Source organism: Streptomyces sp. NPDC043878, from assembly GCF_056435735.1.
The window spans coordinates 1-56773 of record NZ_JBWKDW010000020.1 but is presented as its reverse complement, the minus strand read 5'-3'; the positions used below and the strand labels follow the sequence as shown (position 1 = coordinate 56773).

General features: G+C 73.3%; 49 protein-coding genes. 21 read left to right on the top strand and 28 right to left on the bottom strand.

Annotated elements, in window-relative coordinates; all coding sequences use genetic code 11:
• Positions 1-45 precede the first annotated feature (45 nt).
• A complete protein-coding gene (locus AC07AZ_RS26085) occupies positions 46-1533 on the bottom strand; it encodes a DNA-binding protein NsdB (protein ID WP_478851768.1) in 1488 nt (495 codons plus the stop codon).
• 232 nt (positions 1534-1765) lie between these two features.
• On the opposite strand from AC07AZ_RS26085, the gene AC07AZ_RS26080 reads away from it, so the two are divergent.
• Positions 1766-2908, top strand: coding sequence for an aminoglycoside phosphotransferase family protein (locus AC07AZ_RS26080; protein ID WP_478851766.1), 1143 nt, complete (start codon positions 1766-1768; stop codon positions 2906-2908).
• A gap of 273 nt (positions 2909-3181) precedes the next feature.
• On the top strand, positions 3182-5161 hold the full coding sequence (locus AC07AZ_RS26075; protein WP_478851764.1) for an N-acetylmuramoyl-L-alanine amidase: 1980 nt from the start codon (positions 3182-3184) through the stop codon (positions 5159-5161).
• Positions 5162-5166: 5 nt separating this feature from the next.
• Here AC07AZ_RS26075 and AC07AZ_RS26070 read toward each other — a convergent pair whose 3' ends face one another.
• From AC07AZ_RS26070 to AC07AZ_RS26040, 7 genes are all read right to left on the bottom strand, one after another.
• The gene (locus AC07AZ_RS26070) at positions 5167-5664 is read right to left on the bottom strand and encodes a hypothetical protein (protein WP_356039288.1); all 498 of its coding nucleotides are present in this window, start codon (positions 5662-5664) and stop codon (positions 5167-5169) included.
• An 88-nt stretch (positions 5665-5752) separates the two neighbouring features.
• Entirely contained in the window at positions 5753-8671 is a 2919-nt protein-coding gene (locus AC07AZ_RS26065) for an ATP-binding protein (RefSeq protein ID WP_478851761.1), read from the bottom strand.
• 633 nt (positions 8672-9304) lie between these two features.
• Positions 9305-9547: a DUF397 domain-containing protein gene (locus AC07AZ_RS26060; protein ID WP_478851759.1), complete on the bottom strand. Its 243-nt coding sequence runs from the start codon at positions 9545-9547 to the stop codon at positions 9305-9307.
• 82 nt (positions 9548-9629) lie between these two features.
• Positions 9630-10796: a thiolase domain-containing protein gene (locus AC07AZ_RS26055; protein WP_478851757.1), complete on the bottom strand. Its 1167-nt coding sequence runs from the start codon at positions 10794-10796 to the stop codon at positions 9630-9632.
• Positions 10793-11842, bottom strand: a complete 1050-nt coding sequence (locus AC07AZ_RS26050; RefSeq protein WP_478851755.1) for a thiolase domain-containing protein — start codon at positions 11840-11842, stop codon at positions 10793-10795. Before AC07AZ_RS26050 ends, AC07AZ_RS26055 begins: the two co-directional genes overlap by 4 nt.
• Complete coding sequence (locus tag AC07AZ_RS26045; protein ID WP_478851753.1) at positions 11839-12810, bottom strand: Zn-ribbon domain-containing OB-fold protein; 972 nt, start codon at positions 12808-12810, stop codon at positions 11839-11841. The genes AC07AZ_RS26050 and AC07AZ_RS26045 overlap by 4 nt, the downstream gene beginning before the upstream one ends.
• 52 nt (positions 12811-12862) lie before the next feature.
• Positions 12863-13663: a crotonase/enoyl-CoA hydratase family protein gene (locus tag AC07AZ_RS26040; protein ID WP_478851751.1), complete on the bottom strand. Its 801-nt coding sequence runs from the start codon at positions 13661-13663 to the stop codon at positions 12863-12865.
• A gap of 165 nt (positions 13664-13828) precedes the next feature.
• Here AC07AZ_RS26040 and AC07AZ_RS26035 point away from each other — a divergent pair, with 165 nt between their 5' ends.
• Together AC07AZ_RS26035 and AC07AZ_RS26030 are read left to right on the top strand one after the other, a co-directional pair.
• The gene (locus AC07AZ_RS26035; RefSeq protein ID WP_478851749.1) at positions 13829-15448 is read left to right on the top strand and encodes an acyl-CoA synthetase; all 1620 of its coding nucleotides are present in this window, start codon (positions 13829-13831) and stop codon (positions 15446-15448) included.
• 650 nt (positions 15449-16098) lie between these two features.
• Entirely contained in the window at positions 16099-17775 is a 1677-nt protein-coding gene (locus tag AC07AZ_RS26030) for an alkaline phosphatase family protein (RefSeq protein ID WP_478852013.1), read from the top strand.
• Positions 17776-17809: 34 nt separating this feature from the next.
• Here AC07AZ_RS26030 and AC07AZ_RS26025 read toward each other — a convergent pair whose 3' ends face one another.
• Positions 17810-18673 carry an alpha/beta fold hydrolase gene (locus AC07AZ_RS26025; RefSeq protein ID WP_478851747.1) on the bottom strand — a complete coding sequence of 288 codons (864 nt, stop codon included), beginning with the start codon at positions 18671-18673 and terminating at the stop codon, positions 17810-17812.
• 183 nt (positions 18674-18856) lie between these two features.
• Between AC07AZ_RS26025 and paaK the strand changes: the two genes are divergently transcribed.
• Positions 18857-20158 (top strand): phenylacetate--CoA ligase PaaK, encoded by a 1302-nt coding sequence (gene paaK, locus AC07AZ_RS26020; RefSeq protein ID WP_478851745.1) that lies wholly within the window; start codon positions 18857-18859, stop codon positions 20156-20158.
• Positions 20159-20186: 28 nt separating this feature from the next.
• On the opposite strand, the gene AC07AZ_RS26015 is transcribed toward paaK, so the two are convergent.
• Positions 20187-21176 carry a helix-turn-helix transcriptional regulator gene (locus tag AC07AZ_RS26015; protein WP_478851743.1) on the bottom strand — a complete coding sequence of 330 codons (990 nt, stop codon included), beginning with the start codon at positions 21174-21176 and terminating at the stop codon, positions 20187-20189.
• Between the two features lie 98 nt (positions 21177-21274).
• On the opposite strand from AC07AZ_RS26015, the gene AC07AZ_RS26010 reads away from it, so the two are divergent.
• Positions 21275-21673, top strand: coding sequence for a VOC family protein (locus AC07AZ_RS26010; RefSeq protein WP_478851741.1), 399 nt, complete (start codon positions 21275-21277; stop codon positions 21671-21673).
• A 370-nt stretch (positions 21674-22043) separates the two neighbouring features.
• On the opposite strand, the gene AC07AZ_RS26005 is transcribed toward AC07AZ_RS26010, so the two are convergent.
• The 7 genes from AC07AZ_RS26005 to AC07AZ_RS25975 all read right to left on the bottom strand — a co-directional run bounded on the left by AC07AZ_RS26005 (position 22044) and on the right by AC07AZ_RS25975 (position 31865).
• Entirely contained in the window at positions 22044-22355 is a 312-nt protein-coding gene (locus AC07AZ_RS26005) for a trypco2 family protein (protein ID WP_478851739.1), read from the bottom strand.
• A gap of 48 nt (positions 22356-22403) precedes the next feature.
• A complete protein-coding gene (locus tag AC07AZ_RS26000) occupies positions 22404-23906 on the bottom strand; it encodes an acyl-CoA synthetase (RefSeq protein ID WP_478851737.1) in 1503 nt (500 codons plus the stop codon).
• 264 nt (positions 23907-24170) lie between these two features.
• Positions 24171-25016 (bottom strand): sigma factor, encoded by an 846-nt coding sequence (locus tag AC07AZ_RS25995; RefSeq protein ID WP_478851735.1) that lies wholly within the window; start codon positions 25014-25016, stop codon positions 24171-24173.
• A 183-nt stretch (positions 25017-25199) separates the two neighbouring features.
• Positions 25200-26774: an acyl-CoA synthetase gene (locus AC07AZ_RS25990; protein ID WP_478851733.1), complete on the bottom strand. Its 1575-nt coding sequence runs from the start codon at positions 26772-26774 to the stop codon at positions 25200-25202.
• Positions 26771-27883, bottom strand: coding sequence for an NAD(P)H-dependent flavin oxidoreductase (locus AC07AZ_RS25985; RefSeq protein WP_478851731.1), 1113 nt, complete (start codon positions 27881-27883; stop codon positions 26771-26773). Before AC07AZ_RS25985 ends, AC07AZ_RS25990 begins: the two co-directional genes overlap by 4 nt.
• Before the next feature lie 54 nt (positions 27884-27937).
• A complete protein-coding gene (locus AC07AZ_RS25980; protein WP_478851730.1) occupies positions 27938-29509 on the bottom strand; it encodes a phytoene desaturase family protein in 1572 nt (523 codons plus the stop codon).
• 88 nt (positions 29510-29597) lie between these two features.
• Entirely contained in the window at positions 29598-31865 is a 2268-nt protein-coding gene (locus AC07AZ_RS25975; RefSeq protein ID WP_478851728.1) for a serine/threonine-protein kinase, read from the bottom strand.
• A 56-nt stretch (positions 31866-31921) separates the two neighbouring features.
• Here AC07AZ_RS25975 and AC07AZ_RS25970 point away from each other — a divergent pair, with 56 nt between their 5' ends.
• Positions 31922-32170, top strand: coding sequence for a nuclear transport factor 2 family protein (locus AC07AZ_RS25970; RefSeq protein WP_478851726.1), 249 nt, complete (start codon positions 31922-31924; stop codon positions 32168-32170).
• Positions 32171-32186: 16 nt separating this feature from the next.
• On the opposite strand, the gene AC07AZ_RS25965 is transcribed toward AC07AZ_RS25970, so the two are convergent.
• From AC07AZ_RS25965 to AC07AZ_RS25955, 3 genes are all read right to left on the bottom strand, one after another.
• Positions 32187-32432 carry a hypothetical protein gene (locus tag AC07AZ_RS25965; RefSeq protein ID WP_478851724.1) on the bottom strand — a complete coding sequence of 82 codons (246 nt, stop codon included), beginning with the start codon at positions 32430-32432 and terminating at the stop codon, positions 32187-32189.
• Positions 32433-32532: 100 nt separating this feature from the next.
• Positions 32533-33723 (bottom strand): acyl-CoA dehydrogenase family protein, encoded by a 1191-nt coding sequence (locus tag AC07AZ_RS25960; protein WP_478851722.1) that lies wholly within the window; start codon positions 33721-33723, stop codon positions 32533-32535.
• Positions 33724-33820: 97 nt separating this feature from the next.
• Complete coding sequence (locus AC07AZ_RS25955) at positions 33821-34225, bottom strand: four-helix bundle copper-binding protein (RefSeq protein WP_478851720.1); 405 nt, start codon at positions 34223-34225, stop codon at positions 33821-33823.
• A 107-nt stretch (positions 34226-34332) separates the two neighbouring features.
• On the opposite strand from AC07AZ_RS25955, the gene AC07AZ_RS25950 reads away from it, so the two are divergent.
• The 5 genes from AC07AZ_RS25950 to AC07AZ_RS25930 all read left to right on the top strand — a co-directional run bounded on the left by AC07AZ_RS25950 (position 34333) and on the right by AC07AZ_RS25930 (position 38336).
• Positions 34333-34692 (top strand): DUF6479 family protein, encoded by a 360-nt coding sequence (locus AC07AZ_RS25950; protein WP_478851718.1) that lies wholly within the window; start codon positions 34333-34335, stop codon positions 34690-34692.
• A gap of 303 nt (positions 34693-34995) precedes the next feature.
• On the top strand, positions 34996-35895 hold the full coding sequence (locus AC07AZ_RS25945) for an NAD(P)-dependent oxidoreductase (protein WP_478851716.1): 900 nt from the start codon (positions 34996-34998) through the stop codon (positions 35893-35895).
• Between the two features lie 392 nt (positions 35896-36287).
• Positions 36288-37280 carry a dihydroxyacetone kinase subunit DhaK gene (gene dhaK, locus AC07AZ_RS25940; RefSeq protein WP_478851714.1) on the top strand — a complete coding sequence of 331 codons (993 nt, stop codon included), beginning with the start codon at positions 36288-36290 and terminating at the stop codon, positions 37278-37280.
• 44 nt (positions 37281-37324) lie between these two features.
• Complete coding sequence (gene dhaL / locus AC07AZ_RS25935) at positions 37325-37933, top strand: dihydroxyacetone kinase subunit DhaL (protein WP_478851712.1); 609 nt, start codon at positions 37325-37327, stop codon at positions 37931-37933.
• Entirely contained in the window at positions 37926-38336 is a 411-nt protein-coding gene (locus AC07AZ_RS25930; RefSeq protein WP_478851710.1) for a PTS sugar transporter subunit IIA domain-containing protein, read from the top strand. Before dhaL ends, AC07AZ_RS25930 begins: the two co-directional genes overlap by 8 nt.
• A 46-nt stretch (positions 38337-38382) precedes the next feature.
• On the opposite strand, the gene AC07AZ_RS25925 is transcribed toward AC07AZ_RS25930, so the two are convergent.
• Positions 38383-39078 carry a glycoside hydrolase family 75 protein gene (locus tag AC07AZ_RS25925; protein ID WP_478851708.1) on the bottom strand — a complete coding sequence of 232 codons (696 nt, stop codon included), beginning with the start codon at positions 39076-39078 and terminating at the stop codon, positions 38383-38385.
• A 461-nt stretch (positions 39079-39539) separates the two neighbouring features.
• Between AC07AZ_RS25925 and AC07AZ_RS25920 the strand changes: the two genes are divergently transcribed.
• A complete protein-coding gene (locus tag AC07AZ_RS25920) occupies positions 39540-40616 on the top strand; it encodes a fibronectin type III domain-containing protein (RefSeq protein WP_478852011.1) in 1077 nt (358 codons plus the stop codon).
• Between the two features lie 227 nt (positions 40617-40843).
• Positions 40844-41389: a hypothetical protein gene (locus AC07AZ_RS25915; protein WP_478851706.1), complete on the top strand. Its 546-nt coding sequence runs from the start codon at positions 40844-40846 to the stop codon at positions 41387-41389.
• 12 nt (positions 41390-41401) lie between these two features.
• Here the strand turns inward: AC07AZ_RS25915 and AC07AZ_RS25910 are convergent, their stop codons facing one another.
• The 4 genes from AC07AZ_RS25910 to AC07AZ_RS25895 form a co-directional block, all read right to left on the bottom strand.
• On the bottom strand, positions 41402-41953 hold the full coding sequence (locus AC07AZ_RS25910; protein WP_478851704.1) for a PadR family transcriptional regulator: 552 nt from the start codon (positions 41951-41953) through the stop codon (positions 41402-41404).
• Positions 41954-41983: 30 nt separating this feature from the next.
• The gene (locus tag AC07AZ_RS25905) at positions 41984-43999 is read right to left on the bottom strand and encodes an oxidoreductase (protein WP_478851702.1); all 2016 of its coding nucleotides are present in this window, start codon (positions 43997-43999) and stop codon (positions 41984-41986) included.
• 98 nt (positions 44000-44097) lie between these two features.
• Complete coding sequence (locus tag AC07AZ_RS25900) at positions 44098-44466, bottom strand: hypothetical protein (protein ID WP_478851700.1); 369 nt, start codon at positions 44464-44466, stop codon at positions 44098-44100.
• A gap of 186 nt (positions 44467-44652) precedes the next feature.
• Positions 44653-45531: a hypothetical protein gene (locus tag AC07AZ_RS25895; protein WP_478851698.1), complete on the bottom strand. Its 879-nt coding sequence runs from the start codon at positions 45529-45531 to the stop codon at positions 44653-44655.
• 404 nt (positions 45532-45935) lie between these two features.
• Between AC07AZ_RS25895 and AC07AZ_RS25890 the strand changes: the two genes are divergently transcribed.
• Complete coding sequence (locus AC07AZ_RS25890; RefSeq protein WP_478851696.1) at positions 45936-48017, top strand: SpoIIE family protein phosphatase; 2082 nt, start codon at positions 45936-45938, stop codon at positions 48015-48017.
• A gap of 126 nt (positions 48018-48143) precedes the next feature.
• On the top strand, positions 48144-48965 hold the full coding sequence (locus AC07AZ_RS25885) for a hypothetical protein (RefSeq protein ID WP_478851694.1): 822 nt from the start codon (positions 48144-48146) through the stop codon (positions 48963-48965).
• A gap of 696 nt (positions 48966-49661) precedes the next feature.
• Here AC07AZ_RS25885 and AC07AZ_RS25880 read toward each other — a convergent pair.
• Entirely contained in the window at positions 49662-50495 is an 834-nt protein-coding gene (locus tag AC07AZ_RS25880; protein ID WP_478851692.1) for a putative protein N(5)-glutamine methyltransferase, read from the bottom strand.
• 353 nt (positions 50496-50848) lie between these two features.
• On the opposite strand from AC07AZ_RS25880, the gene AC07AZ_RS25875 reads away from it, so the two are divergent.
• On the top strand, positions 50849-51253 hold the full coding sequence (locus AC07AZ_RS25875; protein WP_478852009.1) for a MarR family winged helix-turn-helix transcriptional regulator: 405 nt from the start codon (positions 50849-50851) through the stop codon (positions 51251-51253).
• A 14-nt stretch (positions 51254-51267) separates the two neighbouring features.
• Here AC07AZ_RS25875 and AC07AZ_RS25870 read toward each other — a convergent pair whose 3' ends face one another.
• Positions 51268-51999 carry a GNAT family N-acetyltransferase gene (locus tag AC07AZ_RS25870; protein ID WP_478851690.1) on the bottom strand — a complete coding sequence of 244 codons (732 nt, stop codon included), beginning with the start codon at positions 51997-51999 and terminating at the stop codon, positions 51268-51270.
• The gene (locus AC07AZ_RS25865) at positions 51996-52922 is read right to left on the bottom strand and encodes an NADP-dependent oxidoreductase (RefSeq protein ID WP_478851688.1); all 927 of its coding nucleotides are present in this window, start codon (positions 52920-52922) and stop codon (positions 51996-51998) included. Before AC07AZ_RS25865 ends, AC07AZ_RS25870 begins: the two co-directional genes overlap by 4 nt.
• Positions 52923-53131: 209 nt before the next feature.
• On the opposite strand from AC07AZ_RS25865, the gene AC07AZ_RS25860 reads away from it, so the two are divergent.
• The 4 genes from AC07AZ_RS25860 to AC07AZ_RS25845 all read left to right on the top strand — a co-directional run bounded on the left by AC07AZ_RS25860 (position 53132) and on the right by AC07AZ_RS25845 (position 56642).
• Complete coding sequence (locus AC07AZ_RS25860) at positions 53132-53737, top strand: sulfite oxidase-like oxidoreductase (protein ID WP_478851686.1); 606 nt, start codon at positions 53132-53134, stop codon at positions 53735-53737.
• A complete protein-coding gene (locus AC07AZ_RS25855; protein ID WP_478851684.1) occupies positions 53730-54500 on the top strand; it encodes a ferredoxin reductase in 771 nt (256 codons plus the stop codon). The genes AC07AZ_RS25860 and AC07AZ_RS25855 overlap by 8 nt, the downstream gene beginning before the upstream one ends.
• Before the next feature lie 314 nt (positions 54501-54814).
• Positions 54815-55396, top strand: coding sequence for an Rv1733c family protein (locus tag AC07AZ_RS25850; RefSeq protein ID WP_478851682.1), 582 nt, complete (start codon positions 54815-54817; stop codon positions 55394-55396).
• 277 nt (positions 55397-55673) lie between these two features.
• Positions 55674-56642 carry an acetylxylan esterase gene (locus AC07AZ_RS25845; protein ID WP_478851680.1) on the top strand — a complete coding sequence of 323 codons (969 nt, stop codon included), beginning with the start codon at positions 55674-55676 and terminating at the stop codon, positions 56640-56642.
• Positions 56643-56773: the final 131 nt, after the last annotated feature.

The window sequence follows — 56773 nt, the reverse complement described above, 5'->3', positions numbered from 1 at the left end:
CCTGCCGCCGTGCGGGGCCGGCGAAGGTAGGGACGCACCGGTCTGCTAGGCCGGTACGCCGCGGCCCCCTTTCGGCTTCGGCAGCGCCACCCTGATCTCCTCGCGCAGTTCGTGGATCTTGGGGTAGCCGGAGTACTCGGCGGTGAGCCGGTACATCTGGCGCAGCCGGTCCCAGGTCCGGTGCGAGGAGTTCGATCCCATCGACATCAGCGCCAACCGGGCGTACCGGTCGGCCTGTTCGGGATCGTCGGCGATGAAGCAGGCGGAGGCCATGGACAGGAAGTCGAAGATCTTCGACCGCTGCCGCCCGTCGACCCGCAGCGCCAGCGCCTTCTCCGCGTAGTGCTGGGCGTGGACGGCGGCACCCGGCTCGTGCTCCGCCAGCGTGCGGTACGCCAGGGCCTGCATGCCGTACAGATCCTCTTCCTTGAAGGTCTGCATCCAGCTCGGCGGCGGCACGTCCCCCCGGTCGGAGACGAAGAGGTCCTCCGCCTGCCCGAGGGTGCGGCGCATCGCCTGGCCCTTGCCCATGGACGCCTGCGCCCAGGCCTCGATGGTGCAGAGCATCGCCCTGGTGCGCGGCAGCACCGCCTCACCGGAGCCGGCGCAGGCGAGCTTCATCAGGTCCAGCGCGTCGTCGGGCCGGCCCAGGTGCACCATCTGGCGGGCCGCCCGGGAGAGGGCCTCCCCGGCGCGGGGCCGGTCGCCGCCCTCACGGGCCGCGTGGGCGGCGATGACGAAGTACTTCTGGGCCGTGGGCTCCAGGCCGACGTCGTGCGACATCCAGCCCGCGAGGACGGCCAGGTTGGCGGCGACGCCCCACAGGCGCCGCTGGAGATGGTCGGGGTGACGGTAGGCGAGCATGCCGCCCACCTCGTTGAGCTGGCCCACCACGGCCTTGCGCTGCAACCCGCCGCCGCGGGCCGCGTCCCAGGCACGGAACACCTCGACCGAGCGCTCCAGTTCCTCGATCTCCTGCGACCCGATGGGGGCGGCGTCGTACCGGTCGAACCCGGCGGGGTCGGCGTGCAGGGGATCGTCGAAGGAGGGAGCGTCGGACCGGAGGGTGGGGTCGGTGTGCAACCAGTCGTACATGGCGCTGCTGAGTGCGGATCCCGCGGTGAGCGCGACACCCGCGCCCACCAAGCCGCGTCGGTTGAGCATGAGGTCCATTCCCGTGAATTCGGTGAGGACCGCGGCAGTCCGTTCGGGCGCCCACGGCACACCGTCGGGATGTTCCACACTCCCGGCGTCCTGCCGTTTCCCCGTACGCCCGTGCCGGACCAGACCGAGGTCCTCGATGGTCACGACACGGCCGAGACGCTCGGTGAACAGAGCCGCCAGCACCCGCGGGACCGGATCGCGCGGGATCTCTCCCGTGTCGATCCAGCGCCGCACCCGTGAGGTGTCGGTCGCCAGCTGGGGGTGGCCCATGGCCGCCGCCTGCTTGTTGACCATCCTCGCGAGTTCACCCTTGGACCAGCCGGCCAGGCCGAACAGGTCCGAGAGACGGGTGTTGGGATGTCCACTCACGTCAAGCCCCCAGGTTCTCGGCTGAGTTGACAGTAGCCCCGTGCAAGTTGCCGGGCGACTATTCGCCAGGGTTCGCCAGGGTGCGCCAGATGGTGTGCCACTGGGCCGTGGGTGTCAGGTAGGAAAGCGCCACCCCGACCCGGTCACCGAGGGACACTCCCCAGGGTGCACCCGGGCGACCGGGCCGGGCGGCGCATGACGTCGCAGGCACACGAAGGGACCTGTATCGCCCATGTACGCAGCCTCGTCCTCCGTGTCCGCCCCGCCCCGGCCGCTGCACCCCCGCCCGGGTGGCGGCGGCCCCTATCTCGACCCCTCACGTCCGGCCGCCCCCGTGCTCGGCGGCGCCGGCCGGACCCGGCGCGTGCCGGGGGTCAACGCTCAACCACTGAGCGGGAGACTCGACTTGTCCGGCCCACAGGGCGCCCAGCTGCGCACGGCCATCGCGTCGGTGCACCGGATCTGCCCGGAGTTCGCTCCGGTACAGGTGCTGCGCCGCAGCGGACGCTCCGTGCTCCTGGTAGGAACGACGGGACGCAGCACGGCTGTCGCGAAGTGTTTACTCGACCACTCCCCCGCCTGGGCGGAGCGGATCCGGCACGAAATAGCTGCATACCGCTCGTTCGTCCGGCAGCGCCCGCCCGTGCGGGCCCCCCGGCTGATCGCGGCGGACCCGGACAACTGCACCCTCGTCATCGAACGGATGCCGGGGCGGGTGGCGGCACTGCAGCGACACCCGGCCGAGATGCCGCCGCGCGCGGACATCAGAGCGGCGCTCGGCGCGATCTGCCGGCTGAACGCCTGGCGGCCGCCGGCCGGCACCTTCGACGCTCCCCTGGACTACGCGGCCCGTATCTCCCGCTACCACGAACTGGGCCTGCTCACCGACCGGGACATGGGTGACCTGCAGAAGCTCCTGCACGGCATCGCGCACTCGGCGGGCCGGCAGGGTATGGGCCAGTTCTGCCACGGCGACGCCCTGCTCTCGAACATCCTGCTCTCACCGGCCGGTCCAGTGCTGGTGGACTGGGAGCACGCGGGCTGGTATCTGCCGGGCTACGACCTGGCGACGCTGTGGTCGGTCCTCGGGGACGCTCCGGTGGCCCGCCGCCAGATCAGTCAGATCGCCCAGCAGGCGGGTCCCGCCTCGCGCGACGCGTTCCTGGTGAACCTGATGCTGGTCCTGACGCGCGAGATCCGCACCTACGAGACAGCCGTGCAGCGTTCCATGCACGACATGAGCCCGACGGCACCGGGACCGGCCCATCCGGGTGCCGCGCCGTCCGGTGAGGAGCAGCGGCTGCTGCTGCGGCGGCTGCACGACGACTGCCAGCTGGCCCGCCGGGCCGTACGCGCGGCGGTCGGCACTCGCTGAAGGGGGCCGAGGCCCGCGGTGCGCCCGTGAGAGAGCGGCGCACCGCGGGCCTTCGCGCGTGCCGGGCCGCACACCTCACCGGACAGCCACTGGTGTACGCCACTGACGCCGCGCAGGCCCGGAAGCCGCCGCCACGAAACTCCTCCGTGGCCGTCTTGACATGGGAAATCGTCTGCCTCTGGGCATGATTGACGGATCGTCGGTAAGCCGGTAGCACTGACCCGTGACCGGCACCGCACGCCCCGCCACGCCCGACTGTCACAGGAGGCCGCATTGCGAGGATCCGCCCCCCACCCCCGGCGCACCCCCGGTCACAGACGCGCCCGCACCACTGTCGGCGCGCTCGCTACGGCGACCCTCGTGCTGCCGCTGCTCGGTGCCGCCCCCTCGGGCGCCGGTGCCTCCGCCGCCGGGACCTCCGCCGGCGCGCTCCAGCCGGCGTTCGCCGCCGCGGCCGCCGAGTACCACGTCCCGCAGAGCGTCCTGCTCGGGGTCTCCTATCTCCAGTCCCGCTGGGACACCCATGCCGGCGCGCCGAGCGTCACCGGCGGCTACGGGCCGATGCACCTCACCGACGCCCGCACCGCGCTCGCCCGGGACCCGCACCACAGCGAGGGCTCGGAGGACGCCCGGGGCGACAGTGCCCGCGCGCCCCTGCACCCGGACGCGAAGGTCCCGACGGACTCCGAACTGCCCGCCCGTCTGAGGACCTTGCCGAAGGCGGCCGAGCTGACCGGCCTGAGCCCCGAGACCCTGCGGACCGATCCCGCCGCCAACCTGGCCGGCGGTGCCGCCCTGCTGGCGGCCGCCCAGAAGGACCTGGGCGAGCCGCCCAGCGAGGATCCGGCGGACTGGTACGGCGCGGTGGCCCGGTTCTCGGGCGCCGACGACAGCGCGACGGCGGCGGCCTACGCCGACGACGTGTACGCCGTGCTGCGCTCCGGTGAGGCGCGCACCACGGACGCCGGCCAGCGGGTCACCCTGGCCGCGCAGCCGAACCTGGCGCCCGACACCTCCCAGCTGAGCCGGGCGGGGCTGCGGACTCCGAGGAAGGCGGGCACCGAGTGTCCCTCGTCGGTGTCCTGCGAGTGGATCCCGGCGCCGTACGAGGAGTTCGGTGACAACGACTACGGCAACCACGACCTGGGGGACCGTCCGGCCTCCCAGAGCATCAAGTACATCGTCGTCCACGACACGGAGGGCGCCTGGGACGGGGTCCTCAACCTGGTGCAGGACCCCACCTATGTGTCGTGGAACTACACGCTGCGCTCCACGGACGGTCACATCGCCCAGCATGTGAAGGCCAAGGACGTCGCCTGGCACGCGGGCAACTGGTACATCAACGCCAAGTCCATCGGCCTGGAGCACGAGGGTTTCCTGGCGAACCCGGACGCCTGGTACACGGAGGCGATGTACCGGTCGTCGGCGCGGCTGGTGAAGTACCTCGCCAAGCGGTACGGCATCCCGCTGGACCGGCAGCACATCCTCGGCCACGACACGGTGCCGGGCCCGACCACGTCGACGGTTCCGGGCATGCACACCGACCCGGGCCCGTACTGGGACTGGCGCCACTACTTCGAGCTGCTGGACCGTCCGCTGAAGGCGGCCGCCGGCAAGAAGGGCGGCCTGGTCACCATCCGCCCCGACTACGCCGCCAACCAGCCGGAGTACACGGGCTGCGTCACCGCGGGCCAGCCGTGCGCGGCGCACGGGTCGAGCGAGGTGCGGCTGTACTCGGGGCCCGGCGAGACCTACCCGCTGATCAGGGACATCGGTCTGGGCACGACTCCGACGACCGGGGTGAACGACCTGTCGTCCCGGGTCTCCACCGGCCAGCAGTACGCGGTGGCCGGGCGGGAGGGCGACTGGACGGCGATCTGGTACCTCGGACAGAAGGCCTGGTTCCGGAACCCGGCGGCCGCGCCCACGGCGGTGAACGCGACCGGCCTGGTGGTCACACCCGAGGAGGGCTCGGCCGACGTCCCGGTGTACGGGCGGGCCTATCCCGAGGCGTCGGCCTACCCGGCGGGAGTGCCCGCGCAGGCGGTGTCCCCGCTGCCGTACAGGCTGCCGGCGGGGCAGGAGTACGTCGTCGGTGACAAGGTGCCGGGCGAGTACTACTACGCGGTCACCTTCAGTACGGACTCGCACCGGGTCGTGGTCGGCCAGGACCTGTACTACGAGATCCAGTTCGGCCACCGGGTGGCGTTCGTCCGCGCGGCGGACGTGCGCGTGGCGCCGTCGGCCGGCTGACCGCCTCAGCCCTGCTGGAACAGCTCCGCGGGGAGCGGCTTCAGCAGGGCGTACAGGTCGTCGGTGATGGGGCGGTCCCAGGCGGCGATGGTCACCAGGACGTTGTCGCTGCGGTCGAACTGCACGCAGGAGATCCGGCTCTCGGAGAGCTTGAGGCGCCGCACGATCAGCAGGTTGTCGCCCTGCATCACGGGCATGTCCTCGGTGCCGACGACGGTGACCTCCTCGTCGTTCTCCAGGGCCAGCAGCAGCTGCGCCACCTCGAAGGGCACCTCGGTCTCGGCGACGTCACGGGCCGGGGAGCCCTCCGGCAGATTGCCGATGATCATCGCGGGGCCGCGGCCGCCGAACAGGTCGTAGCGCAGGAAGACGCCCTGGCAGGTGCCGTCGGGGGCGGGCAGCAGTCCGGCGCCGAGGTTGCCGGGCCAGTCGCCCGGATCCATGGCCAGGACGTCGAATTCAGGCCCGGCGGGCGTGGCACTGCGGCGGCGGAGGAACGACATGCGGCCATGGTACGTGGCCGGGCGCCTTCCGTGACGTGCGGGCGCCCCCGCCGTGGTGACGATCTCCGCCCGGCACCGCGCGGCTGTCTCAGCGCCGCGGGGAGCCCTCGGCGGCGTCCTGGCCGCGCGGCTTTTCGCCCAGCGCCCACGCCAGGCCCGTACGGTCGGTGCCGACCTTCCTGCAGACCGCCGAGAGCAGCCGTACGACGGTGTGCTCGTCGGTGCGCAGTTCCCCCGCGATCTCGGTGTCGGTGCGGCCGCGGGCGGTGAGGGCGGCGGCGGTGCGCTCGCGGGCGGTGAGGGTGTCTGTCTCGGTGCCGTGCAGGAGGCGGGGACGCAGGCCGGCGGCGGCGAGTTCGTCCCGGGCCTGCTCGGCGAGGCCGTCGGCGCCGCACTGCACGGCCGCGTCCAGTCCCCGGTAGAGGTGCTCGGCGGCCTCCCCGGGGCGGGCGGTACGGCGCAGCTCGGAGCCCAGGGCGACCAGGGCGCAGGCGAGCTCGTAGGCGGCCGGGGAGCGTTCGAGGTGGGCGACGGACTCCTTCAGCAGCGGCACCCGGGCCGACGGCGGGGAGACCTCGGCGGCGATGCGCAGGGCCTGGCCGACGGCGGAGGGCGCGCCGAACTGGCGGGCGCGGTCCACCGCCTCCCGTGCGGTGGCGACGGCGCGTTCGGGGGCCTCGTGGCTCTCGGCGCGGGCGAGGTGGAGCTGCCACGGACACCAGGAGGGGTTGCGCACGCCGCGCGGGCCCAGACGGCGGCCCGCTGCGGACAGCTCCGCGGCGGCCTCCTGGGTGAGCCCGCGGGCGAGGAGCAGTTCGCCGTGGACCGTCTGCGCGTCGGGGAAGACGACGGCGGCCGGGTAGGGCGCGCAGAAGAAGTAGTCGTCGCCCACCCGGGCGGCCTCCGCGACCCGCCCGCGGGCGAGCAGGACCTCGATGAGGATGCCCACCGCGTACCAGTGGGCGGGGGTGCCGGGTCCGACGCGTGCGGCCAGGCGCAGGCCCGCGCGGACGAAGTCCTCGGCCTCGGCGAGCCGGCCGCGGCGGAAGCGGACGTAGGCGAGAAGGGTGTACGCGAAGGAGAGGTGGGCGCCGCGCCAGCCCTGCCGTTCGAAGTCGGCGATGCCGGCGGCGAAGAGTTCCTCGGTGCGGCCCGGCCGGTCGCAGTAGAGGAAGGCGAGGGCGACCAGGACGGGTACCTCGAAGCCGCGGTCGGGCTCGGCCCAGCCGAGGCCGCCGACCAGGGCGCGTTCGGCGTGGTGCAGGGCGACCTGGGCGGGTTCGCCGCGCAGGACGGCGTCCCAGGTGCGCAGGCCGATGATGTACCGCTCGGTGAGGTCGCGGCCGGTCAGCCGGTCGGCGAGCCGGGTGAGGCGGCGGGAGCGTGAGGGGTGGTCGGGTTCGTCGGCGCGGAAGGCGTCCCACATGAACTGTTCGGCGACCATGCGCAGCCTGACCCGGGCGTCGTCGGTCACCCGGATCTCGCGGGCGAGGCTGTCGGTGGCCTCGGCGAGGCGGTCGCTGTGGGCGAGGACCTGGGAGAGCCGGTAGACGATGCGGTGGCGCAGGTCGGGGTCGGCGACGGGTTCCTCCAGGGCGGCGCGCAGGTGGTTGACCGTGGTGGCCGGTTCCGTGAGCAGGGAGGCCGAGCCGAGTTCGTACAGGACGGCGGCCCGGTCCTCGAAGGGCGGCGGTTCGCGCAGGGCGCGGGCCAGGTAGCGGCGCGCCGCGTCGGGGGCGCCGGCCCGCAGGGTCTCGACGGCGGCGGCGCGCAGCTGCCGCACGACCCAGGTGTCGCCCTCGGGGTGGGTCTCCAGGAGATGGCGGGCCGCGACCGCGGGTCCCTGGCCCTCGTCGACGACGCACCAGGCGGCCTGGCCGTGCAGGGCGACGCGGACGCCGGCGGGGATGGCCCGGTAGACGGCGGTGGCGATGAGGGGGTGGACGAACTCCAGGGTCTCGGCGCCGGTGAGGATACGGGCGCCGCGCAGGGCGTCGGCGGCGTCGGCGGCCTCCTCGTGGCCGAGTCCGGCGACGGCGGCGGCGAGCGCCGGCTGGATCTCGGTGCCGAGCACGGCGCAGGCCCAGGCGAAGCGCACGGTGGAGGCGCCGAGGCGTTCGAGGCGGGCGATGAGGCCGCTGCCCTTGACGGCGGCGGCGAGGTCGCGCAGCAGGTGGGCCCCGGGTTCGGTGGGGCTGAGTCCGCGATCGCGCACCTTGGCGGTGAGTTCGACCGCCTCGAAGGGGTTGCCGGCGGTGACGGCCCAGCACTCGCGGCAGAACGCGTCGTCGGCGTGCGCGCCGAGCGCCTCGCGGACCAGCCGGGTGACGGCGCCCGCGCTGAGCGGTTCCAGGTCCAGGGGGCGTCCGCCGGCGCGGCCGGGCAGTCCTCGCAACGACTCGGCGTGGTCGGGGAGTTCGTCGGGGCGGTAGGCCACGACGACGAGCAGCGGGAGTTGTTCGGCGCGGGGTGCGAACGCGGCCAGCCAGCCGAGTGATTCGGGGTCGGCCCAGTGCGCGTCGTCGAGGACGACGACCATGGGGGCGTGCCGCACGGCGAGGTGGGTGAGCACCCAGTCGAGGCCGTCGCGCAGCCCCTGGGGGTCGGGCGGGGCGCCGTCGGTGGGGGCGCACAGGCCGAGGGCGGGTCCGACGATGTCGTACCAACTCCCCAGCGAGGCGCGCAGTTCGCTCTCCTCGGAACCGGCGAGCGCGGGTTGCAGGAGCTGGCGGGCGACGTGGAAGGCGACGCGCTGTTCCTGTTCGCCGCCGCGGGCGGACAGCACGGCACAGCCGCGTGCGGTGGCGCGGCGGCGGACCTCGGTGAGCAGGGTGGTCTTGCCGATGCCGGCGCGACCGGCGAAGGCGAGGAGCGCGTCCCTGGGGCGGCCTCTGGGTGCGGCGCCGTCCGCGCGCAGACCGGTCAGTTCCTCCAACGCATCGTCCACAGCGGCGAGTTCGCTCTCGCGCTCGAGGAGCCTGCTGCTCCGTGCGCTGCGCCGGCTCATGGTGCACCCCCTGTCCCGGCGGGACACCCGCACGGGGAGCGAGCACGCACCGTGACCTACAGGGACCTCAGCGTACGCCGTCGACGGGTCGCGCGACCCGGTTCGCGCATTACTGACCGAGTCCGTCACGGGCGGTGGTGTTCGGGGTGGCGGGCGACGCGGGCGCGGTTGCCGCAGGACGGCTTGCACCACGCCGGGCGCCGGTGCCCCCCGGGGAAGTGGCACCCTGCGGCGGGGCGCGCGGCAGGTGCCGGTCGGGAGCGGTGCGCAAGGCGATCGCCGCCCGCGCCCGAGCACGGTGACCAACTCGCGCACCGGGTGCGCCCTGAGAGTGTACCAGCGGTTCGGCGCCCTCGGGTCACCGCGGCACGGGCACGGTGGGTGTGCGGCCGGCCGCCGCGCTGAGGCGCTCGACCGTCGGGGCACGGGCGGCGGGCGGGCCGCGTCGGCGGGGTCGGCTCGGCGGGGCGTACGGCGCGGGCGAAGAGGGCGCGGACGGCGGCAGCTCACGGACCGCGTCGGCGTGTTGTCCGCCGGGACCGGCGTCCGCCGTGCCGGCCCCGTCGGGGCGCACGCCCACACGGCTGCGGGCGCCCCACCCGGATGAATCGCCGGGTCGCTCCCGGCGGCGGGTCACGTCAGGTCGAACTCGCCTTCCCGCGCGCCCGAGACGAACGCGCCCCACTCCGCGGGCGAGAAGATCAGGGAAGGGCTTTCCGGGCGGCCACTGTTGCGCATCGCGATGAATCCCTCGACAAAGGCGATCTGGACATCTCCCAGGCCACGGCTGCTCGAGTGCCAATCGGCGCCGCTGAGGTCCAGCTCGGGCTTGTCCCAGCCCATGAGCGGCTGCTGCTGGATGATGGTCTCGGCCACGTCGTGCTCCTCCCGATTGCGTCGTCCGCGGCCAGCCTAGCGACCGGTTCCTGGCGCCGACAGGCCACGTGAGGGGGACCTTTCAGGAGTCGGGGCGCTGTGAGCCCACGAGCCACATGGAGAAGAACTGCGATCCTCCGCCGTAGGCGTGCCCCAGCACCCTGTGCGCCCCCTCCACCTGGTGTTCTCCGGCCTGACCGCGCACCTGGAGGGCCGCCTCCGCGAACCGGATCATGCCGGAGGCGCCGATCGGATTGGCCGACAGGACACCCCCCGACATGTTGACGGGCAGATCGCCGTCCAGCTCGGTGACGCCGGCCTCGGTGAGCTTCCAGCCCTCCCCCTCGTCGGCGAACCCCAGGTTCTCCAGCCACATGGGCTCGTACCAGGAGAACGGCACGTACATCTCGACGGCGTCGATGTCGCGTCGCGGGTCGGCGACGCCGGCCTGCCGGTACACGTCGGCCGCGCAGTCCTTGCCGGCCTGCGGCGACACGAAGTCCTTGCCGGCGAACAGCGTCGGCTCGCTGCGCATGGCGCCGCCGAGCATCCAGGCGGGCGGCCGGGGAGCGCGGGCGGCTCCGGCCCGGTCGGTGAGGACCATCGCGCAGGCGCCGTCGGAGGAGGGGCAGGTCTCCGAGTAGCGGATCGGGTCCCAGAGCATCGGCGACGCCTGCACCCGCTCCAGGGTGATGTCGTGTTCATGCAGATGGGCGTAGGGGTTCTTCAGCGCGTTGCGGCGGTCCTTGTACGCGACCAGCGAGCCGACCGTGTCGGGTGCGCCGGAGCGCCGCATGTACGCGCGGACGTGCGGCGCGAAGAAGCCCCCCGCGCCGGCCAGCAGGGGCTGCTGGAAGGGGATCGGCAGGGACAGGCCCCACATGGCGTTCGACTCGGACTGCTTCTCGAAGGCGAGGGTCAGCACGGTCGCGTGGACACGCGCCGCCACCAGGTTGGCGGCGACCAGGGCGGTGGACCCGCCGACGGAGCCCGCGGTGTGCACCCGCAGCATGGGCTTGCCCACGGCGCCCAGCGCGTCGGCGAGGTACAGCTCCGGCATCATGACGCCCTCGAAGAAGTCGGGCGCCTTGCCGATGACGACGGCGTCGATGTCGGCCCAGGTCAACTCGGCGTCGTCCAGGGCACGTCGGGCGGCCTCGCGGACGAGGCCCGCGATGGACACGTCCCGGCGCGCGGCGACGTGCTTGGTCTGGCCGATGCCTACGACGGCCACGGGCTCCTTGCTCATCGCGGATCCCCTTCGAGTACGGCGACCAGGTTCTGTTGCAGACAGGGACCGGACGTGGCGTGGGCGAGGGCGCGGTCGGAGACGCCCCGGTGGATGCCGGCGGCGGCCTCGCCGATGCGGATCAGCCCGGCGGCCATGACCGGGTTGGCGGCGAGCGCGCCTCCGGACGGGTTGACGCGCACCGACTCGCCGAGCCGCAGCGCCCGGCGCAGGACGACCTCCTGCGAGGTGAAGGGCGCGTGCAACTCCGCGGTGTCCACGGGCCGTTCGAAGGCACCCGCGCGTTCGGCGGCCAGCCGGGCGGAGGGTGAGTCGGTGAGGTCGCGGACGCCCAGGCCGTGCGCCTCGATGCGGTGGTCGATACCGCGGATCCAGGCGGGCCGCCCGCACAGGTCCCGGGCGCGTTCCCCCGCCGCGAGGATCACGGCCGCGGCGCCGTCGCCGACCGGCGGGCAGTCTCCGGTGCGCAGGGGTCGTACGGCGTACCCGCCCTGCGGCACCGAACCGCGCAGCTGGGCGTGGGAGTTCGCGGTGGCGTCCGCGCGGCTGCGGGCGCCGACGGCGGCCAGCGCGGGCTCGTCGGTGGCTCCCGCGTCGATGAGCGCCTGCGCCTGGAGGGCGGCGAGGGAGACGGCGTCGGGCCACAGCGGGGCCACGTAGTACGGGTCGAGCTGCCGGGTCAGGACGTCGCGCACCGACCCGGGCGAGGACTTGCCGTAGGAGTAGACGAGGGCGGTGTCCGCGTCCCCCGTGAGCAGCTTCGTCCAGGCCTCGTACAGCGCCCACGCGCCGTCCATCTCGACGTGCGACTCGGAGATCGGCGGCCAGGCGCCCACACCGTCGAGGGCGAGGGTGAAGGAGAAGGCCCGGCCGGCCAGGTAGTCGCTGGAGCCGGAGCAGGTGAAGTCGATGTCGGCGGTCTTCAGTCCGGTCGCGTCGAGCACCTCGTGCAGGACCGGCATGAGCAGCTCGACCTCGGAGAGTTCCTCGCTCGTGCGCCGGTGGTCGGTCTGCGCGAAGGCGACCACGGCAATGTCACGCGTCACAACAGCTCCTTGTAGGTGTCGTACTCCGCGTCGGCTTCGCCCGTGGGCCGGTAGTGGTCGGGATGGCGGGCGCCCTCCTTCCACACCGGTTCGACGCGCAGGCCCATGCGCACCTGGTCGTAGGGGATGCCCGCGATCCGGCCGTGCAGGGCGAGATCGGCGCCGTCGAGGGCGATGTGGGCGTAGACGTAGGGCACCTCGATGTCGAGGTTCTTCGCCTTGATGTTGACGATGCAGTACGTGGTGACCGTGCCGCGCGGACCCACCTCGACCTGTTCGGATGTGGCCAGGCCACATGTGGGGCAGGCACCCCTCGGCGGGACGTACACCTTGCGGCAGTTCGGGCAGCGCTCCCCCACCGTCCGCCGCGCGGAGAGGCCGGCGATGTAGGCGGACTGGGCGCGGCCGGGCGAGTAGGTGTAGTCGAGGCGGGCGGGCGCGACGATGCCCGTGACCATGTTCTCGAAGTCACCGCTGTGGCCGGTGGCCCCGTGTCGCCCGCCGGGGACCGTGTCCTCGTCCTCGGCGGAACCGTCGTACGGCTCGAAGCAGGCGATGTCGGTGATGGCGCCGGCGCGTTCCCCGGCCCAGCGGACCCGCACCCGCATCCCGCTGCGCACCGCGTCGGGTCCGGGTACGTCGAGGACGTGCAGCAGGGCGGTGTCGGCGCCGTCGAGGCGGACCAGGACCCAGGCGAACGGGGTGTCGAGGGGCTGACCGCGGCGGGGTTCGTGGTTCCAGGCCCAGGTGGTGACCGTACCGGTGGAGGCGACCTCGACGAGATCGCCTATCTCCTCGGCCGTGACCGGGTCGTACTCGACGGGCGGGACGAGCGTCCTGCCGTCGCGGGTCTGGACCCCGAGCACGACCCGCTCCCGCAGACCGGTGAGGAAGGCGCTCTGGACGGGGCCGAGGGAACGGGTGAAGGGGAATTCGAGGACGAGGGGCGCCTTGAGGACTTCGGGCATCGGGGACGGTCTCCTTCGCGGCTCGGGGACGCTGGTGGACGGGTGGCCGCACTCAGGCACGCCGGTAGACGGGCGGCCGCTTCTCGGTGAAGGCGCGGGCCCCTTCCCTGGCGTCGGCGGTGTCGAACACGGGCCAGCCGCGTTTCAGTTCGGCGGCCAGTCCGTCCGACTCGGTCATCTCGGCGGTCTCGTACACGGACGCCTTGACGGCCTCGACGGCCAGCGGGCCGCAGGCGTTGACCTGTTCGGCGATCGCCAGGGCCGCGGTGAGCGCGGTGCCGTCCGGGACGACCCGGCCGACCAGTCCGATGTCTGCGGCCTCCCGGGCGGTGTAGGAGCGGCCGGTGAGCAGCATCTCCAGGGCGTGCGTGCGGGGGATCTGACGCTGCAGGCGGACCGTGGAGCCGCCGATCGGGAACAGGCCGCGTTTCACCTCGAACAGGCCGAAGGTCGCGGACTCGCCGGCCACCCGGATGTCGGTGCCCTGGAGGATCTCCGTGCCGCCCGCGACGCAGTACCCCTCGACGGCGGCGATCACCGGTTTGCGCGGACGGTGATGGCGCAGCATCGCCTTCCAGTGCAGGTCCGGGTCGGCCTTGAGGCGGTCCCGGTGCCGCTCGCCCTCCATGCCCCCGCCGGCGAGGGCCTTGAGGTCCATGCCGGCACAGAACGCGCCACCCGCGCCGGTCAGCACGACCGAGCGGATCTCCGCGTCCTCGTCGGCCTCGACCCAGCCGTCGTACAGGCCCACGAGCATCGACAACGAGAGCGCGTTCCTGGCCTCCGGCCGGTTGAGCGTGAGCACCAGTGTGGCGCCTTCGCGCCGCACGGTGAGGTGTTCCGTCCCACCCATCGCCCATCTCCCCTCTGAAAGAACGAGAACAGGTTGCAGGAGGCGCGAAGGCACTTCAAGGGTTTTCTGACACTCAGTCAGATTTATTCGGCGCGAGCCCTTCCCAGTTGCCCCGCCCTTTGCTCTGATGACCGGCGAGCCGACAGTCGAGCGCCAGGAGGAGCGGTGGAGTACAACATTGCCGACCTGTTCGAGTCGGTCGTCGACGTGGTGCCGGATCGCGAGGCGCTGGTGTACCTGGACCGTCCCGGCACGGGCGCGGAACGCCGCCTGACGTACGCCGAACTGGACGCGGCGGCCAACCGCATCGGTCACCATCTGGTCGACAGCGGGATACGGCCCGGCGAGCACCTCGGGCTGCACCTCTACAACGGCGTCGAGTACCTCCAGACCGTGCTCGGCTGCCTCAAGGCGCGGATCGTGCCGGTCAACGTCAACTACCGCTATGTCGAGGAGGAGTTGGTCTACCTCTACCGGGACGCCGACCTGGTGGCTCTGGTCTTCGACGCGGAGTTCACCGACCGGGTGGCGGCGGCGCTGCCGCGGGCGGAGAAGCTGCGGCACCTGGTAAGGGTGGGCATTGCCCCGCCCGGGGCCGCCGAGGTGCCCGCCACCGCCTTCACCGACGCCGAGATCACCGGCTCGCCGCAGCGCGGCTTCCCACGGCGCTCGGGCGACGACCAGTTCATCATCTACACCGGCGGCACCACCGGGATGCCCAAGGGCGTGATGTGGCGCCAGGAGGACCTGTTCTTCTCGGGGCTCGGCGGCGGCGCGCCGACCGGGCAACCGGTCGGGAAACCGCAGGAGGTCGCCGAGCGGGTCGCGGCCGGCGGCGCGGGCATCACCTTCTTCCCCACTCCCCCGCTGATGCACGGCACGTCGACGCTGACGGCGTTCATCGGCTTCAACTTCGGGCAACGGGTGGTACTGCACCGCAAGTTCGCGGCCGAGGAGGTGCTGCGGACCATCGAGAGGGAGAAGGTCACCAGCATCTCCCTGGTGGGCGACGCGATGCTGCGGCCCCTCATCGACGCCCTCGACGGCCCCATGAAGGGCACCGACTGCTCCTCCGTGTTCAGCGTGTCGTCCTCGGGCGCGATCATGTCCGACACGGTGCGCCGCCAGTTCCGGGCCCACCTGCCGAACGCGATGCTGCTGAACAACTTCGGTTCCTCCGAGTCGGGCTTCAACGGCACGGCGACGGAGGACTCCGGGCCCGAGCGCGGCTTCCGCGTGCGCGTCAACTCCCGCACCCAGGTCGTCGACCCGGCGACCCGCGAGCCGGTCGCCGTGGGCGAGGTGGGCCGGGTCGCGCAGTGCGGCCACGTCCCGCTGGGCTACTACAACGACCCCGCGAAGACCGCGGAGACCTTCTACGAGAGGGACGGCGAGCGCTGGGTGCTGCTGGGCGACATGGCCACCGTCGACGAGGAGGGCGTGGTCACCGTCCTCGGGCGCGGTTCGCAGTGCATCAACACGGGCGGCGAGAAGGTCTACCCCGAGGAGGTCGAGCAGGCGCTCAAGACCCATCCGGACGTCTACGACGCCCTGGTGGCCGGGGTGCCGGACGTGAAGTGGGGCAACCACGTGGCGGCGGTGGTGCAACTGCGGAAGGGGGCGCCACGGCCCTCACTGGAGGACCTCCAGTCGTACTGCCGTATCCATCTCGCGGGATACAAGATCCCGCGGCAGCTGGTGATCACGGAAACGATACGGCGCTCGCCCAGCGGCAAGGCGGACTACCGGTGGGCTCGCGAGGTGGTGGTCACGGCGGATCGGTAGACGCGAGGCAGCGGGTCCCCGGTGGGTCTGCCGGGAGCCGTGGGCGTACTCTTTTCGCGCGGTTGACCCGGGCGTTTGAACGGAGTGCCGGGTGGGCCCGTACGCGAGGTCGGCGGCCCTGCCCCGTGGGCCCGGTCCGCCGTGCCATCAGCGGCTTCGCACGGAAGGACCCCCGGGTGTCGCACCTCACGCCCCCTCGTCAACTGCCGGAGACGGACGCGGACGCATCGGACAGAACCACAGCCGAGGAGACCTCGACCGCTCCCGCGGTGACCGGCGCCGAGCCCGGCGCCCCGGGGGACGCGAAGCCCGCTGACGGGGAGGTGACCGACGCGGCGGCCGGGGCGACCGAGCCGGCGGTGAACGCCGGGGCGCGGGAGGACGGGGCGGACAGACGCCCCGCGGCGGAGCGGGCGACGGACGGCGCGGAGGACGGCGCGGAGGACGGCGCGGAGGACGGGAAGGCGACCACCGAGGAAGACGTCCCGCACGCCACCTCCACCGGCGAGGCGACCACCGAGGCCGACGCCCAGCACGCCACCTCCACCGGCGAGGCGACCACCGAGGCCGACGCCCAGCACGCCACCTCCACCGGCGAGGCGACCGGCGAAGGGTCCGACGACGAGGTCGGCGACGAGGCGGCGGCCTCCATCTCCACGACCGCCGACCCCTCTTCCGGCCGCCCCGGCTGGTTCGGGTGGCGCCGTCGGCACCCCCGCGCCGCCCGCGCCGTGCGGGTGGGCACGAGTGTCCTGGCCGGGGCGCTGGTGTTCGTCGTGCTCGTCATACCCAACCGCCTCGACCGGATCAATCCGCAGGCGTTCCTCCGCCTCCCCGTCGAGGCGATCTTCCTCGCGGCCGTCCTGCTCGTACTGCCGTCGAGGGCACGGCGGATCACGGCCGTCGTCCTGGGGGCGCTCCTCGGACTGTCCACCGTCCTGAAGTGCCTCGACATGGGTTTCCGCCAGACTCTGGCCCGGCCGTTCGACCTGGTCTTCGACTGGGTTCTGCTGAGCGACGCGGCGGACTGGATGAAGGACTCGTTCGGCCGCTCGGGTGAGGTGCTCGCGGTCATCGGGCTGATCGTCCTGCTCGTCCTCGTGCTCGTGCTGAGCGCGCTCGCGACGGTGCGACTGGCGAACGTGATGGCCCGGCACCGGTCCGTGGCCGTGCGCGGCACGCTGGTCCTCGGCACGGCCTGGATCATCTGCTTCACCATGGGCGTGCAGTTCGGCGGCGTCACGGTCGCCACCAAGGGCTACAGCCAGTACCTCGCCAACCGCGTGCAGTACGTCCGCGACGGCCTCGGTGACGCCGACGTGTTCAAGAAGCAGCTCGCCGTCGACGCCTTCGCCGACACCCCGAAGGACCAGTTGCTGACCGGTCTGCGCGGCAAGGACGTGCTGTTCACCTTCATCGAGAGCTACGGCCGGGTGGCGATCGACGATCCGGCGATGGCCCCGGAGCTCGACGCGACGCTCAAGGAGGGCGACGCCAGGCTCAGGACGGCCGGTTTCGCGGCGCGCAGCGGCTGGCTCAGGTCGCCCGTGACGGGCGCCGGCAGCTGGCTCGCCCACTCGACGTTCCTGTCCGGCCTGTGGATCAAGAATCAGCAGCGGTACCGGACCCTGACCACCGGCGACCACGCCACCCTCACCAGCTACTTCCAGAAGACCGGCGCCTGGCGCACCGTCGGCATCGTCCCGGGCGTGCGCAAGGCCTGGCCCGAGGGCAGGTACTTCGGCCTCGACCACATCTACGACTCCACGCATCTCGGCTACCAGGGCCCCTACTTCAGCTGGACGCCCGTGCCGGACCAGTTCAGCCTGGAGGCGTTCCAGCGCCTGGAGCACGGCAAGAAGGACCGCGACCCGATCATGGCGGAGATCATCCTGGCCTCCAGCCACAACCCCTGGGCTCCCATCGCCCACACGATCGGCTGGGACGACCTCGGCGACGGCTCGGTGTTCGAGCAGATCAAGAAGGAGGGCAAGAACCCCACGGAGGTCTGGAAGCACCCGGCGAGCGTGCGCACCGAGTACCGCAAGGCCATCCAGTACTCCCTGGACAGCCTGACCCAGTGGATGCAGAGGTACGGCGACAAGAACACCGTCCTCGTCTTCCTCGGCGACCACCAGCCGGTGCCCACCGTCACGGGCGGCAGCACCAGCCGCGACGTCCCGGTCACGATCGTCGCGCACGACCCGAAGATCCTGGACCGCATCTCCGACTGGGGATGGACGGACGGTCTCAAGCCGGCCGCCAACGCGCCGGAGTGGGGCATGGACAAGTTCCGCGACCGCTTCATGACGGCGTACCAGAAGTGACGGCGCCCCCGGCCCTCTCGCGCGGCCGGGGGTTCTACACCGTTGTGGGCGGCGGCGTCGCGCTCCCCGCGAGGAACGCTTCGACACGACGGCTGAACCAGCGCGGGTCGTCCAGCCAGGGGTAGTGGCAGGCGCCGGGCTGGACGACGAACTCGGCGTCCGGGAACACCTGAGCGGCACGTCGGGCGAGTTCGGGGCGCGGGCCGCCGTCGAGTTCCCCGGCGAGCACGAGTACCGGCGCGGTCAGTGCCGCGAGGGCCGCCCGGGTCGCGGGCGGGTCGTAGGCGCCTTCGGAGCCGTACACGCCGGCCGCCTCGTCGTTGCACTCGTCGTCGCCGCGCGCGTCGTGCTGCTGAGCCGCCTCGTCCCATCGGCCGTAGAAGAACGGGGCGAACACGGGATCGAAGTCCCCGTCGCCCGCGAGCCACTTCTCGAACGGCGCGACCGCCTCCGCGAACCACGGCTCGTCCTTCCGCAGCCGCGCCGCGGCCAGCCGGTCCTCGGCCGTGACGGGCATCCCGAGCGCCCACGCTGTGGCGGTGATCAGCGCCAGCCGGGCCACCCGACGCGGGTGGCGGGCGGCGTACAGCGTCGCGAGATTGCCGCCCGCAGAGTGCGCGAGCACGTCCATCCGCTCCAGCCCCAGGTGGACGCGCAGCGCCTCCACGTCCCCGACCAGCCGGTCGCAGCGGTACGTCGCCGGGTCCTCGGGCACGGCGGAGTCGCCGGTGCCCCGCAGGTCGAGCAGGATCAGACGCCGGTGCGCGGCGAGTCCGCCCAGGTCTCCGAGGTAACGGGACGCCCGCATGGGGCCCCCGGGCAGCACGACGAGCGGCTCCCCGTCGCCTCGCACGTGATAGGCCAGTTCGGTTCCGTCGGGCGCGGTGAGAGTCGGCATGGCGTCGATCTTCGTAGCCGCGCGACGTGACCGCAACCAAATTGCCGCCCCTGCCGCGCGGCGCGCCGAGAAAGGGCCCGTCGACCTCTTGCCTGGGCCCGTCCGGTTTGGATTACTGATCCCAACAGCTCGACCGAATGATCGGTCGTCCGAATTGACGCGTTTGGTGAGGGAGACACCCCCATGGTGGATGCGACGGAGCCGCTGGACGCGGGGGAACGGCTCGACGCGGAGGCGCTGCGGGCCCTCCAGCTGGACCGGCTGCGCACCTCCCTGCGGCACGCCTACGATCATGTGCCCTTCTACCGGGAGTCGTTCGACAAGGCCGGTGTCCGCCCCGAGGACTGCCGGACCCTCGACGATCTGCCCCGGTTCCCCTTCACCACGAAGGCCGACCTGCGGGAGAACTACCCGTACGGGATGTTCGCCGTGCCCCAGGACCGGATCCGACGGCTCCACGCGTCCAGCGGCACCACCGGCCGCCCCACGGTGGTCGGTTACACGGACGGGGACCTGTCCCGGTGGGCCGACCTGGTAGCCCGTTCCCTGAGGGCGGCGGGCGGCCGGCCCGGGGACAAAGTGCATGTGGCGTACGGCTACGGCCTGTTCACCGGCGGCCTGGGCGCCCACTACGGCGCGGAACGGCTCGGCTGTACGGTCATCCCCGCGTCCGGCGGCATGACGGCCCGTCAGGTCCAGCTGATCCGGGACCTGGAGCCCGACGTCATCATGGTGACCCCCTCCTACATGCTCACCCTCCTCGACGAGTTCGAACGCCAGGGCGTCGACCCGCGCGGCACCTCCCTGCGCGTGGGAGTCTTCGGCGCCGAGCCCTGGACCGAGCGGATGCGTCAGGAGATCGAGGAGCGGTTCGCGATCGACGCCGTCGACATCTACGGGCTGTCGGAGGTGATGGGCCCGGGCGTCGCGCAGGAGTGCGTGGAGACGAAGGACGGGCTGCACATCTGGGAGGACCACTTCCTGCCGGAGGTCGTCGACCCGGTCACGGGCGAGGTGCTGCCGGACGGCGAGCGGGGCGAACTGGTCTTCACCTCACTCACCAAGGAGGCCATGCCCGTGGTCCGTTACCGCACCCGGGACCTGACGCGGCTGCTGCCGGGCACGGCCCGGGTGTTCCGCCGTATGGAGAAGGTCACCGGCCGCAGCGACGACATGGTGATCCTTCGCGGGGTGAACCTCTTCCCCACGCAGATCGAGGAGATCGTGCTGCGCACGCCGGGTGTCGCCCCCCACTTCCAGCTCCGGCTGACCCGCGAGGGACGCCTCGACGCCCTGACCGTACGGGCGGAGGCCCGGTCCGACGCGACGCCGGAGACCCGGGACGCCGCCGCCCGGGCGATCACGGCGGCCGTGAAGGACGGCATCGGCGTCTCGGTCGCGGTGGAGATCGTCGACCCGGAGTCCCTGGAACGGTCGGTGGGCAAGATCCGCCGGATCGTGGACCTGCGCCGGGACGGGAGCTAGGCCATCTCATGACATTGGTACCTCGCGGTCAGGCCTGGCGGGCGTAGGACGCGAGGCGATCGGCGAGCGCGATGACGAGGTCGCGCAGTTCATCGGGGCGCTCGATGACGAACGGCCGGTCCAGTGAGGCGAGTACCGGAGGCAACCAGTCGAGCCGCTCCGCCCGCAGCTCGACGCGCAGCCAGCGCTCGGTCGCCCGGTCCTCGCCTGCCGCGGGCTCGTACTCCTCCAGGCTCGCGACGCTGACGGGAAGGTGGGCGCGGATCTGCTCAACTGTCCCGTGGATCCGCAAGGTCACCTCATGCCGGTACGCGGCCGTGGCGAACGCTGACAACACACGCTGTGCCGGACCGGGACCCACGGGTGCTTCGAATGAGCCGGGCAGGGTCCGCGCGTCCGCGATGCGATCGAGCCGGAAGGTTCGGTCCTCGCCGATCCGGGCGTCCTTGCCCGTGACGTACCACCGGCCCGCATGGGCGACGATCCCGTACGCGTGCAGCGTGCGTTCGCCGTGCCGCCCGTCGCGGTCGGTGTAGCGGATCGAGACCGGTCGGTGGTGGCGCACCGCATCGGCGATGGTGAGCAGGACCCCAGCGTCCGGGGTGTCGAACTCGCCGGGCTGGTCCGTGAAAGCGAGAGCCTCCAGAAGTGTGTCGAGCCGACGGGCGATGTGCTTGGGCAGCACCCGCCGGATCTTCGCCGACGCCGTCTCGCTTGCCGTGCGCTCCGTCGTCGTCAGCCCTGCTCGGCGGCCGGCGACCAGGCCGAGCAGCACGGCCAGCGCCTCGTCGTCGCTGAGCATGAGCGGAGGCAAGCGGTACCCGGGGGCGAGCCGGTACCCGCCGTAGCGGCCGCGCACCGATTCCACGGGCACATCCAGTTCGATCAGCCGGTCCACATACCGCCGCACGGTGCGCCCTTCGACGCCGAGCCGGTCGGCCAGTTCGGCCACCGTCCGGGTGCCGCCCGACTGCAGCAGCTCCAGGAGTGTCAGCACGCGGGCAGTGGGTCGGGGCATGTGCACAACCTAACGCGAATACAGGACCGATTCTGTCCACTATTTCTCCTAGCCTGCGCAGTGCACGCCTCGCCTCCAGCACAGCCAAGGAGATCCCCATGGACTTCGTCTCGATCCGCATCATCACCAGCGACGTAGCGCGCCTCGTCGAGTTCTACGAGCGAGCCACAGGGGCGCGGGCGACGTGGGCCACCGAAGACTTCGCCGAACTCAAGACCGCGGGCGCCACCCTCGCGATCGCCGGCACCCGCACCGTCCCGCTGTTCGCCCCGGGCTCTGCCCGCCCGGCGGACAACCACAGCGTGATCACGGAGTTCCTCGTCGACGACGTGGACCGCGTTCACCAGAACCTGACCGCCTTCGTCACCGACTTCGTCACCGAGCCCACGACGATGCCCTGGGGCAACCGGTCGCTGCTGTTCCGTGACCCCGACGGCAACCTCGTCAACTTCTTCACCCCCGTCACCCCAGCGGCCATCGAAAAGTTCGCACGCTGACGCCACGCACAGCCGCTCACGCGGGAGCCTTGAGATCCCAGGCTCCCGGTGAACTACTACAACCACGCGCGGCCGCACGCCGCGCTCGGCGGCCGACCGCCCATCAGCCGGACCGCCGGGCGCGACTGCCGGATCGTTTTTCGACCAGTCGCCCAAACCACTCGCGGACATCCCGCAGCAGCTCACCTTCGAGGACTTCGCGTGACCAAGGTCCCGAGACACCACAGCCAGGGAGCCAGGGCCCGCTGTTCGGGTGCGGCCTGCCTGGCTCACGGGGTCCGGCGGACGCGGGTCACGTTCACGGGGTGCCACGGTTCCCACCGGGGGGACCGTCAGCCGCCGGGCGGCATCCGGCAGGCGCCGTCCCGGGTCAGCGCTCGCCCTCGGCCTCCGTGCCGCCGATCAGCGCGGTCCGCGGCGGGCCGCCGGACGCCGGGACGAGCTTCGGCGTGAGCGTGACCGTGATGCGCTGGGTCTGCGCGTGGGCGTACTTCCCGTCCGCCCCCGCGTCGACCACCCAGAGCCGTACCTTGGTGTGCGCGCCGGCCTCACGGGTCACGGCGACGGTGGCCTCGATCTCCACCGGGCCGAGCTCGAACCGGACGGCCTCACCGGCGCCGTCGGTCAGCGAGTCGGTCAGCTGCTGCCGCAACTCACGGATCATGTCGGACAGTTCGATCACGCTTCCCCCTCGCGCCGCGCTACCCGGATGCTACCGACCCGGGCGCCCTCACGCCCCGCTTCCGAACCGGTCCCTGAGTTCCCGCTTGAGGATCTTGCCGCTGGCGTTGCGCGGCAACTCGTCCACGAACAGGACCCGTTTCGGCGCCTTGAACCCGGCGAGGCTCTCGCGGGCGTGCGCGACCAGTTCCTCCTCGGTGACCTCTCCGCGGGCGACGACGACCGCGGTGACGGCCTCGATCCACCGCTCGTCGGGCAGGCCGATCACTGCCACCTCCGCGACGGCGCGGTGCGTGTACAGCGCGTCCTCCACCTGCCGTGAAGCGACCAGCACCCCACCGGAGTTGATGACGTCCTTCACCCGGTCGACGACGGTGAAGTAGCCGTGCGCGTCACGGACGGCGAGGTCGCCGGAGTGGAACCAGCCGTCGCGGAACGCCTCGGCCGTCTCCTCCGGCTTGTCCCAGTAGCCCTCGCACAGCTGCGGTGAGCGGTAGACGATCTCACCGGCCGTGCCGTCCGGCACCTCCTTGCCGTCCTCGTCCACCACCCGGGCGTCTACGAACAGCACGGTCCGGCCGCACGAGTCCATCCGGCCCTTGTGCTCGTCGGGTCCCAGCACCGTGGCGAGGGGACCGATCTCGCTCTGCCCGAAGCAGTTGTAGAAGGCCAGCTTGGGCAGCCGTTCACGCAGCCGCTCCAGGACGGGCACCGGCATGACCGAGGCGCCGTAGTACGCCTTCCGCAGACCGCTCAGGTCGCGCGTGGCGAAGTCGGGGCGGTTGGCCAGGCCGATCCAGACGGTGGGCGGGGCGAAGACGCTGTCGACGCGGTCCGCCTCGATCAGGTCGAACAGCGTGTCGCCGTCCGGCGCGTCGAGGATGATGCTGGTGGCCCCCACGGCGATGTACGGCAGCAGGAACACGTGCAGTTGCGCGGAGTGGTACAGCGGCAGCGCGTGCGCCGGCCGGTCCCCCGCGCTCAGGTCGAGGGCGGTGATCGCGCTGAGGTACTCGTGCACCAGGCCCCGGTGGGTCATCATCGCGCCCTTGGGCAGGGCGGTGGTCCCGGAGGTGTACAGCAGCTGCACCAGGTCCTCGCTGCGCGGCTCGGGACCCTCGTGGAGCGGCGCGGTCGCCAGCAGCGCCAGCAGCGAGTCCCCGGCGTCCCGCAGAGGCAGCGTCGCGACCCCGCCGGGGAGCCGTCCTGCCAGGTCGGGGTCGGTGAGCACCAGGGTGCTGCCGGACTGCCGGATCAGGTACGCGAGGTCCTCGCCCGTGAGGTGGTTGTTCACCGGCACGTGCACCAGGCCGGCGCGGGCGCAGGCGAGGAAGCCGATGAGGTACGCGTCCGAGTTGCGGCCGTAGGCGGCGACCCGGTCGCCGGGGGCCGGCCCCCGGGCCAGCAGCGCGCTCGCCGCTCGGGAGACCGCGTCGTCGAGTTCCTGGTAGGTCCATGAGCGGTCGCCGTACTCGACCGCGACCCGCGCGGGGGTACGTCGGGCGGAGCGTCGCAGAACTCCGTCGACCGTGCTGCCGTGTCCGGGCGTCATGACACATGATCCTCGGCCCGGCGCGAGGCGAGGTCAAGCCGCGGCACGACGGCCCCGCGCGTGCGGCACCGCAGGGCGGGATCCGGTGCCGGGGGGCGGGTGCTGCGGCTCCGTCGCAGGGCAGCCCGTGATGCAGCGGCCATGGCGGCCTTGTGTGGTGCCGCTTCATGTGAGGTACGCACATGCGGGGTGCGCACATGTGAGGTGCGCAATGTGAGGTGCGCACATGTGAGGTGCACTCATGGAGCGGCACCACACCCCGGCTCACCCCGTGATGTGGGCCAGCTTGTCCGGGTTGAGGACGACGTAGAGGTTGTCGACACCCTCGTCCGTCACGTCGACGGTGAGGAGCAGGGGGTTGCCGTCGACCGTGCCCGTCAGGGAGGGGCGGCCGTTGACGTCCACGAGGCGGGGCGCACCGAGCGGCCGGCGGGTGAACAGGTCCGCGAAGCAGGCGGCGACCTGTTGCCGTCCCCCGATGGGGCGCAGCGCCGCCCTCACCCTGCCGCCGCCGTCGCTCCAGACGACGGCGTCCTCGGTCAGCAGGCCGGCCAGGCCCGCCGCGTCGCCGCTCCGCGCGGTTTCCAGGAACCGGGTCAGCAGCGCGGCGTGCGCGTCCTCGGTGAGGGCGAACCGGTCGCGCCCTGCGGCGAGCAGCCGGGCAGCCCGGTGGTGCAGCCGCTGGCAACTGGTCACGGTCGTGTCGAGGATGCGGGCGGTTTCCCCGTACCCCACCTCGCATGCCTCCCCCAGTACGAACACGGCGCGCTCCGGGGGCGACAGACCCTCCATCAGGTGGACGGTGGCGTAGGCGACGGTGTCGCGCAGCCCGGTCGTGCCGATCGGGCCGAGCGCCTCGGTGGCCACCGGTTCGGGCAGCCAGGGCCCGACATACGCCTCGCGGGCCGCCCGCGCCGACCGCAGCTGGTCGAGGGCGAGCCGGGACACGGCCGTGACGAGGAAGGTCCGGGGTTCGCGCGTCTCGTTGCGGCCGACGGCCGACCACCGTGCGTACGCCTCCTGGACGACGTCCTCGGCGTCCCCCATGCCGCCGAGCAGCCGGTAGGCGAGTCCGAGCAGCCAGGGGCGGTACGTCTCGAACGGCTCCATGTACAACTTCCGTGTCCTTCCGGCGGGTTCGTCGAGCGGCACGCGCGCCGGCCGGTGGCCGGCCAGGAGCACCAGACGGCATAACGAGGCCGTCGGCCCATGGTGCGGCGGCGCGCGCGCTGTCCGCGCGCGCCCTCCGCCTTCCGCCGGACGAAAAGTCGCTCGCGTGGTCCCGGAGCCGGTCTACACGGGCCTGGTGCGGCCTTCCCAGTAGGGGTCCCGCAGCCGCCGCTTGTAGAGCTTGCCGTTGGGGTCGCGGGGCAGCTCGGCGATGAAGTCGACGTTCCTGGGCCGTTTGTAGCCGGCGAGCTGTTCGGCGCAGTGGTCCAGGATTGCGGCGGCGAGGCCGGGGCCGGGTTCGTGGCCGGGTGCCGGCTCCACGACGGCCCTGACCTCCTCGCCCCAGTCGTCGTGCGGGATGCCGAAGACGGCGGCGTCGGCGACGGCGGGGTGGGCGAGCAGGACGGACTCGATCTCGGCCGGGTAGATGTTGACCCCGCCCGAGATGATCATGTCGATCTTGCGGTCACGGAGGAAGAGGTAGCCGTCCTCGTCGAGGTATCCGAGGTCACCGACGGTGAAGAAGTCCCCGATGCGGTTCCTGCGGGTCTTGGTCTCGTCCTTGTGGTACGCGAAGCCGCCGGTGTTCATCTTGAGGTAGACGGTGCCGAGTTCACCGGGCGGCAGCCGGTTGCCGTCGTCGTCGAAGACGGCGAGTTCGCTGATCGGCCAGGCCCTGCCGACGGTGCCGGGCTTCTTCAGCCAGTCCTCGGCGGTGGCGAAGGCGCCGCCGCCCTCGCTGGCCGCGTAGTACTCCTCGACGCAGTGCCCCCACCAGTCGATCATGGCCCGTTTGACGTGGTCCGGGCAGGGGGCGGCGCCGTGGATGGCGTGCCGCATGGAGGAGACGTCGTAGCGGCCGCGCACGTCCTCGGGGAGCGCGAGCAGGCGGTGGAACTGGGTGGGGACCATATGGGTGTGCGTGCAACCGTGGGCGTCGATGAGCCGGAGCATCTCCTCGGGCGTCCACTTGTCCATCAGCACCAGCCGGTGGCCGATGTGCAGGGACGCGCCCGCGAACTGGAGCACGGCGGTGTGGTAGAGCGGCGAGCAGACCAGGTGCACGTTGCCGTCGAACGGCTTGATCCCGAAGATGCCGAGGAAGCCGCCGAGGTACGCCTCCTCGGGAACCCTGCCGGGCAGGGGCCGTCGGATGCCGCGTGGGCGCCCGGTGGTGCCCGAGGTGTAGTTCATGACCCAGCCGAGGGTGCGGTCGCCGGGCGCCGAGTCGGGCTGTCCGTCGAGGAGTTCGGCGTACGGCCGGAAGCCCTCGACCGTGCCGACGGCGTACCGGTGGGTGACGGGCAGGCCGGCCTCGTCGGCCGCCTGCCGGGCGGGGCCGGCGAACCGCTCGTGGGTGATGAGCACCTTGGCGCCGGAGTCGGCGACGATCCAGCCGATCTCGGGGCCCACGAAGTGGTGGTTGACGGGGACGAGGTAGAAGCCGGCCTGGCTGGCGGCCAGGTAGGCGGTGAGGAACTCCGCTCCGTTGGGCAGGACGACCGCGAAGGCGTCGCCGCGTTCGAGTCCGGCGGCGCGCAGGCCGTGGACGAGCCGGTTGGCCGCGGCGTGCAGGCGGCCGGCGCTCCACTCCTCGCCGTCGGGGGCGACGAGCACCGTGCGGTCGGGGTCGTGGGCGGCCTGGGCCCAGAATCCGACGGGGGGCGTGCCGGTGGCACCGGCGGGGGGTGTGCTCACGACTGTGCGCTCCTTCCGGCGATGCGGTTGATGCGGTCGACGGCCCGCTCGAAGCCGGTCGTGAGGTCGTCGAAGACGGCCTGGACGCTGCGTTCGCCGGTCATCCGGCCGACGATCTGCCCGACGGGCGTGCCGAGCAGGGGCTCGACCTCGTGCTTCTGGATGCGGGAGACGGCTTCGGCGACGAGCAGGCCCTGCAGGGGCATGGGCAGGGTGCCGGGTCCCTCGGGGTCGTCCCAGGCGTCGGTCCACTCGGTGCGCAGCTGACGCGCGGGCTTTCCGGTCAGGGCCCGGGAGCGGACGGTGTCGCCGGAGCCGGCGGCGAGGAGTTTGCGAGTCAGGGCGGCCGAGTGGAGGTCGGCTTCTGTGGTGGTCAGCCACATGGAGCCCAGCCACACACCCTGGGCGCCGAGGCTGAGCGCGGCGGCCACCTGCTGTCCGCTGCCGATGCCGCCGGCGGCCAGCACGGGCAGCGGGTCGACGGCCTCGACGACCTCCGGGGTGAGCACCATGGTCGCGATCTCGCCGGTGTGGCCGCCCGCCTCGTACCCCTGGGCGACGACGATGTCGATGCCCGCCTCCGCGTGTTTGCGGGCGTGTCGCGCGCTTCCGGCGAGGGCGGCGACCAGGACGCCCTGGTCGTGGGCGCGGGCGACGACGTCGGCGGGCGGGGAGCCGAGGGCGTTGGCGAGCAGCCGGATCGGGTAGTCGAAGGCGACGTCGAGCTGGCTGCGGGCGACCTGCTCCATCCACCCGGTGATGCGCCAGCCGGAGGCCTCCCCGGCGTCGAGTCCGGGGACGCCGTACTTGGCGAGGGTGTCCGCGACGAACCGGCGGTGCCCCTCGGGGATCATCGCCTCGACCTCGGCCTCGCTGACGCCTTCGACCTTCTTCGCGGGCATCACGACGTCGAGGCCGTAGGGCCTGCCGTCGACGTGGGCCTCCAGCCAGTCGAGGTCGCGCTTGAGGTCGTCGGGGGCGGTGTAGCGGACCGCGCCGAGCACCCCGAAGCCCCCGGCCCGGCTGATGGCCGCGGCGACGGCGGGGAACGGCGTGAAGCCGAAAATGGCGTGCTCGACTCCCAGTCTCTTGCTCAACTCCGTCTGCATGGGCGCAGAATGCCGCACTCCTCCGGACGACGGAAGACTTTTTCTGATGCTCCGTCAGATTTCCGGCCGCGCCTCCAGCACCGCCATCGCCGCGTTGTGCCCGGGCACCCCGCTCACCCCGCCGCCGCGCACCGCGCCCGCGCCGCACAGCAGCACGTTCGCGTGCCGGGTCTCCACGCCCCAGCGGCCGGTGTCCTCGTGCGTGTAGGGCCAGGCGAGTTCGCGGTGGAAGATGTTGCCGCCGGGCAGCCGCAGGTCACGTTCCAGGTCCAGCGGCGTCTTCGCCTCGACGCAGGGGCGGCCCTCCGCGTCGGTGGCCAGGCAGTCGGAGAGCGGTTCGGCGAGGTGCGCGTCGAGTTGCGCCAGCGTGGACTTCACCAGTTCGTCCCGTACGGCGTCGTTGTCCCGGCCGAAGAGCCGCGCGGGTGTGTGCAGGCCGAAGAGGGTGAGCGTCTGATAGCCCTGGTCGACGAGGTCGGGGCCGAGGATCGTCGGATCGGTGAGGGAGTGGCAGTAGATCTCCGAGGGCGGGGCGGTGGGCAGTTCACCGGAGGCGGCCTGGCTGTGGGCGACGGCGAGCTGTTGGTAGCCCTCGGCGATGTGGAAGGTGCCGGCGAACGCCTCGCGGGGGTCGACGGAGCTGTCCCGCAGGCGCGGCAGCCGCTTCAGCAGCATGTTGATCTTCAGTTGGGCGCCCTCCGCGGGCTCGGGGGCGGGGTCGCCGGTCAGCGCGGCCAACTCCTGCGGCGAGGCGTTGACCAGGACGTGCCGTGCGGCGACCACTCCCTCCCCGTCCGCGGTGCGGTGCACGACCTCGGCGGTCCGTCCGTCGGTGTCGATGCGCACCACCTCGTGGCCGGTGGCGAGGACCGCGCCCGCCGCCCGGGCCGCCCCGGCCAGGGCTCCGGTCAGGGCGCCCATGCCGCCCACGGGCACGTTCCAGTCGCCCGTGCCGCCGCCGATCACGTGGTAGAGGAAGCAGCGGTTCTGCGGCAGCGCCGGGTCGTGCGCGTCCGCGAAGGTGCCGATGAGGGCGTCGGTGAGGACGACGCCCCGGACGAGGTCGTCGTCGAAGCGGTTCTCGATCGCGACGCCGATCGGCTGCTCGAACAGGGTCTGCCAGGCTTCCTCGTCGTCGACGCGCCGGCGCAGTTCCTCGCGGGTGGGCAGCGGCTCGGTGAGGGTGGGGAAGACCTGCCGGGCGACGTGGCCGGTCAGGTCGTAGAAGCGCTGCCACGCCTCGTACTCCCGCTCGCCGCCCGTCAGGCGGGCGAATGCCTCGCGGGTCCGGCGTTCGCCGCCGCCGACCAGCAGTCCGGTGGGCCGGCCGGCCCGCTCGACAGGGGTGTACGACGAGACGGTTCGGGTGCGCACGCGGAAGTCGAGGCCCAGGTCCCGCACGATCTTCTTCGGCAGCAGGCTGACCAGGTAGGAGTAGCGCGACAGGCGGGCGTCGACTCCGGCGAACGGGCGGGTGGAGACGGCGGCGCCCCCGGTCTGCTCCAGCCGCTCCAGGACCAGCACCGACCGGCCGGCCCGGGCCAGGTAGGCGGCGGCGACCAGGCCGTTGTGGCCTCCGCCGACGATGACGACGTCGTACGTCCGGGGTCCCTCGAGTGCAGGCATCCCTCTTCGTAACACGGGGTGATCCAGGTCGGCCAGAGGTGAGCGGCACATGGACCGTCGCCGCTGCCGGCGCGCCGGCAGCGGGTGGTCAGGGGGCGTCCGGAGCCCGTTGCTGGCGCAGTACCGCGACCCTCCGGTACAGCTCGACGGCCTCCGCGCCGCGTCCGAGCTGTTCCAGGCAGTGGGCCTCGTCGTTGCGGCTGGCGAGGGTGTCGGGGTGCTCGGGGCCCAGGACGCGTTCGCGGGCGGCGGCCACCCGCCGGTACTCGGCCAGCGCGTCGCTCCAGCGGCCCAGCCACCCCAGGCCGACGGCCACCTCCCGGCGGCTGATCAGGGTGTCCGGATGGTCCGGGCCCAGGACCCGCTCGCGGATCGCGCAGACGTCACGGGACTCGGCGAGCGCCTCCTCCCAGCGGCCGAGGCGGCCGAGGTTGACGCCGAGCCCGTGCCGGGCGCGGAGGGTCTCGGGGTGGGCGGGGCCGTGGACGCGGGCGCGGTCGTCGATCAGGTCGCGGTACAGCGTCAGCGCCTGTGCGCTGTGGCCGAGGCGGCCCAGGCTGATGCCCACCTCGTAACGGGCGGCGAGGGTGTCTGCGTGGTCGGGTCCCAGGGCCCGGGCGCGGGCCTCGGCGACCTCCCGGTAGGTCCGCAGGGCTTCCGCCCAGCGGCCCAGCTGTCCCAGCGCGTAGGCGACCTCGTACCGGGTGACCAGGGTGTCGGGGTGGTGCGGGCCGAGCACCCGGGCCCGCGCGGCCGCCACGTCGCAGGCCATGCGGTACGAGTCGTCCGGGCGGCCGAGTCTGCTGAGGTTGAAGGCGAGGTTGTGGCGGCAGCGCAGCGTGTCCGGGTGGTCGGGGCCCATCGCGCGCTCGCGGGCGGCGAGCACCGAGGTGTACACCTGGTGGGCTTCGAAGTGGCGGTCCGACTGGCCCAGCACGTAGGCCACCTCCTGGCGGGCGGCGAGGGTGTCGGCGTGCTCGGCGCCGAGCAGGCGCTCCCTGGCGGCGGCCACGTGGGTGTACTCGCGCAGCGCGTCGTCCGCGTGCCCGGTGCGGCTGAGGGTGAAGGCGAGCTCGTAGCGGCTGGAGAGGGTGTCGGGGTGGTCCGGGCCGAGCAGCCGCTCGCGTTCGTCGGCGACCTCGCGGTGCGCCTCGGCGGCCTCCGACCAGCGGCCCAGCCGCCCGAGGCGGAGCGCCGCGTCATGCCGTCCGGCGAGCGCGGCGACCGCCTGCGCGGACGGATCGGGCAGGCCGGACGGTGCGGGCGGGCCGGCGGCCGGGGGGCGCGGGATCCACTCGCCGGTCAGGCCGGCTCCGGCGTCCGGGGGCGTGGTCCGCAGGCCCGCGCCGGTGGCCTTGTGACCGGTGGTCATCCCGCGGGTCCAGGACGGCAGGCGCCCCTCGCGCTCCGCCGGCCCGGGCCCGCGGAGCACTTCGCCGGACGCCGGTGACGCGGGCGGCCCGAACACCGGCTGCGGGGTCACCACGGTCGGCACGTACGCCGGGGTGGTACGGCCGGCGTCGATCCTGCGGGCCACCTCGCGGGCGTCGTAGGGCCGTTCCTCGGGGAGTTTGGCCAGCAGGTCGAGGATGATCCTCTCCAGGTAGGCGGGCAGTTCGGCGCGGCGGCCGCGCGGCGGCTCGGGAGGCGTGTCGCGGTGGCCGACGAGCACCGACCAGGCGTCGTCGAGATCGAACGGCGGGGCGCCGGTGGCGATCTCGTACAGCACGCAGCCCAGCGAGTACAGGTCGCTGCGCTGGTCCACCTCGGTGCCGCTGATCTGCTCCGGCGACATGTAGTGCGGGCTGCCCATGGCGATGCCGGTGCCGGTCAGCCGGGAGGTGAAGCCGATGTCGTGCCCGAGCCGGGCGATGCCGAAGTCGCAGATCTTCACCGTGCCGTCGGTCAGCCGCACGATGTTCGCGGGCTTCAGGTCGCGGTGCACGATGCCCTGGCGGTGCGTGTAGGCGAGCGCCGCGGACACCTGGCCGGCGATCTCCACCACGTCGGCGACCGGCAGTGGCCGGTGCTCGTTGTCCTCCAGGAGCTGGCTGAGGTTGCGGCCGTCCAGCAGCTCCATCACCAGGTACAGGACGCCGTCGGACTCGCCGAAGTCGTGCACGACGGTCACCCCGCGGTGCTGGAGCGCGGCGGCGACCCGGCCCTCGCGGCGGAAGCGCTCACGCAGCACGGTCGTGAACGACGGGTCGTGGTGCGGCCCGAGCGGTTTGAGGCGCTTCACGGCGACGTGCCGGCCCAGCGACTCGTCCCGCGCGCGCCACACCTCGCCCATGCCGCCCCGCCCGATCAGGTCGAGCAGCCGGTACCGGCCCTGGATCAGCCCGCTGTCCCCCATCTGCCCTGATCGCCCCCGTCGAAGACTCGCCCCACCCTCCCCTGGCCCGCTCCAGTATGGCGAGTGGCCCGTCCAGTATGGCGAGCTACCGACCGGCTTTGTACGGCCGCGGCCGGGAGCCCGGTCCGAGACGGTCCGTCGTGGCCGTCGAGGTCGAGGGCAACACAGCCCGCGTCTCCGGCCGCTTCGTCACCGACGCGACGGTGTACGGCACCCGCGCGAACTGGCGGCTGCGGATGACCATGGACTACGCCCGCGAAGACGACACGTGGTCCGTGGTCCGCTCAGCCGCCACGACCTGGTGAGCGATGGACCCTTGGTTCACCGATCCGCCGGCCCGCTCGCCGTCCTGTCGAGCGTGTCGAGTCGGCGGCTCTCCCCGAACTCGTCGCGCAGCCGCGTGAGTTCCTCCAGACAACGGTGTGCGTTCTGCACCTTGACCTGCTCGTAGCCCTGACCATGTCGGGCAGCGAGGCGATTTCGCCGGCGGACGTGATGGTGAGCGGACTGAACCGGGCACCAGTTCCTCGACCTCTGCCGGTACTGCGCGATGAGTTCGCGCTCCATACGGCGCACCGGGTGATCTCGGCGCCGATCAGACCGAGCCGCCGTCACCAGTGCCAACCATCCCGCTCTTGTGCCAACAAAAAATCCTCGTCACAGCAGGCTAACGCCGTACCCGCGGCATCCCCAGTCCGATCCAGGAGATGATCTCCCGCTGGATCTCGTTGTTGCCGCCGCCGAAGGTGAAGATCACCGCGGAACGGTAGCCGCGTTCGAGTTCGCCGTGCAGCACCGCGCCCGCCGAGCCCTCCTTGAGGGCGCCGGCCGCCCCGACGACCTCCATGAGCCAGGCGTAGGCGTCCCGGCGGGCCTCGGAGCCGTACACCTTGACCGCGGAGGCGTCCTGCGGGGTGAGGGTGCCGTCCTGGACGGCGGTCACCATCTGCCAGTTGAGGAGTTTCAGCGCGTCGAGCCTGGTGTGGGTGCGGGCGAGCAGGCGGCGTACCCAGGGCAGGTCTACGACCCGGCGGCCGTCGGCGAGCTTCGTCTCCGCCGCCCAGCGCCGGACGTCGTGCAGGGCGCGGATGGCCATGGTGCCGTGCGCGGCGAGGGTGACGCGCTCGTGGTTGAGCTGGTTGGTGATCAGGCGCCAGCCCTGGTTCTCCTCGCCGACCCGGCGCGAGACCGGGACCCGGACGTTCTCGTAGTGGCTGGCCGTGGTGTCGTGCGAGGCGAGGGTGTTGATCAGGGTGCAGGAGTAGCCGGGGTCGGTGGTCGGCACCAGCAGCATGGTGATGCCCTTGTGCGGCGGGGCTGCGGGGTCGGTGCGGACGGCGAGCCACACCCAGTCGGCGGTGTCGCCGTTGGTCGTCCAGATCTTCTGCCCGTTGACCACGTAGTCGTCGCCGTCGCGCACCGCGCGGGTCTTCAGGGCCGCGAGGTCGGTGCCGGCCTCGGGCTCGCTGTAGCCGATGGCGAAGTCGATCTCACCGGAGAGGATCTTCGGCAGGAACTGCGCCTTCTGCTCGTCCGTGCCGAACTGCATGATCGTCGGGCCGACGGTGTTCAGCGCCATCAGCGGCAGCGGTACGCCCGCCTGGGACGCCTCGTCGAAGAAGATGAACTGCTCGATCGCCGTCAGGCCGCGCCCGCCGTACTCCTTGGGCCAGCCCACGCCCAGCCAGCCGTCGGTGCCGAGGCGGCGGACGGTGTCGCGGTAGAAGCGCTTCTGGGCGGCGGGGTCGAAGTGCCGGGCCGAGTAGCGGGTGGAGGAGTGGTCGGGCACCAGGTCGGCGAAGTAGGCGCGCAGTTCGGTGCGCAGCCGCAGCTGGTCGGGGGTGTATTCGAGGTGCACGGCGCCTCCAGGCTTGCCAAGGGCGATCCTGACGGCGCACACCGTAGAACGTGTTCCAGAAATTGGGAATGGCGGCGGGGCGCTCACCTCCGAGCGCTCAGCGCTGAACTCCCGTGGCCCCCGGCGCCTGGCTCAGGGTCGCCATGAAGTCCGAGCACGCCTGGGCGCACTCGCGGCACGCCTTCGCGCTGCCCTCGGCTCCCGGCTGTCCGTCGAACACCTGGGCGCACTCCAGGCACACCGTCCGGCACCACTCCAGCTGGACTCGGATACCGGCCTCGTCCTGGCGGTTCTCCTCCGACAGCACTCGGCAGGTCGCGTCGCAGACCTCCGCGCACATGATGCCCTTGCGCCGTACCAGTTCCTGTCGCTCGGTCGCGTCCGGGTCCACGAGGCTGGCGCGCAACGCGCACGCCCTGGCGCACTCGGTACACGCCTGGGCACAAGCGAAACGGTCCTCCAGGAACCGGAACAGCTCCTGCTGGGATGTCGTCGTAGTCACGTGACCCCGGGTAGCCGGTGCCGATGCCGCCAAACCCCGTGTCCCAAGGCTTGCGGGCGGCGGCGGACGGGCCGGTTCAGGGCGGCCGCCGGGGGTACTCGCGTGCCATGACTACTGCATGGATGGAGACGGCGGCGGGCACGGGCGCCGGCGGTGCCGCGATCGTGGTGGTAGGCGTGCTGATCGCGGCGCTGCTCATCGGCGCCTTCTGGCTGGGAGTGCGCGTGATGCGGCGCGAGTCGCGCCCGCCGCGCCCCGAGGAGCAGCCCCGGATGCCCGACGGCGGCCCGGTCCGCGAGGTCCGCGAACACCGGGAACCCGACGAGGTGCCCCGCAGCGACCACCGCCTGACCCCGCACGAGCTGCACGGAAACACCGGTTCCGGCACCAGCGGGTCGAAGGAACGGCCGCGCTGGGACGAGGGAAGCGGCGGCTCGTTCGGCAGTGGCGGCCCGGGCGCGACCTGAGCGGGCGAACGGGACCACTTGGTTCGGCCGGCCGCCGGTCAGCCGGTTTCCGGCGGCCCCCGCGCCACCCCGTCCGGCTGCGAAAGCATCCGCGCCACCCGCTTCCAGCCCCACGCCCTACGACCTGCCCCCCGGGACCCCGTGGGGCAGGTCGCTTTCGCGTGTCCGGGACGGGGCGAGCGCGGGACAGGCCTCAGGGCGGGTGCCCGCCTGCCGCCTCGCCCGGCGCGTCCCCGCGGTGGCATCGTCGGTCGCGGCACCGCCGCAGTCCACGCACCTCCGCCGAACGAGGAAGTCGACGTCATGACCGACAAGCTCACCGTGAGCGTCCTGGGTACCGGAATCATGGGTGCCGCGATGGCCCGCAACCTCGCCCGCGCCGGGCACACCGTCCGCGTCTGGAACCGCACCCGAGCCAAGGCGGAGCCCCTCAGCGCCGACGGCGCCCAGGTCGCGGCCACCCCCGCCGAGGCGGTCCGGGACGCCGACGTCGTCCTGACGATGCTCTACGACGGCCCCGCCGCCCTCGACGTGCTGCGCGAGGCCGGATCCGCGCTGCGCCCCGGCACGGTCTGGGTCCAGTCCACGACAGCGGGCCTCGACGCCACCGCCGAACTCGCCGAGTTCGCCCGCGCGCACGAGCTGGTGTTCTACGACGCGCCCGTACTCGGGACCCGTCAGCCGGCCGAGGCCGGGCAGCTCACGGTGCTGGCCGCCGGCCCGACCGCCGGCCGGGAGAGGGTGACGCCGGTCTTCGACGCCGTCGGCGCCCGCACCGTGTGGACCGGTGAGGACGGCGCGACGGGCAGCGCCACCCGGCTCAAGCTGGTGGCCAACAGCTGGGTGCTCGCCGCCACCAACGCCACCGGCGAGGTCCTCGCCCTGTCGAAGGCTCTCGGCGTGCGGCCGGAGGACTTCTTCGCACTCATCGCGGACGGCCCGCTCGACATGGGCTACCTGCGTGCCAAGGCCGCCCTCGTGCTGGAGGACCGGCTCACCCCCGCCCAGTTCGCGGTGGCCACCGCCGCCAAGGACGCCCGGCTCATCGTCGAGGCGGGACGCCGGCACGGAGTCCGCCTGGACGTGGCGGCCGCGGGAGCGGAGCGGCTGGAGCGCGCCGCCGCCCAGGGCCACGCCGAGGAGGACATGGCCGCCGCCTACTTCGCCAGCTTCGACGAGAAGCCCGGCGAGCCTCCCGCCTGACCCGCGAGCACGAGGCCGCGCCGCAGGGCCGTCGCGTCTGTCCAGCCGTCACGGTCACGCGCGGCGGTCGTCCGGCGTCCGGCGTCCGGCGTCCGGCGTCCGGCGTCCGGCGTCCGGCGTCCGGCGTCCGGCGTCCGGCGTCCGGCGTCCGGCGGCGACTGTGCGTGGCGTGCCGCTACTGTCCGTTCGTCCGGCGGCCGCCACGTTTGCCGAGGTGGGAGGCCCTGTGCGCCGGAGATCGTCCGTCCACGTGACCATCGCCTCCCGAGCGCCGATACTTCCGAGTGTGGGGTCCCGGAACCGTCGCTCCGCCCGACGGCCGTGTCCGACGGTCTCCCGGGGCGGCCGGCGACAGTGCGGTGCTCAACTGCCAGGCGAACCAGGAGGCACTCATGAAGATGCTCATCAACGTCCCGGAGACCGTGGTCTCGGACGCGTTGCGTGGCCTGGCGGCCGCTCATCCCGAGCTGACCGTCGACGTGGAGAACCGGGTGATCGTACGGCGGGACGCCCCCGTCGCGGGGAAGGTCGCCCTCGTTTCCGGCGGTGGCTCGGGGCACGAGCCGCTGCACGGTGGTTTCGTCGGCCAGGGGATGCTCTCGGCGGCCTGCCCGGGCGAGGTGTTCACCTCGCCGGTGCCCGACCAGATGCTGCGAGCGGCGGCCGCCGTGGACAGCGGGGCCGGCGTGCTGTTCATCGTGAAGAACTACACGGGTGACGTGCTCAACTTCGACATGGCGGCCGAGCTCGCCGAGGACGAGGGCATCCAGGTCGCGAAGGTCCTGGTCGACGACGACGTGGCGGTCACCGACAGCCTCTACACGGCCGGCCGTCGCGGTACGGGCGCGACGCTGTTCGTGGAGAAGATCGCCGGGGCGGCCGCCGACGAGGGGCAGCCGCTGGAGCGGGTGCAGGCGATCGGCCGGCAGGTCAACGAGAACTCCCGCAGTTTCGGTGTCGCGCTCAGCGCCTGCACCACGCCCGCCAAGGGCAGTCCCACCTTCGACCTGCCGGCGGGCGAACTGGAGCTCGGCGTCGGCATCCACGGGGAGCCCGGCCGGGAGCGGCGCTCCATGATGACCTCGCGTGAGATCGCCGACTTCTCGGTCCACGCGATCCTGGAGGACATGACTCCGCGCAATCCGGTCCTCGTCCTGGTCAACGGCATGGGCGCGACGCCACTCCTGGAGCTGTACGGCTTCAACGCCGAGGTGCAGCGCGTGCTCGCCGAACGCGGTGTGCCCGTCGCCCGCACACTCGTCGGCAACTACGTCACCTCGCTCGACATGGCCGGTGCCTCGGTGACCCTGTGCCAGGTCGACGAGGAGACGCTGCGGCTGTGGGACGCGCCGGTGCGGACGCCGGGGCTGCGCTGGGGTCTGTGAACCGGCACGGGAAGGCGAACGCCCCTACCACGCAAGGAGATCCAGTGCTCGACGCCGATTTCTTCCACCGCTGGATGACGGCGACCGCCGCGTCCGTCGACCGTGAGGCGGAGCGGCTCACCGCCCTCGACTCCCCCATCGGGGACGCCGACCACGGCAGCAATCTCCGACGCGGGTTCACCGCCGTGGTGTCCGTGCTGGAGAAGGAGTCGCCGCGCACCCCGGGCGCGGTGCTGACACTGGCCGGCCGGCAGCTCATTTCGACGGTCGGGGGTGCCTCGGGTCCGCTGTACGGGACGCTGCTGCGGCGTACCGGCAAGGCGCTCGGGGACGCCGGGGAGGTCAGCGCGGAGCAGCTCACCGAGGCGCTGCGGGCGGGGGTGGACGCGGTCCGGGCGCTCGGCGGTGCCGCGCCCGGCGACAAGACGATGATCGACGCGCTGGTACCGGCGGTGGACGCGCTCGGTGAGGGTTTCGCCGCGGCCCGGACCGCCGCCGAGGAGGGAGCGGTGGCGACGACTCCGCTCCAGGCCCGCAAGGGCCGGGCCAGCTACCTCGGCGAGCGCAGCATCGGGCACCAGGACCCGGGTGCCACCTCGGCGGCGCTGCTCGTCGCCGCGCTCGGGGAAGCGGCGGAGGCGACCGATGAGTGACGACAGGCTGGTCGGGATCGTGCTGGTGTCGCACAGCGCGGCGGTGGCCGCCTCGGTCGCCGAACTGGCGAAGGGGCTGGCGGGCGGCGGCACGGTGCCGCCCGTCGCTCCGGCGGGCGGCACCGAGGGCGGCGGACTCGGCACCAGCGCGGAGTTGATCGCCGCGGCGGCCGCGTCCGTCGACCGGGGTGCCGGGGTCGCGGTCCTGACCGACCTCGGCAGCGCCGTCCTCACCGTGAAGGCGCTGCTCGCCGAGGGCGACGAACTGCCCGAGGCGACCCGTCTGGTGGACGCCCCGTTCGTCGAGGGCGCGGTGGCCGCGGTCGTCACGGCCGCCACGGGGGCCGACCTGGCGGCGGTGGAGGCGGCGGCAACGGAGGCGTACACGTACCGAAAGGTGTGAGACGGCCCGGCTCCTGGCCGTGGCCGGGGGCCGACGGCCGGGGCGGTCAGCCGCCGCGCACGAACTTCTCAGCCAGTCGCTCGCCGAGCGTGACGGCGGCCGCGTGGTTCTCGATGGGCGTCACCCGCGTGTCCTTGAAGACGATGTAGGTGACGCCGGAGGCCGTGCCGCCGCCGCGCGGGTCGGAGCGGACACCGAGGGCCTCGGCGGTGGCGTACGACGCCTCGCCGATGATGTCGTACGGCCCGACGTCCCCGACGACCGCGTACCGCACCCGGCCCCCGTGGACGACGGCCGCGACCGAACCGCCGCGGACTCCGTGCTTGCGGTGGTTCCAGAGCGCGCTGGCGGCGGGCACGACGATGTACGGAAGGCGTTCGGCGCTGAGATGGCGGCCGTCGGACTGCTCGAAGGCGGTGGCCTCGGAGAAGAGCGGGTCGGTGCGGCGGTTGCACCGGGGTCCCGGCCGCCCGTCGCAGTCGATGTCCATGTCGGCCTTCCAGAAGACGACCCCCCGGGCGCCGCAGACCGGGATCGTCGCGGGCCGGCCGGCGTCGCTGCGGTAACGGCCGGCGGACACCGGGACGCACTCACGCACCTTGGCCAGCAGGTCGGCGGCGAGGACGGCGCCCTCGTGCCGCACCACCGGCTCCACGCGGACGGGAGGCGGCGGGACGGGCAACGTCGTCGGGGCGAGCAGGGCGATGCCTGCCACGGCCGGCGTCAGCGACTGGACACGCACGATGGGAGCCCTCTCCAGGGGGGACGGGTGGCGAACACGCAGCCAAATCTGATGCCCTTTCGGGGGCCGGGCCAGCGTTGGAGGGCTGGACGGTGCACGTGTCGCGGTCCGGGGACGGGCCGGGGGCCCGGGTCCGTGACGGTTCCGGGCCCCCGGCCGCCCACGTCCGGCGCGGGACGAGCGACGACAGCGGTCCGCGCCGACGACGGGAACTTCCCCTGTCCCAGGGAGAGTTCGGCCGTGAGAGATCTCAGCATACGTAACCCTCGCGGCGTCCCCGCCGACGCCCGCCCCCTTGCCGTGCCGGCGACCGGGGCGCCATATTGGTCCGGACCATTGCAGCCGTGCCGCCCCCGGGAGGCAGAGCCGTGCGACGCGTTGCCGTTCCCCGCGCGACTGCCCCGGGGCGCCGCCCCGCCACCTCCCGGCACCGTTCTCTTCCCCCGCGCCGGTTCCTCACCCTGTGCCGCTACCTCACCCTGTGCCGGTTCCTCGCCCTCGGGGCGGCCGTCGTGCTGGTCGCGTCCTGCGGTGGGGGCGGCACGGACGCCGGGGCGGACGAGGGCGGACTGCCCGGAGCACCGACGGGTGTCACCGCGGTGGCGGGCAGCGCGACCAGCGTGCACGTGATGTGGAACGCGGTGTCGTCGGCCACCGGTGTCCGTGTCTACGAGGTGTATCGCGGCACCACCAAGGTCAAGGAAGTCCCGGGTTCGCAGCACATGGTGGACATCATCAGGCTCGCGCCGTCCACCCGGTACGCATTCGCCGTGCGGGCGCGGGACACCGCGGGGCGCCGGGGGCCGCTCAGCCGGCAGGTGCGGGCCACCACGCCCGCGGCCGCGGCCGGGGACCACTCGGCGCCGACGGCTCCGGGTCGGTCGCGGGGCCGAGCGGCCGGGGGCCGGGCCGTCCAGCTGTCCTGGTCCGCGTCCTCGGACGACCGGGGTGTGGTGTCGTACGACATCTACCAGGGCGGCGCGAAGATCCACAGTGTGGGCGGCGCACAGACCGCGGCCGTGGTCACCGGGCTGCGGCCGGGCACCCGCTACTCCTTCACCGTGCGAGCCCGGGACGCGGCGGACAACGTCTCCCCCGCCGGCGCCCCCGTCCGCCTCACCACCCCGCCGGGCTCCGACGACGGACGGGGCACCGCCCCCACCGGGTTCCGCGCCACCACCCACCGCGCCGACGGGGCGTACTACATCGACCTCACCTGGGTGCCGCCCCGCACGGACGGCACGGTCACGGAGTACCAGGTCCACCTGGACGGCCGGCCGGCCACCTCGCTGGTGTACGGCGCGAACGCCCCGCGTGACCGGGCGGCGTACAGCTTCTACGTGGGACGCGAGGACAGGGCCACCCATCGGGTACGCGTCCGCGCCCGGCTGCCCGACGGCACCTGGGGCGGCTTCTCCCCGGAGCGCACGGTGACGACCGGGACGAGCGGCGCGGCGACCGGGGCGGCCGGGACGAGAGGCGCGACGGCCGGGGCGACCGGGACAGCCGGGACGAGTGGCGCGGGGGCCGGCCCGTAACGGGGGAAGATCGGCCCGCGAGGCCGCTAAGGCGGGCGGTCGACTCCGTCACCGCACGGCGGCCGCCGCCGCTCCTCCGGACGAAGGAATCCGTCACCTGCCCGGTGGCCGTCCGCATGCGGTACGGGCCGGGGCCACGTTGGCTGCCACTGAGGCGGCACGGGCGCTCCCCGACCTCTGGCGGCGCAAGGATGTACCGCCGACCGTGCAGCCGGAGGGCAGTTCCTATGCGCACTCTTCAGCCACTCCACCGGACCGGCCTGACAGCGGCCGCCGCCACCGCCGCCCTGCCGCTCACCCTGCTCGCCGGGCCCGCCACGGCGGCCTCCGGCGTCTCCGTGAGCACCAACGGGTCCACGGTCTCGGTCACCACCAGCGCGTGCACGCAGACGAACGGCAGCTGGGGCAACGCCTCGCTGCTCAACAGCGGGCAGGCGAGCTTCGCCCAGGGCCGCCAGGCGGCGCTGACGGGGGCGAGCGCCCTTCAGTCCGCCGCCTGGTCGGGGGTGGGTTCCGGGACGTACACCGTGGTCGTGGTCTGCTCGAACGGCAGCACCGCGGGCACCCAGTCCGTCATCGTCTCCCGCGCCTCGGCCCCCACCATCTCCGCCACGGCCTCATCCTCGCCCTCGCGCGGCGTGATGGGCGGCCTCGGCGGCGCGACCAGGGACTACGGTCCGCTCACGCTGGGGGCCGGCGGGGCGCTGGTCGGCGCGGGAGTCATCGCCGCCGCGTGGTTCCTGCGCCGCCGCTCGAAGCCGAACCGGCTCTGAACGCGGGCCCGTTCACGAGCCGGCCGCGTCCGCACGGTCGGCGAACTCCGCCACCGCGCGCTCCAGCCACCGCGTCCAGAAGGTCTCCAGATCGATGCCCGCCTGCAGCACCAGGTGCTGCAGGCGCTCCTGCGGTCCGTCCCGGCCGGGCGGGAAGTCACGCCGCTCGATCTCCCGGTACTCGTCCAACTGCCGCCGGTGCAGGACGAGATGGCGACGCAGGTCGGACTCGATGCCGGCCGTCCCCACGACGGCCGCGGCGCGCAGCCGCAGCAGCATCACGTCACGCAGCGGCTTGGGGTCCTGGGACGTGGCGGTCCAGCGGGCCAGTTCGGCCCGGCCCGCCGGCATGACCTCGTAACTCTTCTTCTGCCCGCGGGCCGGCTGCTCGGCCGGCAGCGCGCGGATGTGTCCCTCGGCCTCCAGCTTTCCCAGCTCGCGATAGATCTGCTGATGCGTCGCCGACCAGAAGTAGCCGATCGACCGGTCGAACCGGCGGGTCAGCTCCAGCCCAGAGGACGGCCTTTCGAGCAGAGCGGTGAGGATCGCGTGCGGGAGTGACATGAGCTCATCCTAGGGAGCTGTGGGGGCCGTCTAGAGGGCCGCCGCCAGCTCGGTGCCCTGCTTTATGGCCCGCTTGGCGTCGAGTTCGGCGGCCACGTCGGCGCCGCCGATGAGGTGCACGCTGCGGCCGGCGGCGAGGAGTTCCTCGTACAGGGCGCGGCGGGGCTCCTGGCCGGTGCACAGCACGATCGTGTCGACCTCCAGGACCGAGCTGTCCCCGCCGACGGTGACGTGCAGGCCGGCGTCGTCGATCCGGTCGTAGCGCACCCCCGCGACCATGGTCACGCCCCGGTGCCTGAGTTCGGTGCGGTGGATCCAGCCGGTGGTCTTGCCGAGGCCCGCGCCGACCTTGGCGGTCTTGCGCTGGAGCAGGTGGACGGCGCGCGGCGCGAGCGGCCGCTCGGGGGCGGCGAGCCCGCCGGGGGTGGCGTAGTCCATGTCGACGCCCCACAGGCGGAAGTAGGCCGCCGGGTCCTCGCTCGCCTTGTCGCCGCCGTCGGTGAGGAACTCGGCGACGTCGAAGCCGATGCCGCCGGCGCCGAGGATCGCGACCCGCTCACCCACGGGGGCGCCGTCGCGCAGGACGTCGAGGTAGCCGACGACGCTGGGGTGGTCGATGCCGGGGATGTCGGGGGTGCGCGGGGTGACGCCGGTGGCGACGACGACCTCGTCGTAGCCGGCGAGGTCGTCGGCGTCCACCCAGGTGTTCAGCCGTACGTCCACACCGTGCGCGTCCAGCTGGTGGCGGAAGTAGCGCAGCGTCTCGTCGAACTCCTGCTTGCCGGGGACCTTGCGGGCCACGTTGAGCTGGCCGCCGATCTCGCCCGCGGCGTCGAACAGGGTGACGTCATGGCCGCGTTCGGCGGTCGACACCGCGCAGGCCAGACCGGCGGGGCCCGCGCCCACGACCGCCACGCGCCTGCGCAGCCGGGTCGGCGAGAGCACCAGCTCGGTCTCGTGGCAGGCGCGCGGGTTGACCAGGCAGGAGGTGATCCGGCCGCTGAAGGTGTGGTCGAGGCAGGCCTGGTTGCAGCCGATGCAGGTGTTGATGGCCTCCGGGCGGCCGGCCGCGGCCTTGGCGACGAAGTCGGGGTCGGCGAGCATCGGCCGGGCCATCGACACCATGTCCGCGAAGCCGCCGGCGAGCAACTCCTCGGCGAGTTCCGGGGTGTTGATGCGGTTGGTGGTCACCAGGGGGATCGAGACCTCGCCCATGAGCTTCTTGGTGACCCAGGTGTACGCGCCGCGCGGCACCGAGGTGGCGATGGTGGGGATCCGGGCCTCGTGCCAGCCGATGCCGGTGTTGATGATCGTCGCTCCGGCGGCCTCGACCGCCTTCGCCAGGGTGACGACCTCCGCCAGCGACGAACCGCCCGGGACGAGGTCCAGCATCGACAGGCGGTAGATGACGACGAAGTCCTCGCCGACGGCCGCGCGCACCCGCCGGACGATCTCCAGGGGGAAGCGGGTGCGGTTCTCGTACGAGCCGCCCCAGCGGTCGGTGCGGTGGTTGGTCCGCGCGGCGATGAACTCGTTGATCAGGTAGCCCTCGGAGCCCATGATCTCCACGCCGTCGTAGCCGGCCTGCCGGGCCAGGCGTGCGGCGCGGACGTAGTCCTCGACGGTCTGCTCGACCTCGGCGTCGGTGAGCTCGCGGGGCGGGTAGGGGCTGATCGGCGCCTGGAGGGGGCTCGGGGCGACCAGGTCGGGGTGGTAGGCGTACCGGCCGAAGTGCAGGATCTGCAGGGCGATCCGGCCGCCCTCGCGGTGCACGGCGTCGGTGACGACCCGGTGCTCCTCGGCCTCCGCGTCGGTGGTGAGCTTCGCCCCGCCCTCGCCCGGCCGGCCGGCCTCGTTGGGTGCGATGCCGCCGGTGACGATCAGGCCCACGCCGCCGCGCGCGCGGGCGGCGTAGAACTCCGCCATGCGCGCGAAGCCGTGCTCGGCCTCCTCCAGGCCCACGTGCATGGAGCCCATCAGGACGCGGTTGGGCAGCGTGGTGAAGCCCAGGTCGAGCGGGCTCAGCAGGTGCGGGTAACGGCTCATCGGGGCCTCCGTGCGCGGTGTGGTCCCTCAGTTCTAGAGGACCGCGCACGGTTTATGCAACTAGTTGCACAAGGCGGACCGGGGTGATGTGCCGCAGGTCACCGGCTTTCCAGCAGCACGTGCAGCTCCCTTTCCTGGTCGCCCGAGGCCGAGGAGAGGTCGCGCACGGAGAACAGGGAGTCCAGCGTCGTACGGAGCTGTTCGATCGCCCAGTAACCGCCCTGCGCGTCGGCCTCGACCGTGGACGACAGCCGGGCGGGGTGCGCGCACTCGTTCACGTCGGTCACCTCGAAGGTGCCGAGCCACACCATGGGGCGGCTCGCGTGCAGCTGTTGCGGCACCTCGTCGGTACGCCGGTCCGACTCGAAGCACGCGCACAGCGTGTCGAACACGATCCGGGCGTCCTCCTTGCTGCACCCGCTGATCTCGACGGAGACGGATTCCTCGTGCAGTCGCTCGCGGCCCATCGCGCTCGCTCCTCTCGTGGCGGCGGCACGGCACCGCGGGCTCCCCGCGAACCGTGCCACACCACCAGAAAAGCACTCCACTCCGGGCGGGCACCAGCCGTGGCGGCCCCCGATGTCACCGGCGGCCGCCGGCGTGGGCGCCGGGCGACGCCGTACGCCGCCGGGCGCCCTCGCGGCCGTACGCCGTCAGCCGCGCGTGAACCGGTACGTCTTGCTGTCGGTCAGGACGCAGAAGCCCGGCGAGACGACGATGACGCGCAGGGTGCCCGTCCGGCGGTCGTAGTCGATGCCCTCCGCCTCGAAGGTGCCCGAGCAGGAGCTGCGCAGCGGGAGCTGCCGGAGCGCCGTGACGTGGCCGGTGACGTCGGCGGAGCCGTTCGGCTCGGCCGAGAGGTCGACCTGGAGCAGCGGCTTGGTGACGCCGAACAGCGTGCCCTCCGGGTCGTCGGAGGAGCACAGCAGCCGGGTCGCGGTGACGAAGTCGCAGCCCTGCACGTCGCGCACGGGGTGGTCGAGGTGGACGGTGGCCGCCTGCGGAAGGTTCGCCGACGGCGAGGTGGCCGGGTTGACGCCGGGGTTGGGGAAGACCAGGAAGCGGCTCATGGTGCCGTACTCCCCCGACAGCATCCACTGGCCGCCCGGCGAGACGGCGGCCCAGGAGTTGTTCAGCGCCTCCCCGGGGCTGAGCGTGTGGACGTACTCCGACCAGACGCCGCTCGGCGCCTGCACACGGAACATCTTCGTGGTGCCGGAGTCGCGCTGGTACGGCTCGACGTAGTAGCCGTCGTAGGAGGTGTCGGGGTCACCCACATGGTTCCAGCCGCGGGTGCTGAGCCCGAGGGGGATCGTGCCGATGCCGGTGTACCGGTTGGCGCTGCCGGCGGGGACCTCGACGGACGCCAGTCCCTGGCTCTCGGTCAGCGGGTCGGCGCGGTCGGAGCCCACCTCGTTCCAGGTGTCGGCGGCGGAGGCGGACGGGGCGGCGGACAGGACGGCGGCGACCGCCGTGAGGGTGACGAGTCCGGCCAGGACCGGGCGACGGCGTCGCCGGGCGCGCAGGGGCATGAAAGGGCTCCTCGGTGGGGGGTGGGGCGGCTTCGGCGGACAGTCTGGCCGTCCCGGGTAGTCATGTACAGACCAATACGGAAACCGGGCCGTCGCCCCGGTGACGGTGGCCTCCCCACCCGTCCGGAGGTGACTTCCCGCACGCAGGCGGACCGCGTTCGGCCCGGCGGCCCGCCACGACCTGCCACGACCTGACCGCGCGGGGGTCCCGGCCGCGTCCCGCCACCACGCCCGTCCGCCACGACTTCGCCGGACGGGCGCCGCAGAGTGAGAGATGGTGGAAGAGTGCGATGGTGTCGTCGCAGAAACGGTTGAGCGCGCGACGACCGTCGAGCGTGAGGTAACGGCGGAGACCGGCACGGGGGAACAGCGTGCCCCGAGGATGGGCGGAGGCGGTGCCCCCGATGACTGCGGCGGAGACACCCCTGCCCGAGGGTGAAAAGCCGGTGCACGGCACCGTGCGGCCCACCGGGCTGCTCGACGTGCTCGGCGTGGCCTCGGTGGTCCTCGACACCGAGGGACGCATCGTCCTGTGGAGTCCCCAGGCCGAGGAACTCTTCGGTTACTCCGCCCGGGAGGCGCTGGGCGAGCACGCGGCCGGGCTGATGATCAACGAGCAGCACGTCGAGCTGGTGGTCAAGCTGTTCGCCGACGTCATGGCCACCGGCGAGAGCTGGTCCGGGGCGTTCCCCGTCCGGCACAAGGACGGCAGCACCCGGCTGGTGGAGTTCCGCAACATGCGGCTGCTCGACGACCGGGGTGACGTGTACGCCCTGGGACTCGCCGCCGACCAGTCGACCGTGCGCCGGCTGGAGCGGGACGTGGCGCTGTCCTCACGGATGATCAACCAGTCCCCGATGGGGCTGGCCGTCCTGGACACCGACCTGCGGTACGTCTCGGTGAACCCGGCGCTGGAGCGGCTCAACGGCACACCGGCCCGGGAGCACATCGGAAGGGCGCTGCGCGAGGTCCTGCCGCACTTCGACGTGGAGAACGTCGAGGCCGCGGCCCGGGAGGTCCTGGCCACCGGCCGGCCCGTCATCGACCGGCACTGCATCGGACGCACCCCCGCCGACCCGGACGAGGACCACGCCTGGTCGATCTCCCTGTACCGGCTGGAGGACTCCACCGGCACCGTGCTCGGCGTGGCCGGCTCGGTCGAGGACGTCACCGAGCAGCACCGGGCGGCCGTCGAGGCCGAGGCCGCGCGGCGGCGCCTGGCCGTCATCGCGGACGCCTCCGCCCGGATCGGCACCACGCTGGACCTCGAACGCACCGCCCGGGAACTGGCCGGCGTCGCCGTACCGGAACTCGCCGACATCGCGGCCGTGGACCTGCTGGACGCGGTCGTGGAGGGCCGGCGCAGCAGCCTCGGCCCGGCCGAACCGGCCAGAATCCGCGCCCTGGCGGTGGAGGCGGACCGCGCCCCCGACGCGCTGCGGGCGGCGGACCCGCCCGGACACGTCGCCCGGTACGCCCCCGACCGCCTCGTCACCCAGTGCGTGCGCACCGGCAGCCCGGTCCTGGTCAACCAGGTCGAGGCGGCGGACCTGCCCCGCATCGCGCGCTCCGCGGAGGCGGCCGAACTGCTGGCCCGGGCCGGCGTCCACTCCTACCTCGCCGTGCCGCTGATCGCGCGGGGCGAGGTCCTCGGCGCCCTCGACCTCAAACGCACCCGCAACCCGCTGCCCTTCAGCGAGGACGACCTGCTCCTCGCCCGGGAGCTGGCGGCCCGGGCCGCGGTCCAGATCGACAACGCCCGCTGGTACCAGAACGCCCGCGACACCGCACTCACCCTGCAACGCAGCCTGCTGCCCAGCCATCCGCCGGTGACCGGCGGCCTCGAGGTGGCCTCCCGCTACCAGCCCGCGGGCGCCACCGCGGAGGTCGGCGGCGACTGGTTCGACGTGATCCCCCTGGAGGGCGGCAAGACCGCGCTCGTGGTGGGCGACGTGATGGGCAGCGGTATCAACGCCGCCGCGACCATGGGCCGGCTGCGCACCGCGACGAACACCCTGGCCTCGCTCGACCTCGACCCGGCCCGGCTCCTCGAACACCTCGACCGGATCACCGACGGCCTCGACCAGTCCATCGCCACCTGCGTCTACGCCGTCCACGACCCCCGGCTGCGGCAGTGCCTGATCGCCAACGCCGGGCACCTGCCGCCGGCCCGCGTCCGCGTGGGACGCCGCCCCGAACTCCTCGAACTGCCCACCGGGGCACCCCTGGGCGTGGGCGGCGTCGCCTTCTCCACCACGATCGTCGACCTCGAACCCGGTGACCGGCTCGTGTTCTACACCGACGGCCTCGTGGAGACCCGCCAGCACGCGCTCGACGAACGCCTCGACGCGCTCCTCGACCTCCTCGACGGTCCCGACCGCCCGCTGGAGCAGGTGTGCGACCTCCTGCTGCGCACCCTGCACCAGCCGGACAACTCCGACGACGTGGCCCTCCTCATCGCCCGGGTGCAGACTCCGGACGAGTAGCCCCGAAGCAGCCGCGGGCCGCCCGGATTCACAGCGTTTGATTACCTGCTCCTTACCGGCCGCATCCGACAATCACAGCAAGGCGTGTCATCGCGATGCCGGATGCCCGGCCGATGGGAGCGAGCCGTGACACACGACCCCGAGGAACACCCCGCGGACCCCGGGCCGCCCGCCCGCCCCTCCCGCACCCCGCCGGACCAGCCCGCCGAGACGGAAGGCGGCTGGGAGCTGCTCACGGCGCACGGCGGGGCGGAGCCCTCCGCACCGCCCGGCGCGGGCCTGCGGGACGCCTGGCGGCGGCGGTCCGTCCGGGCGCGGACGGTGGCCGCGGCGGCCACGGTCGCCGTGCTGGCCGCCGGCGGAGTGGCCTATGCGGCGACTTCGGGCGGCGGCGATGGCGGGGCGGTCCCGGCGGCCGCCGCGTCCGCCTCGCCGTCGGGGTCGCCCGGCGGGCCGGGTGACCGGCCCGGCCGGGGCATGTGGTTCGGCCTCGGCGGCGACGCCGTGCACGGCGAGGCGACCGTCAAGGACCGTGACACCGGCAAGTGGGTCGTGCGGGTCTGGCAGTGGGGCACCGCCGAGAAGGTGGACGGCGACCAGGTCACCGTACGGAGCGAGGACGGGGCCTCGTGGACCTGGACGGTCGACTCGGACACGTCGGTGTTCCGCGACGGCGCGCCCGACTCGGGCTCCGACGCCGTCAAGAAGGGCGAGACGTACTACCTGGCCGGCTCCCGTGCCGGGAACGGCACCCGGACCGCCGCGCGGGTCCTCTCGGGCACCTGGCGACGCGGTGACCACGACGGCCGGGACGCGCCGCGCGGCGAACGCCCCGGCCCGGGCCACGGCCCCCGGGACTGGCGCGCCCCCGACCCCTCGTCCAGCCCGTCGCCCCCGGCGAACCCGTCCGAGCCGTCCACGTCGTCGAACACCGGCGCGACGACCTGACACCGACCCGCGGGGCACGGGCGGTCGGGGCGTGACGCCGTGATGCCGGCACCCGTACGGCCCGCCCCAGGCCGGCCCGGCGCTGTGAGGCCGTCGGCGCGCGGGGCGGGGGCGGTTTGGGCGGTCGGAGCACGACACCGTGACGCCGTAGCCGCGGCACCGTACGGTCCGCCCCCGGCCGGCATGGCGCCGTGGAACCGACCTCGTGCGACCCGTCCGCCGGCCGGCGTGACGCCGTGACCGTGCGGCCCGCCCCCGGCCGGCGCGGCGCCGCGAGGCCATCAGCGCGCGGGGTGCGGGCGGTCGGAGCACGACACCGTGACGCCGTAGCCGCGGCACCGTACGGCCCGCCCCCGGCCGGCATGGCGCCGTGGAACCGACCTCGTGCGACCCGTCCGCCGGCCGGCGTGACGCCGTGACCGTACGGCTCGCCCCCGGCCGGCGCGGCGCCGCGAGGCCATCAGCGCGCGGGGTGCGGGCGGTCGGAACACGACACCGTGACGCCGCAACGCCGGCACCGTACGGCCCGCCCCCGGCCGGCATGGCGCCGTGGAGCCGACCTCGTGCGACCCGTCCGCCGGCCGGCGTGACGCCGTGACGCCGTGACCGTGCGGCCCGCCCCCGGCCGGCATGGCGCTGGGGGACCGACCTCGTGCGACCGTCCGCCGGCCGGGGCCGCGCCGCCGCTACGGCCACTCAGCCCGCGCCCGCCCGTTCCCGTCGCCGCGTGCCGATGACGACGACGGCGTAGAGCTCCTCGGAGACGGCCGGACGGGCCGTCAGGCCGCCGGCGGTGAACGCCTCCAGGGCCGCCTCCGCCTGGTGTTCGCTCGTCTCCACCAGGAGGCAGCCGCCCGGTGCGAGCCAGTCGGTCGCGCCCGCGGCCACCCGGCGCAGCACGTCCAGGCCGTCCGTGCCGCCGTCGAGCGCGACCAGGGGTTCGTGTTCGCGTGCCTCGGCGGGCAGGAGGCCGACCTCGGCGGTGGGGACGTACGGCACGTTGGCGGCGAGGATGTCGACGCGGCCGCGCAGGTGGCCGGGCAGCGCCTCGAAGAGGTCCCCGCGGTGGACGTGACCGCCGACGGTGGCGACGTTGCGCCGGGCGCAGCGCACCGCGGCCGGGTCGACGTCGGCGGCGTGCAGCTCGATCCGGCCGAGGGCGGCGGCCAGGGCGACACCGACGGCCCCCGAACCGCAGCACAGGTCCACGACGACGGACGACTCCGGAGCCCGGGCCAGGGCCTGTTCGACGAGGAACTCGGTGCGGCGGCGGGGCACGAACACACCGGGCGCCACGGTGATCCGCCGGCCGGCGAACTCGGCCCAGCCGAGGACGAGTTCGAGTGGTTCGCCGGTGACACGACGGTCGACCAGGCCGACCAGTTCGCCGGGGGTACGGGCGGCGGCCAGCAGCAGCCGTGCCTCGTCCTCCGCGAACACACAGCCCGCGGCGCGCAGCGCGGCCACGACCGCGTCACGGGACGAGGGCGACGGTGGCGAGGAGGGGGAGAGGGGTGAGCGTGGAGGCATGGGAGCCGAGAGCCTTTCGGGAGCCGAAGGGCGCTCTCGCGGTCACCTACTGCCGGTGATCCGCGCCGATCCGAGGGACGAGCACCCGAGCTGACACAGCGGTAATGGGTCTCACCTCCTCGGTCCAGGGCTGGGTTGCTCCGCAGCCGGACGGCAACCCTACACGGTGATCACCGGACGGCGGCCCCCGTACCCCGCCGGGGTCGCGGTTGTATTCTGCAACCAGATGTGAGGAGGGTCCCGTGCGAGCATCCGAAGCGGCCGAAGCTGCTCATGCGTCCCGGTCCCAGGACGCGGGCGGCGGCGCGGGACGGTCCGCCGCGGACGCGGCCGTGGAGACCATCCAACGCGAGATGACGGCGTTCGCCCGCCGCGCCCGGGCCTCGGCGGGACGCATGCACCCCGAGCTGACCCTGGTGTCGTACACCCTGCTCGGGCACCTGGAGGAGAGCGGCGGCGGCCGGCGGGCCACCGACCTGGCCGCGCACTACGCCCTGGACAAGTCGACCGTCAGCCGTCAGGTGACCGCCCTGGAGCGCGCCGGGCTCGTGGAACGGCGGCTGGACCCCGACGACCACCGTGTCCAGGTGCTGCACCTGACCGACGCCGGGCGCCACATCCTCGCCCAGGTCACTGAGAGCCGCCGCGCGGCCTTCAGGGAGCGGCTCGCGGACTGGCCCGAGGAGGATCTGCGGCGGTTCGCCGGCTATCTGGAGCGGTACAACGCGTGGTCGGCGACCGGTTCCGGCACCTCCTGAACGGGCCGGCCCCCCTACGCCACCGACACCGCCTCACGCCGGTCCGGCAGGTTCTCCGGTACCCGCGCCGCCAGGAAGACGGTGTTGCGGCGGAGGCGGAAGCCGAGTGACTCATACAGCCGGACGGCGTTGGTGTTGCCGGCCCCGGTGTGCAGGAACGGGGTCTCGCCACGCTCCCGGATGCCGTGGGCGACGGCCAGCACCAGCCTGCTCGCCAGGCCCTCACCGCGGAAGGCGGGGTCGGTGCAGACGGCGCTGATCTCGGTCCAGCCCGGCGGGTGCAGCCGCTCCCCCGCCATCGCCACGAGCCGGCCCTCGCGCCGTATGCCGAGGTAGGTGCCGAGCTCGACGGTGCGGGACAGGAAGGGGCCGGGCCGGGTCAGTGCGACGAGGTCCAGCATCTCGGGGACGTCGGCGGGGCCCAGCACGACCGCCTCGGCGTCCGGTGCCGCGGCCAGTCCGTCGTCCACCAGCTGGACGCCTTCGAGCCGGAAGGTGATCTCCCAGCCGTCCGGGACCCGTCCCCGGAACCCGGCCAGCGGCACCTCGCCGCCGGGACCCGCGAGGGCCGCGAGGTCGGCCCAGTCCCCGGGTCCGGGATCGTCGGGCAGCGCGAGCCACGGCGAGACGTCGAGGGGGTAGCGCAGGACGCGGCCGCGCCGTTCGGCGAAGTGGGCGTGCGGGCCGGTCAGGGAGGCGAGGGCGGGGTTGTCGAGGACGTGCGCGGCGGCGTTCGGGGAGCTCATCGGGCGACCTCGATCACGGTCTTGCCGCGGGAGTGCCCTTCCTCCACCGCGCGCAGCGCCTCCCCGGCGCGGTCGAGCGGGAAGGTCCGTGTGACGTGCGGGTCCAGTTCACCCTTCGCGACGAGGTCCGCCACCGCTTCCAGACGGTCGGAGGTACGGAACCGGGTGACGCGCGCGCCGCCCAGTTTCTCCACGACCTCGGGCGGGGCACCCGCCGTGATCAGGTTCGCCGGGTCGGCGGGCAGCGCGGCCGCCTCGGCGAGCACGTCGGCGCCCACGAGGTCGTACACGCCGTCGACGCCCTCCGGCGCGGCCGCCCGCACCCGCTCCGTCCAGCCCGGGCCGGAGGACACGTGCACCGCGCCGAGTGACTCGACGAACTCCTTCTTGGCCGCGCTCGCGAGTCCCACGACCCGCAGGCCCCGGGTGCGGGCGACCTGCACGGCCGCCGCGCCGACTCCGCCGCCCGCGCCGGTGACCAGCAGGGTCGCGCCGGAGGGCAGGCCGAGCTGGACGATGCCGTCGTACGCGGTCACGGCGGCGACGGGCAGCGTCGCCGCGTCGGCGAAGGACACGGCGGCCGGCTTGCGGGCGATCAGGTCGACCGACAGCAGGGCGTACTCGGAGTAGCCGCCCACGACCGGCCGGCCGAACACCTCGTCACCCACGGCGAGGTCCCGGACGTCGGCGCCGAGTTCCTCCACCACGCCGGAGACCTCGTTGCCGAAGACGGCGGGGAAGTCGAGCGAGCCGCTCTCGCCGGGGCGGCGGTAGCCGGTGCGCTGCTTCCAGTCGACGGGGTTGACTCCGGCGGCCCGGACCGCGACCAGCACCTGACCTGGTCCGGGGACGGGCCGGTCCACCTCGACGAGCGCCTCGGTCTCCGGGCCCCCGTAGCGCGTGAAGACGTACGCCTTGGGCATGTGTGTCCACTCTCCTTCGCGGTCGCCGGGGCACCCGTCGCAGGTGCCACCGGATGCGGCACCTGTCGGCAAGGCGGACCGGGAGGCTGCTATTCCCGGGGCGACGCAGAGTTCATACTGCCTTAATGATCGGCAGCGGCCCCGAGGCCCGGTGCCGGCCACGCCGCACGTACGGTTGACCGGGTACACGTTTTGGAGGCACCGCCCGCATGCACGTCACCCGAGGCTTCACCGGACGCCCGCGCGTCCACAATCCCGGCCTGCCGCCCGGCCAGTACGACGCGGGTGAGGACTGGCCCGTCCTGTCCGCGGAGGTCACCCCCGACCTGACGCCCGCCGACTGGAGCTTCCGTGTCGACGGTCTGGTGCGGGCGCCCCGGACCTGGGACTGGGCGCAGGCGCACGAGCTGCCCGCCTCGGCCTACGAGGGTGACATCCACTGCGTGACGAGCTGGTCGAAGTTCGGGGTGCGGTTCGGGGGCGTGTCACTGGACGCGTTTCTCGATGTGGTGCGGCCCCATGGGTCCGCCACCCATGTCGTCGCCTACTCGCACACCGGCTACACCACGAACCTGCCGCTCGCCGACGTGACCGGCGGACGCGCCTGGATCGCCTGGGAGTACGACGGGAAGCCGCTGGCGCCCGAGCACGGCGGGCCGGCGCGGCTGCTGGTGCCGCACCTGTACTTCTGGAAGAGCGCCAAGTGGATCGCGGGACTGCGCCTGCTGGACCACGACGAGCCGGGCTTCTGGGAGCGGAACGGCTACCACGCGCGCGGCAACCCGTGGCAGGAACAGCGGTACTCCGGTGACTGAGACCTCCGCCTCCCCCGCCTTCACCCCCGTGACGCGGTTCGCCGTGCCCGGACGCGTCGCCGTGAGCAACCGGACCGCCGCGCTGTGGCAGACCGCCACGCTCACCGAGATCCGCCGTGAGACCCCGGCGGTGTCCACCTTCCGGTTCGCGGTGCCCGGCTGGGCCGGACACCTGCCCGGCCAGCACCTTATGCTGCGGCTCACCGCGGACGACGGCTACGTGGCCCAGCGCCACTACTCGATCGCGTCCGCGCCCGACGACCCGGGGCACATCGAGCTGACCCTGGACCATGTCGAGGGCGGTGAGGTCTCGGGCTGGTTCCACCGTGTGGCCAAGCCCGGTGACGAGGTCGAGGTGCGCGGCCCGCTGAGCGGCTTCTTCGCCTGGCCGGGCGACCGGCCCGCGCTGCTGATCGGCGCCGGCTCCGGCGTCGTACCGCTGATGTCGATGGTCCGCCACCACCGGGCGCGCGGCCTGCGGGTGCCGCTGCGCATGCTGGTCTCGGCGCGCGACCCCCAGGAGCTCATCTACGCGCGGGAGTTGGGCGAGGAGACGACCCCGGTGTTCACCCGGAGCGCGCCTGCGGGGGTGCCCGTGGGACGTGTGGCCGCCGCACATGTGGCGCCGCTCCTGGCCGATCAGCCTCCCGGTGGGTGGGAGGCCTATGTGTGCGGCTCCAACGCCTTCGCCGAACACGCCTCACGACTGCTGACCGAGGCGGGCCAGCCGGTGGACCGCATCCGGATCGAGCGCTTCGGCTGACGGCGGGCGGCGGACGACGACCACGCCGCCCGCCGCCACCCCCTCCGCCCGCCGCGCACGACGCGACCTCGGGCCGGCCCGACCGCCGCGTCCCACCCGACCGCTCGACCCGCCCGGTCCGTCCGCCCCCACCCCCACCTATCCGGCCACGTCACCTCCCCGGGCGTTTCGCGGGCACCCGGCGGGGCACACGTGTGCGGCGGCTGTGACCGGTCGTCCGGCGCTCCCCCGCGGGAGCGGTTGGTGAACTGCGGCGACGGACGGATACTGGATCCGTATCAGCACGCGCGACTGTGCGTGGTGCGGAGGTCGACATGCGAACCCCGATGCGCGGTTGGCGCTGGCGGCGCAATCCGTTGCGGCGCCGGTCGGACGCCGTGGAGGCGTGGACGATGCTGGTCGTCGTTCTGCTCCTGCTGGTGGCGGCGCCCCTGGCCGGAACGGCCGCGGGGTGGTGGGCGCACGACGAGGCGCGCGCGGTCGTGGCGACTCAGCGGGCCGAACGACACCGCGTGCGGGCGGAAGTGGTCGGCAAGACCCCCGAGACACTCCCCTCGGTGGGCGGCCGGGAGCAGTCGTACCGGGTGAAGGTGCGCTGGACCGAGGCCGGCCCGGGAGTGCGGACGGCGAGGGCACTCGTCCCGGCGGGCAGCCGCCACGGCGACATGGTCGACGTGTGGTTCGACTCCCGTGGCCGCAGCGTGAGTCCGCCGCCCGGCGAGAGCGAGGTCTGGCAGCACACCCTCACGATGGCCGCGAGCGCCACCGGCGGCGCGGTCGCCGTCGTCCTGCTCGGGCACTCCCTCGTCCGCCGTGCGGCCACCCGGCGCCGCCTCGCCGAGTGGGAGCGCGACTGGGCCCTCACCGAGCCCCAGTGGACCCACCGACGCGCCTGACCGCGAGCACACGCGCTCCTGCCCCGGCACTCCGGTTCCCGGCCAACGGCGGGCTGGTTCCCGGCCGGCCCAGGTCAGCCGTGTGCCGGGGTCGGGCCGGCCCCACGCCGGGCCCGACCACCCGGCCCGACCGGACACACCCCCGAGCCGATCGGACACGCCCCCCGCCCCGGTACGACCGGGCGTGACGCCCGGACTCGATCGCCCCTGGCGGGTGGTCCGGCCTCGCACGTACGGTGTGATCATCCGCACTCACTCTCCTCAAAGGCGGTCCTCCATGGCCCTGTTCGACCTTCCGATCGACGAGCTCCGCGAATACCGCAGCGCCTCCGCCGAACCCGCGGACTTCGACACGTTCTGGGCCAAGACCCTGGAGGAGGCCCGCGCACACGACCTGGACGCCCGTTTCGAGCTCGTCGACACCGGCCTGAGCACGGTGAAGGTGTACGACGTGACGTTCGCCGGGTTCGGCGGTCACCCGGTGAAGGGCTGGTTCACCCTGCCCGCCGAGGTGTCCTCGCCGCTCCCGGTGGTCGTGGAGTTCGTGGGTTACGGCGGTGGCCGCGGGCTGCCGCACGAGCATCTGCTCTGGGCGTCCACGGGCCGGGCGCACTTCGTGATGGACACCCGCGGCCAGGGCAGCGCCTGGGGCGGCGGCGGTGGGACCGGTGACCCGGTGGGCGGCGCGCCCGCCTACCCCGGTTTCATGACCCGGGGCATCGACGCTCCCGAGAACTACTACTACCGCCGGGTGTTCACGGACGGCGTGCGGGCGGTGGAGGCCGCGCGTTCGCATCCGCTGGCCGATCCGGGCCGCACGGTGGCCGTCGGTGCCAGCCAGGGCGGCGGCATCACGCTGGCGGTGGGCGGACTGGTCCCGGATCTGGTGGCGGTCGCGCCGGACGTGCCGTTCCTGTGCGACTACCCGCGCGCGGCGACGCTCACCGACCGCCATCCGTACCGGGAGATCGGCCTCTACCTCAAGACGCACCGGGGCCACGCCGAGGACGCCCTGCGTACCCTCTCCTACTTCGACGGCGTGCACTTCGCGGCCCGCGGCCGGGCGCCGGCGTTGTTCTCCACGGCCCTGGAGGACCAGACCTGCCCGCCGTCCACCGTCTTCGCGGCCTTCAACGCCTGGGCGCACGAGGACAAGGCGATCGAGGTGTACGACTTCAACGACCACGAGGGCGGCGGCCCCTACCAGCAAGCGGCCAAGGTGCGCTGGCTGCGCTCGTACGCCTGAGGAGCGTCGCGGCCGGGGTGGCAAGACGACGGGGCGGGGGGGGGGGGGGGGGGGGGGGGGGGGGGGGGGGGGGGGGGGGGGGGCGGGGCGGGCCCACCGCCCCCACCCTACGGGCGTAGCATTCTGGAGGG

Coding starts and splice junctions, on each gene's coding strand:
- AC07AZ_RS25895 (WP_478851698.1), bottom strand. CDS start 45,531: ATGCCCCTGCGCGCCCGGCGACGCCGTCGCCCGGTCCTGGCCGGACTC.
- AC07AZ_RS25900 (WP_478851700.1), bottom strand. CDS start 44,466: ATGGGCCGCGAGCGACTGCACGAGGAATCCGTCTCCGTCGAGATCAGC.
- AC07AZ_RS26055 (WP_478851757.1), bottom strand. CDS start 10,796: ATGAGCAAGGAGCCCGTGGCCGTCGTAGGCATCGGCCAGACCAAGCAC.
- AC07AZ_RS25950 (WP_478851718.1), top strand. CDS start 34,333: ATGACTACTGCATGGATGGAGACGGCGGCGGGCACGGGCGCCGGCGGT.
- AC07AZ_RS25860 (WP_478851686.1), top strand. CDS start 53,132: ATGCACGTCACCCGAGGCTTCACCGGACGCCCGCGCGTCCACAATCCC.
- AC07AZ_RS25890 (WP_478851696.1), top strand. CDS start 45,936: ATGACTGCGGCGGAGACACCCCTGCCCGAGGGTGAAAAGCCGGTGCAC.
- AC07AZ_RS26070 (WP_356039288.1), bottom strand. CDS start 5,664: ATGTCGTTCCTCCGCCGCCGCAGTGCCACGCCCGCCGGGCCTGAATTC.
- AC07AZ_RS25910 (WP_478851704.1), bottom strand. CDS start 41,953: ATGTCACTCCCGCACGCGATCCTCACCGCTCTGCTCGAAAGGCCGTCC.
- AC07AZ_RS25995 (WP_478851735.1), bottom strand. CDS start 25,016: ATGGAGCCGTTCGAGACGTACCGCCCCTGGCTGCTCGGACTCGCCTAC.
- AC07AZ_RS25845 (WP_478851680.1), top strand. CDS start 55,674: ATGGCCCTGTTCGACCTTCCGATCGACGAGCTCCGCGAATACCGCAGC.
- AC07AZ_RS25945 (WP_478851716.1), top strand. CDS start 34,996: ATGACCGACAAGCTCACCGTGAGCGTCCTGGGTACCGGAATCATGGGT.
- AC07AZ_RS26025 (WP_478851747.1), bottom strand. CDS start 18,673: ATGCCGACTCTCACCGCGCCCGACGGAACCGAACTGGCCTATCACGTG.
- AC07AZ_RS26040 (WP_478851751.1), bottom strand. CDS start 13,663: ATGGGTGGGACGGAACACCTCACCGTGCGGCGCGAAGGCGCCACACTG.
- dhaK (WP_478851714.1), top strand. CDS start 36,288: ATGAAGATGCTCATCAACGTCCCGGAGACCGTGGTCTCGGACGCGTTG.
- AC07AZ_RS26080 (WP_478851766.1), top strand. CDS start 1,766: ATGTACGCAGCCTCGTCCTCCGTGTCCGCCCCGCCCCGGCCGCTGCAC.
- AC07AZ_RS26065 (WP_478851761.1), bottom strand. CDS start 8,671: ATGAGCCGGCGCAGCGCACGGAGCAGCAGGCTCCTCGAGCGCGAGAGC.
- AC07AZ_RS26010 (WP_478851741.1), top strand. CDS start 21,275: ATGGACTTCGTCTCGATCCGCATCATCACCAGCGACGTAGCGCGCCTC.
- AC07AZ_RS25975 (WP_478851728.1), bottom strand. CDS start 31,865: ATGGGGGACAGCGGGCTGATCCAGGGCCGGTACCGGCTGCTCGACCTG.
- AC07AZ_RS26015 (WP_478851743.1), bottom strand. CDS start 21,176: ATGCCCCGACCCACTGCCCGCGTGCTGACACTCCTGGAGCTGCTGCAG.
- AC07AZ_RS25970 (WP_478851726.1), top strand. CDS start 31,922: ATGGCGAGTGGCCCGTCCAGTATGGCGAGCTACCGACCGGCTTTGTAC.
- AC07AZ_RS25870 (WP_478851690.1), bottom strand. CDS start 51,999: ATGAGCTCCCCGAACGCCGCCGCGCACGTCCTCGACAACCCCGCCCTC.
- paaK (WP_478851745.1), top strand. CDS start 18,857: ATGGTGGATGCGACGGAGCCGCTGGACGCGGGGGAACGGCTCGACGCG.
- AC07AZ_RS25965 (WP_478851724.1), bottom strand. CDS start 32,432: ATGGAGCGCGAACTCATCGCGCAGTACCGGCAGAGGTCGAGGAACTGG.
- AC07AZ_RS25880 (WP_478851692.1), bottom strand. CDS start 50,495: ATGCCTCCACGCTCACCCCTCTCCCCCTCCTCGCCACCGTCGCCCTCG.
- AC07AZ_RS25930 (WP_478851710.1), top strand. CDS start 37,926: ATGAGTGACGACAGGCTGGTCGGGATCGTGCTGGTGTCGCACAGCGCG.
- AC07AZ_RS26045 (WP_478851753.1), bottom strand. CDS start 12,810: ATGCCCGAAGTCCTCAAGGCGCCCCTCGTCCTCGAATTCCCCTTCACC.
- AC07AZ_RS25905 (WP_478851702.1), bottom strand. CDS start 43,999: ATGAGCCGTTACCCGCACCTGCTGAGCCCGCTCGACCTGGGCTTCACC.
- AC07AZ_RS25865 (WP_478851688.1), bottom strand. CDS start 52,922: ATGCCCAAGGCGTACGTCTTCACGCGCTACGGGGGCCCGGAGACCGAG.
- AC07AZ_RS25915 (WP_478851706.1), top strand. CDS start 40,844: ATGCGCACTCTTCAGCCACTCCACCGGACCGGCCTGACAGCGGCCGCC.
- AC07AZ_RS25980 (WP_478851730.1), bottom strand. CDS start 29,509: ATGCCTGCACTCGAGGGACCCCGGACGTACGACGTCGTCATCGTCGGC.
- AC07AZ_RS26000 (WP_478851737.1), bottom strand. CDS start 23,906: ATGACGCCCGGACACGGCAGCACGGTCGACGGAGTTCTGCGACGCTCC.
- AC07AZ_RS25850 (WP_478851682.1), top strand. CDS start 54,815: ATGCGAACCCCGATGCGCGGTTGGCGCTGGCGGCGCAATCCGTTGCGG.
- AC07AZ_RS25875 (WP_478852009.1), top strand. CDS start 50,849: ATGACGGCGTTCGCCCGCCGCGCCCGGGCCTCGGCGGGACGCATGCAC.
- AC07AZ_RS25985 (WP_478851731.1), bottom strand. CDS start 27,883: ATGCAGACGGAGTTGAGCAAGAGACTGGGAGTCGAGCACGCCATTTTC.